We start from the raw sequence: 55,679 nt of genomic DNA on the forward strand, positions 1-55,679 counted from the left end.
CTCCGCCCTACCCTGCTTGAATTGCATCTACTTCCTCCCTCCTCCCCCCCCCCCCACGCCCGTTTACGGGTGTTGAGACTGCCCCATAGACAACACTGTGCGACACACACTATGGTGCGTTACATGAGCGAACAGTCGGATCTCCACCTGCAGGAGCTGCGCCGCGGCACGGTCGTGCTCGCGTGCCTCCATCTCCTGCGCGAGCCCGGGTACGGCTACGGCCTGCTCCAGGACCTCGAGCGACACGGCTTCGACACCGACGCCAACACCCTCTACCCGCTGCTGCGACGCCTCGAGAAGCAGGGACACCTCACGAGCGAGTGGAACACCGAGGAGGCGCGGCCGCGCAAGGTCTACCGCACCTCCCCCGAGGGCTCGGCTCTCGCCGAGCTCCTGATGACCGAGTGGTCCGCGCTCACCGCGGCCATCGACTCCCTCCCCACCTCCGCGAAGGAGAAGTGACATGACCGCCATCGACCTCACCCAGCGCTACATCGCCGCGACCGTCTCCTCCCTGCCCGCCGCCTCCCGCGAGGACGTCCGCGCCGAGCTCGGGACCTCGATCGCCGACGCGATCGAGAGCCGGATCGAGCAGGGCGAGGAGCGCGGGGCCGCCGAGCGCGCGGTCCTCACCGACCTCGGCGATCCGGCCCGTCTCGCCGCGGGCTTCGCGGACCTCCGGCTGCAGCTGATCGGACCGCGGCACTACCTGACCTGGCGCCGTCTGCTGATCCTGCTCGAGAGCATCGTCCCGGCCTGCGCGCTCGTCGGTGTCGCCCTCGCCCAGGTGCTCTCCGAGGCCCCTGTCGGCACCGTGATCGGCCAGTCGATCTCGGTCGCGCTCACCGCCGCGGTCCACGTCGCCTTCTGGGTCACCCTGGTGTTCGCGATCCTTGAGCGCACCGACGCGGAGACCGGCGAGGAGTGGACCCTCGAGGACCTCCCCGAGGAGCGCGGTCCCGACCTGCCGCTCTCGGACCTCATCGCCTCGATCGTGGTGGGCGTGCTGGTGATCGGGGCGGTGCTCTGGGACCTCGCCGACCCCTTCGTGCAGCTCGACGACCACGCGGTGTCGGTCCTGGCTCCGAGCCTGTGGCCGGGGTGGATCGCAGTACTGCTGGGCGTCGTTGTGCTCGAGGTGGCCCTCACCGTCATGGTCCATCGGCGCGGGGCCTGGACCACCCCCTTCGCGGTGGTCAACACGGCGCTCTCGCTGGTCTTCCTCTCCTGGGCGCTCACGCTCATCGCCCGCGGCGAGCTGATCAACCCCGAGCTCGTCCGCCTGGTGCTCACGGACAACGGCGTCGGCGGGGACACGCCGCGGATCCTCGCGGTGCTGCTCGCCGCGGGCATCGCGATCAGCTGCGCGCTCGACGTGGCCGACGGCTGGCGCAAGGCGCTGCGCGCCCGGCGCGTCTGAGCACCGGACGCGGGGCCGACGGGGCCGCGCGGGAGGTCAGCCCTCCTGCGCGGCCCCCGTCGTGCGCGGGTCGGCGGCGGGCGCGCCGGCCCCCGCCTCCGGCTGGGAAGCGGCCCAGCTCGCGAGCACGCGCAGCCGCTCCTGTGAGGTGGAGGCCGGCTCCGCGGTGTACACGATCATCACCAGATCGGGCTCGGCCGTGATCGCGAGCTCCTCGTAAGCGACGGTGACGTCCCCGACCACGGGATGACGGAAATGCTTGGTGCCCGCCCCGTGGGTGAGCACGTCGTGCGCGCCCCACAGCCGGCGGAACAGCGCGGAACCCTCGCTCAGCTCTGCGACGAGCTGCTGCAGGACCGGGTCGTGCGGGGCGCGCCCCACCTCGACGCGCAGGCTGGCCACGGCCATCTGCGCGAAGCGGTCCCACTCGGGGTAGAGCTGCTCGGAGCCGTCCTCGAGGAACTGGAAGCGCAGCAGGTTGGGCACGCCACCCTCGGGGACGGTCGCGAGCAGCGGCGCGTAGAAGGCGCGGGCCAGGGCGTTCATCGCCCGGACGTTCCGGTAGCGGTCGCGCACGAAGGCGACCGCGTCGGTCTGGGCATCGAGCGTCCACTGCAGGCCGGGCCGCACGGGACCGGTCTCGACACCGTGCCGCCGACGCAGGCGGCGGTCCGTCGGGACGCCGTCGGCCGCGCTCGCGAGGTCGAAGAGGTGCGCGCGCTCGGTCGCATCCAGCTGCAGGGCGGTCGCGACCGCGTCGAGCACCGAGGCGGAGGCGCCGGCGATCGCCCCCCGCTCGAGCTTCGCGTAGTACTCGACGCTGACCCCGGCGAGCATCGCGACCTCGCTGCGGCGCAGGCCGGGCACGCGGCGGCCGGGGCCGACGGGGAGGCCGGCCTGCTGCGGGGTGACCTTCGCGCGGCGCGTCATGAGGAACTCGCGCACATCGATCCTGTTGTCCATCGCCCCAGCGTAGATCCGCGGAGCGCAGCGGAGGAGTCCCTGTCAGGGCATCCGTCGGGGACGGGCGCCAGAAAGCCGCACCCCGCCAGGCCGACTACGGCGTGGAGGCGCTCGTCGTCGGTCGCACCGGGCTGATGGTCGGCCTGCACCTCGCCGGCCCTTGCCGTGCGGATCCGGCGCGAGCGCCAGCCCTGCGGCGTCGCCATCCGTATCCCGGAGAACCGGTCCAGCGCCCGATAGGACTGGCCCAGCCGCTGGCGAGACACGCTCATCGCCCCGGGCGCGGGCGTGGCGGGGAGAGTTCTCCGGACGGTAGTCGGCACCCCGGCGGTTCCCGACGGGGAGATGGGGGCTGGGTCGAGGCCACCCGTGCCCCTACTCTCACGCCTCGTCCCCGGCGCTACCCCGCCGCGCCGACCGGCCAGCTGGCGCGCACGCCGAGGCCGCCGAGCGCCGTGTCCACGAGGACGATCCTGCCGCCGTGGGCCTCGGCGATGTGGCGGCAGATACCCAGCCCGAGCCCGGTCCCCGGAGGCTCGCCGCTGCGCCGCAGGCGTCCCCCGTCCCTGAGCAGCCGGTCGCGGTCGGCGGGAGGGATGCCCGCGCCGTTGTCCTCGACCAGGATGCCGCTGTGACCGTCGGCGTCGACGGCGGTGATGCGCACGCGCGGCGCACGGTCAGCGGGGCAGTACTTGAGGGCGTTGACCACGAGGTTCTGCACCAGCGAGCGCAGGTGCGACTCATCGCCGCGGACGATCCCGCCGGCACACTCGATGGTGGCGCCGGTGCGGGCGGCGAGGTCGGCGACGTCGTCCTGCACCCGATGCACCAGTGCGCCGAGGTCTACCGGGCCGCTCTCGAGGTGGCTCCCGCTCACGGCGTGGTCGAGCAGGTCGCGGAGCGAGTCGAGCATCCGCCGCCCCGCCCCGTCGGCCCGGCGCAGGAGCTCCGGCGCCTGCGCCTCGTGATCGGCCTCCTGGGCGAGCTCCAGGAAGCCCAGCAGCGACGTCAAGGGCGTGCGCAGGTCGTGGCTGACCTGGCGGGCGAAGTCCTCCAGCCGCTCCGCGGTGGCGGCGGCTTCGGCCAGGGAGGCGTCGAGCTGCCGGTCGCGGCGTTCGAGCTCGAGGACGTCGATGACGTTCTCCGCCAGGTTCTCCAGGAGCACCAGCTGGTCCGGGGTGATCGTCGCGGGGGCGGAGGAGAACACGCACAGCGACCCCAGCGGCACCTCCGCGTGGAGAGGGACCGAGACGTAGCCGCGCACGTCCGCGATGACGCCGGTCACGAAGGGGTTGTCGCGGAAGCGCGGGTCCCGGGACGCGTCCGGGACCACGGCGGGGTGGTCGTCGAGGAACACCTTCGCGCACATCGAGTCCTCGCGCGAGCACACGGAGGGGTCCACGCCGAACGCGGCGATCTGGTGCTGCTCGTCCGCGGTGATGACGTTGACGACCGCGAACGGCACCTCGGCGACCGCGGCCGCCATCCGCGCCAGGCGGTTCAGGCGCGGGGTGGACGTCGTCCAGGTCTGCTCCGCACCCGCGCCGGGCAGCCGATCGTGGGCATGGCCGTGGGGAAGTCCGTAGGCGTGCAGCCAGCGCTGCCTCGCCTCCTCGGAGACGAGCACCGCGGTGCCCGAACGACCGTCCGTTCCGCGATATGACTCCATGTCGTCGGCGCCCACACGTCCCCCTGCACGTCCCCTGGTCCTGACGATTCATGGTAACGGGGATCGTGCGCCTCGTGCCGCCCGGCTCGCCTCGCCGACGCGGGACGGGCGCGCCGCTGTGAGCGATAGCGATCGCTCACAGCGGCGGGTCTCAGACCAGCGGCGAGTCGCCGTCGTCGGAGCGCTCGTCGTGATCGGTGCCCGAGGAGTCGCTGTCCTCGGAGGACCGCGACGGGTCCTCCTCGGCGGCTCCGCTGCCGGGCTGGGCGATGCCCTGGTCCTCCGGGAGGGGACTGGTCTCGTCGTCGTCGGGGTGGTACATCGGGGTGCTGCTCATGGCCGAACCTCCTGAGATGGGGCCTTCCGGGCCTCCACCCTCTCACCGACACCCGCTCGGTTCCACCCCCGCCCCTGCGAGGTGCGGCGTCCCGGGTGGACCACCCGGCAGCGCTCACCGTCCGGGTCCGTCACCCCCATCCTTTCCGCACCGACGTCTCCCCCACGCCGGCGTTGAACATGTTCCACGGGTCCAGCCGACGGTAGTGCTCGACCGTCCCCGCCGGGGCCGGATAGATCCGGCCGAAGTTGTGCTCGGCGGGGACGGCGGCGCCGCGCTCCTCCAGCAGGCGGGTCATCCGCTTCTTCAGCGCGAAGGGGTCCACGCCCTTCCTCGCCACGTGGTCCTGGTGCAGCACGTGGCAGAAGAAGTGGCCGAAGTAGACACTCTGCAGCAGCTGGTCCGCGATCTCCTCGGGCAGCACCTCCAGCCAGTCCTCGTCGTCGCGGCGCAGGGCGACGTCGAAGGTGACCATCGCGGAAGCCTCCTCGCGGTGCATGACGTAGTAGCGGCTCGCGGCGCTCGCGACGCCGAAGCGGATCAGGGTCGCGCTCTGCGCCTCCTCGGCGTCGCAGGCGAAGAAGTCGCCCTCCTGTCCGTCTTCGGCGAAGAATCCCTTCAGCAGCTGCTCGGTCGCCGCGCGCTCGCTGCCGCTGACGACCAGGATCAGGTGGTGGGCGAAGCGGTCGCGGTAGCCGAGCAGGCGGGCCGGGATCCTCGCGGGGACCAGGGAGAACAGGCGCTGGGAGATCGCGTCGGCGGCCGACGGCCCGGTGCCCGGCAGCTTCGCGAGGACCCCGTTGGCCCAGCTCTTCAGCGCGAACATGCGCACCAGCGCGGCGGAGCCGGCGTGCTTCAGCGAGACGTAGGTGTCCTTGCCGTACTCGGACGCGAGGTCGAAGGCATGGGCGCTGAGGTACTCGCCGGAGATCGGCAGGGGGCCGTCAGCCGCGAGGAATCGGCGGCGCAGCGCCTCGAGGTCGGCGGGGCGGTCGGTGCCGATGTAGAAGGTGGCCTTGTCCTGCTCGAGCGGGAAGGTGCGCGTGCGGACGGCGAAGACGAGGAGCTTGCCGGCGCAGCCCGAGGCCTCGTGGAGGAAGGTCGGGTCGGCGTTGAAGCGGGCAGGGGTGGGGGCGAGCTCGCGCACGTGCTCGGCGTAGTCGGTGCCGGTGCCGTCCGGGGGCGGCGGGGAGACGTCGGCGGCGGACCAGTCCCCGCGCTCCAGCCGATCCAGGATGTGGGTGGGGTCGGTGCCGAGGTCGATGCCCAGGTGGTTGACCAGCTGGATCGTGCCGTCCTCGTCGACCCGGGCGTAGATCGCCTGCTCGGTGTAGGCGGGGCCCTTGCGGATCTGGGAGCCGCCGGAGTTGTTGGCGATGCCGCCCACCACGGTCGCGCCGATCGAGGTGGAGCCGATGACGGAGTGCGGCTCGCGGCCGTGCGCGGCGAGCGTCTCCTCGAGGGAGTAGAGGGTGGCGCCGGCGAGGCTGACGGCCTCGCGCGCGTCGTGCAGGAGATGGATCGCGTCGATCCGCAAGGTGGAGAGGATGACGACGTCCCTCTCCCCGTCGGGGGCGCCGGGGCCGGAGCCGCCGGTCAGGCCGGTGTTCGCGGCCTGCGGGATGACGATGAGGTCGTGGTCCACGCACACCTGCAGGGCACGCCACATGTCCACCAGCGACCCAGGCCGCAGCACGGCCAGGACCTCCCCGGAGCCGAACCTGTCGCCCGTGGTGTACGGGGCCGTGGCACGCGGCGCGGTGAGCACGTGCTTCCGCCCCATGATCCGGGCGAAGGCATCGATCGCCTCCGCCGCTCCCGGTGTCTGCCGTGCGCGGGTGGGCGGTGTCCGCATGGTCGACTGCTCCTTCGCCTCCGTGGGGTCGAGCTCCGGGGCGCGCCCGGGGCACTCCGGGCCGTCCTCGGCCCGCCGCCAGGGTAGCCAGTTGCGCAGGTCCCGCATCGACGGGCGGGCCGGGTCAGGCCTGGCCGCCGTCGAAGTAGGCGCGGAGCTCGGACGCCACCGGCGGCACGTCCCGCGGCTCCCCGCCGTCGCGGATCGACTCGGCGCCGAGCACGCCCGTCGCCACCGCCTCGCGGGCCGCGATGACCGACACGTCGGTGGCTCCGCCCGAGCGGGCGAAGCGCAGGAACTCCGCGACGAGGCTCGGATCGGCGCCGCCGTGGCCGCCGTCGGCCCGGGCGATCACCTCGACCTCGTCGGGCCGGCCCGGGCCCGAGTGCCGCGAGAGCCAGAGATGGATCTGGTCTCCCGCGCCGTCGCCCATGTTCTCGATCCGGCCCGCGTCCCCGATCACCGTGTAGTTCCGCCAGTAGTCCGGGGTGAAGTGGCACTGCTGGTAGGAGGCGAGGACGCCGTTGTCGAGCCGCATCTGCAGCATCGAGATGTCCTCGACGTCGACGACCGGGTTCAGCTCCCGCTGCGCCGTGGGCGGCCAGATGTCCGCGTCGTACCAGTCCCACATGCGGCGATCGGAGTTGTCGCGGCGATCCGTGATGTCGCCGTAGACGGCGAGGTCGCCGATGCCGGAGACGCGACGGGTGTAGCCGCCCGCGAGCCAGTGGATGACGTCGATGTCGTGCGCGCCCTTCTGCAGCAGCAGGCTCGTGGCCTTCGCCCGCTCGGCGTGCCAGTCCTTGAAGTAGAAGTCGCCGCCGGCGCCCACGAAGTGGCGGCACCAGATCGCGCGCACCCGCCCGATCCGGCCCGAGTCGATGATCGCCTTCATCTGCCGCACGACCGGCATGTGCCGCATGTTGTGGCCGATGTAGAGACGGGCCCGCTTCTCCTTGGCGAGCGCGAGCATCGCGTCGGCGTCCTCGACGCCGATCGCCATCGGCTTCTCGCAGAAGGTGGGCAGGCCCGCGCCGAGGGTCTGCTGCGCGATGCCCGCGTGCGCGAAGTCGGGCGCGAGGATCATCACCGCGTCGACCTCGTGCTCGGCGAGGAGCTCGTCCACGCTCGCCACGGTCGAGACCTCCGGTCCGAAGCGCTCGCGGGCGAGGTCACGGCCGCGCTCGGCGGGGTCGGCGACGACGGTGACGCGGAAGCCCTCGCCGGGGCGGTGGGCATGGGATGCGAGATCGGAGCGGGCACCCATGCCGATCACGCCAATGCGCAGGTCAGGGGTCGGGGTCACGGTGATCAGCTCTCCTTGGTGGTGGGGTGGGTATGGGCGGCACGTTCGAAATGGTGCGACTCGGCGAGCGCGAGGCGCGTCGGCCGACGTTCGAGGTCCAGCAGCAGCACTTCGTTGCGGCCGGCGCGCAGCAGCGGGGCGGGGACGTAGAGGCTCTGCTGCGGGCCGATCGACCAGTAGCGGCCCACGCAGAAGCCGTTGACGTACGCGACGCCGTGCCCGGCGCCCGACACGTCGAGGAAGGTGTCCTCCGGGGTCTCGACCTCGACGGAGGAGCCGACGAGGACGGGCGGAGCCTCGGGGCCCGCGAGCCCGTCGGCCCCCGCCTCGTCGGCCCCCGCTCCGTCGGCCGCGAGCCCGTCGGCCGCGAGCAGCCGGGCGAACTCGCCGCCCATCTCCTCGAGCGGCCACGGGTCGGCCTCCCAGTCGTTCAGGAAGCGGATCGTCTGCCAGACGCCGCCGAGGATGCCCTTGCGCTCCCCGAGGCGGGGCCCGAAGTTCACGCGGCCCAGGTTCTCCACGAGGATCTCGACGCGCACGGTGCGACGGCCGCCGTCGGGCAGGAGGCGGTCCGCGAACGGGGTCAGCTCGACGGTCGCGGGATCGGTCTCGGCATGTCCGCTGCCGTCCACGCCCACGGCGCCGAGGGGCACCCCGTCGACCCACACCCACGCGCGATCGTGCAGGTCGTAGAGCTTCAGCGGGGAGATCACTCGGCGGCCCTCGTGCTCTTCCGCGGCGATCTCGATCTCGCGCGAGAGCCGCAGCAGACCCCGTTCCAGCCCGAGGTCCTCGAAGGCGGGCGGGACCGGGTGCACGGCCGCGGTGCAGGTGAAGAGCTCGGTGCCGCGCAGCGGGAGGACCCGCTCGAGCGGGAGCTCGCGGGCCGGGAGGGTAGCGGGCTCAGCCGCCAGACCCAGCTGCGCGAGGTGCTCGTCGAGCGGGGGCAGCTCGCGGTGGCGGGCGATGACCTCGCGGAAGGCGCGGAACTTCTCGGTCAGCGCACCGTTCTCGGAGATCGGGGCGTCGTAGTCGTAGCTCGTGGTGGTGGGCTGCAGGCCGTCGTCGTGGTTCGCGCCCGCGCGCAGGCCGAAGTTCGTGCCGCCGTGCGCCATGTAGAAGTTGACGCTCATCCCGGCCCCGAGCATGTCGGCGAGCTCGTCGGCCGCGGACTCCCCGGTGCGCTCGTGGTGCTCCTCGCCCCAGTGGTCGAACCAGCCGTTCCAGAACTCCATGCACATCTGCGGCTGATCGGGCAGCTCCTCGCGCGCCATCTCGAGCACGTCGAGGGCGCGGGAGCCGAAGTTGACGGTCGCGAGCGCCCCGTCGACGGTACCGCCGGTCAGCCACCTGCGAGCCGGGCCGTCGGAGGTGACCAGGAGTTCCTCGATACCGCGGGCGATCAGCCCGTCGCGCAGGTGCGCGAGATAGGCGCGGTCGTCGCCGTAGCTGCCGTACTCGTTCTCGACCTGCACCATCACCACGTTCCCGCCGCGCGTCGTCTGGCGCTCTGCGATCACGGGGATCAGCGCGTCGAACCAGGAGTCGACCGCCGCGAGATAGCGGGGGTCGCGGTGGCGCAGGCGCAGGTTGCGGTCGGCGAGTAGCCAGCCGGGGAAGCCGCCGTTCTCCCACTCCGCGCAGATGTACGGGCCCGGTCGCACGATCGCGTCGAGCCCCTCCTCGCGCGCCACGTCGAGGAAGAGGCCCAGGTCCGCGAAGCCCTCGAAGGTGGTCTCCCCCGGCGACGGCTGGTGCACGTTCCAGGCCACATAGGTCTCGACCGTATTGCAGCCGAGGGCGACGAGGCGACGCAGCCGGTCGCGCCACTGCCCGGGGTGGACCCGGAAGTAGTGCAGCGCCCCGGAGATCAGCAGGTGCGGCTCCCCGTGGCGGAGGAATCCGTCGGGGGTGGGGGTCAGGGCAGCGGGCATCGTCGGCGATCCTCTCGGCGGTGAATCGGTTTGCGCCAGTGTGTCAGCCGGGGGCGGCCGACGCGAACGGGGTCCGGTCCGCCGGCTCGGCCGCCTGCGCGAACGGGGCCGAGGGGCTCAGCCGGCCTGCTCGGCGAAGATCTCGGCGAAGCGGCCGCCGGTCGCGAGCAGCTCGTCGTAGCGGCCGCGCTCGACGACGCGTCCCTCGTCGATCACCAGGATCTCGTCCATGCCGCGCAGGGTCCACGCCCGGTGCGAGACCACGATGGTGATCCGCTGGGCCCTCGTGCGCTGCAGCTCGCGGAAGATGTCCTGCTCGGCCTCGGCGTCGATCGCGCTGGTGGGCTCGTCGAGGATCCAGATCGGGGCATGGCGCAGATGGATGCGGGCCAGCGAAAGCCGCTGCCACTGCCCGCCCGAGAGGCCCACGCCGCCCTCCCACTGCGAGCCGAGCTGCTGGTCCAGGCCGCCGCCGAAGCCCCGGACCATGGTCGCCGCGTTCGCGGCCTCGAGCGCCGCCCACAGCTCCTCGTCGGTGACGTCGTCGCGCGGGGTGCCCAGCAGCAGCGACTCCCGCACCGTCAGCTCGTAGCGCCCGAACTCCTGCGTGAGCAGGCCGAAGTGGCCCACCCATTCCTGGAAGGGCATGTCCGACCGAGTGCGGCCGTCGATGGTGATGCCGCCCTGCTGCGGGTCGAGCGTGCCGACGATCGCGCTCACCGCCGTCGTCTTGCCGGCGCCGTTGACGCCCACGAGCGCGACGATCCGACCACGGTCGACCCGCAGGTCCAGGCCCACGAGCGCCGGTTCGACCCCAGGGAACCGACGGCGCCCATCGCGGCCATCACGCCGTACACCCCTCCGGCGGCCGCCGGCCCGTAGTGCACCCCGACGATCAGGGCGGCGAGCGCTCCGGCCAGCAGGATCGAGGTCGCGACCCCCGCGGAGAGCCGCCACGCGAGGATCGGCGCATAGGTCTGCGCCTTGCGGTCGGTGATCCGGCCGACGGTGTCCGCGACCTTCGTCGAGACCTTCCCGGTCGCCCCGAGGGCGGTCAGCTCGATCGACGGCGCGGTCGTGACGAGGTGCTGGTGGAGGTAGCGGGAGCGCCAGTAGAGCTTCCCGACGTCGTCCCACATCTTCGCGTCGATACGGGTGATGCGCTGCGAGGCGAACAGCATCGGCACCAGCGCGACCAGGACGCACACCGCCGCAAGGGGGCTCATGGTGGCGAGGGTGACGAACACGCCGAGCACCGAGAGCAGGTCGCGCAGGAGGCTGAGCACGAAGGGGAACAGGTACGGGATCTCGTCCTCCGCCGCCTTGTTGCCCGCCTCGATCTCCGCGGAGGCGGCGGGATGGGCGAGCTCGGTAGGCGCGAGCGTCGCGAGCGTCGCGGCGACCTGCTGCTTCGCGTGCAGGCCGATGAGGTCCACGACCCGCCACTGGAGGGTGCCGACGATCGCCTCGAGCGGTCCGGTGAAGGCGATCAGCAGCACCAGCCCCGCGAAGGGCGCGGCGACGTCGTCGAAACCATCGGCCCCGGAAAGCGCGCCGACGAAGGCGGCCATCAGCACGACCTGCAGCGAGGGCACCGCGGCGAGCAGCAGGCTCAGGACCGCGGCGACCGCGACCTTCCGCGGTGCGGCGCCCCACGCCTGCCGGATGCTCCAGATGCCCACCGCGAAGATCCCCCTCGGTCAAAGCTTTCACACACCGGGGACCGAGGCGAGGGGATGACCGGGAGCGGGGGATGCCCGGGGCCGGGGGGATGTCGGGGAGCGGGGGCTCAGGACTCCTCGATCACCGCCACCCCGCCCGCGGGGACCGTGAAGGCGCCGTCGGCCGTGTGCCCGGTGAGCAGGTCGCGACCGTCGACCTGGACCACCTGGTCGCGGTCGGAATGATTGAGCACGAAGAGATAGGTGGTGCCGTCCTCGGCGAAGCGGCGCACCGCCTCGACGTCCCGGTGCAGGCCCGGGACGGCCGGCTCGACACCGGCGGCCGCCGCGATCTCCTCGAGCAGGGCCTCGAGGCCCGCGACGGAGGGGCGGGCGGCGACATACCAGGCGGCTCCCTCCCCCACCTCGTGGCGGGTCACGGCGGGCCAGCCGTGCAACGGCCCGTCGGCCCAGGTGCGCACCGCGCGGGCGCCCTCGAGGTGGGTGCGCTCGCTCCACAGATCCGCGCTCGAGCCGTCGTCGAGATGGCGCACCTCGTCCTCGAGCAGCGGGTCGAACTCCTCGGTGCGCACGCCCAGCAGCTCGCGGAAGGCGCCGGGGTAGCCGCCGAGCCGCACCTGGTCGTTCTCGTCGACGATGCCGGAGAAGAAGGTGATCACCACCTGGGCACCCTCGCGCGCGGCGGCGGCGAGCCGCTCGGCGTCCTCGTCGCGGACCGTGTACAGCGTCGGCGCGATGATCAGGTCGTACCCGTCGAGATCGCCGCCGACAGGCACCAGGTCGACCCCGAGCCCCAGGTCCCACAGCGCCGTGTACCAGCGCAGCAGCTCCCCGGGATAGGACAGGGCCTGGGTGGGATGGGAGTCCAGCTCGCTCGCCCACCACGAGGGGTAGTCCATGACCAGCGCCACCCGGTTCAGCACGCGGCTGCCCCGCACCGGGGCGAGGGCCTGCAGCACGCGCCCGAGGCCCACGGTGCCGCGCCACACCTCCGAGTCCCGCCCGGCGTGCGGCACCATCGCCGAGTGGAACTTCTCGGCGCCGGCCCGGGACTGCCGCCACTGGAAGAACATGACCCCGTCGGCGCCGCGCGCGACGTGCGAGAGGGAGTTGCGCAGCATCTCGCCGCGGCGCTTGGACCGGTTGCGGCTCTGCCAGTTCACGGCCGAGGTGGAGTGCTCCATGAGGATCCACGGGTCGCCGCCCGCGACGCCGCGGGAGAGGTCCGCGGCGAAGGCCAGCTCGATCTGGCCGCGCGCATCGGCGGAGATCAGGTAGTGGTCGTTGGCGACCAGGTCGAGGTCCCCCGCCCACGAGAAGTAGTCCATCCATTTCGTCGCCGAGGACAGCATCAGGTTGGTGGTCACCGGGACGTGCGGGGTGACCTCCCGCAGCACGTCCCGCAGGGCCCGGTAGTGGGTCAGCAGCTCGTCGCTCGAGAAGCGGGCGAAGTCCAGCTGCTGCGTGGGGTTGGGGTACGTGGGCGCCGCGCGCGGCGGCAGGATCTCGGCGAAGTCGTCGTAGCGCTGGGACCAGAAGGCGGTGCCCCAGGCCCGGTTCAACTCCTCGATCGTGCCGTAACGGGCCTCGAGCCAGGTGCGGAAGGCGACGGCGGCATGCTCGGAGAAGTCGTGCGGGACGTGGCAGCCGAGCTCGTTGTCCACGTGCCAGAGCGCGAGCGCAGGATGCTCGGCGTAGCGCTCGGCGAGCAGGCGGGTCATGCGCAGCGCGTACTCCCGGTAGAGCGGGGAGGAGACCGCGTAGGCCTGGCGGCCGCCGGGGCTGAGCACCGTGCCCTCCGCCGTGACGGGCAGGATCTCGGGATGCGCGCGGGTCAGCCACGGCGGCGGGGAGGCGGTCGCCGTCGCGAGCGCGACCTGGACGCCGGCTTCTCCGAGGCGGTCCATGACCTCATCGAGCCAGGCGAACTCGTACTCTCCCTCGCGCGGCTCGAGCGTGGCCCACGCGAAGATCGCGACGCTCACCAGGTTCACGCCCGCCTCGCGCATCAGCTCCACGTCCTCGAGCCGGACCTCCTCGGGCCACTGCTCGGGGTTGTAGTCGCCTCCGTAGGCGAGGCCCTGCACTCCGAGGGGCCAGGGTCGCTGCTCGCTCATGTCTCCTCCATCGGATCCGATCGTCCACCAGGGGCTCGGCAAGCCCTTACCTGCAGTCTAGGCGGCCGCGGTGGGGTCGCCGATCCGCGCGACCACCAGCGGGGTTCCGGTCCCGGTCTCGACGACGAGCGCGAGGAAGGGGACGTCGAGCGCGAGGGTCCGGCTCGGGACCGCGGCCGCGGTGCGTGCGGCGACGAGGGTCGCGGCGGCCGCCTCCATCCCCTCCTCGTCCACGCGCAGCACCGCCTGCTGGAGCACGAGGGAGAGGTGCAGGCGCGGATCCTCGGCGATGCCGGAGAGGTCCGCCCCGGGCCGGAGCACGGCTCCGGCGCCGAGGCCCGCGAGCGCTCCCGTGAGGTCGCCGGACCAGCGCAGGTCGAGCGGCGGCACGCTCAGGCGCACGGCCTCGCGCGGGGTGCGGAGCTCCGCGAGCAGGCCGACGAGCGCCGCCGGGTCCGCGGCCCAGGCCGCGAGGAGCTCCTCCGGTCCGGTGCGCGGACGCACGAGCACGAGGGAGAGCGCGCCGCCCACGGTCCGCAGGCTGCTCGCCTCCCACAGCTCCCCCTCGGACCAGCCCGCTCCGGTCCCGGTGAGCAGGTCCGTCTCCACCCGCTCGCCGCGGGCCGTGGTGAACCCGCCCCGGGTGCGGGTGAGGGGCGCCGTCCAGGGGGCGCGCACGTGCAGGGCGTCGACGAGCACGAGGAGCAGGTGCGGGGAGAGGCCGTCCGGGCCGACGAGATCGGTGATCAGCCCGTCGGTCGCCTCCTCGACCAGGGCGTTGATCTCGTCCCGCGCCCGCGCCCGCCCCTCGGCGCGGGTGAAGTCCGCACTGCCCGGCCGGACCCGCAGCTCGTGCACCAGACGGTCCCGGAAACGCCCCTCGAGGTGGACCCCCGACTGCAGCCAGAAGGCGTCCACGAGCGCCGCGTGCGCCGGGGGCTCGACGCGCTCGAGAGCCTCGCGCAGCGCCACGGCCTGCGCGGCGAGCGACTCCGCATCGGCGCCGAGGGCCGTCTCGAGCTGGTCGAGGGTCTCCCCCCGCGCACCGAGCGCGAGCGGGGTGAGGGCGATCCGCGCCGAGACCGGTGAGCAGACCAGATTCTGCTCTGTCGGGTCCTGCTCCGCCGGCGCCAGCAGCGGGAGCAGCCGCGCGGTGAACGCGGCGGCGGAGGCGGCGGGATCGTCGGCGGTCGGTGGGACGGGCGCACTCATCGGGTCTGCGTCGGGTCGCCGATCCAGCCTGCGACCAGCGGGGCGAGGGTGGTGCGCTCGTAGGCGACGACGAGGAAGGGCCGGTCCAGCACCAGCTCCTCCGGCTCGAGCGGCGCGGACCCGGCTTCCATGACGACAGCGGTGGCCGCAGCGGCCTCCATGCCGTTCTCGTCGATCGTCAGCACGGCCTTCTGGATCACGTCGCTGATCAGCAGCTTCTCGGCGGTGCTGATCCCGGAGAAGTCTGCGATGTCGGTGAAGGCATCCGCCATGCCGAGCTCCCGCAGCAGGTCGACGAGGGAGGAGTCCCAGTCGATGTCGATGGCCGGCACGGTCACGTCGACCGTCTCCTGCGCGTTCTCGAGCCCCGCGAGCAGCGCGCCGAGCCCCGCGGCCGGTTCGTCGGCCGACTCCGCCCAGGCGTCGAGCACCTCCGCGGGGCTGCCGACGGGCAGCACCAGCGCGAGGGCCAGTTCGCCGCCAGCCGCCGCGAGCGCGGTCGCCTGGCACAGCGCGTCCTCGTACCAGGCCGAGACGCTGCCGCGGAGCATCTCGGCCGAGACCTGCTCGCCGCCCGAGGTGGTGAAGGTGCCGCCGGTCTTCTGGAGCGGGGCGGGCCAGGAGGCCTTGAGGTGCAGGGCGTTGACCAGCACGAGGCGGGTGTCCTCGGAGAGCGCGTCCGGAGGGATCAGCTCCTCGATGAGGTCGTTGGTCTGCTCGAGCACCCAGTCGTTGATCCGCTCGCGGCCCGCCTCACGGGCGCCGGGGTCGATGTAATCGACCTCGAAGACGCCGCTGCCGAACCATTGCGCGAGGGCGTCGAGGTAGAGCTGCTCGACCTCGAAGCCCTCCTGCAGCCAGGTGGAGTTGACGAGGGAGGCGACGGCGGGCTCGGGCAAGTCGGGATCGTCCTCCTCCCGGGCCCGGTCCCCGACGGCGGCGAGCACCGCGGAGAGGGTGTTGGCGGTCTCGGCGAGCTCCTCGACGGTGCCGCTGAGCGCTTCTTCCATCTGCGCGCGGGTGGCCCCCGCCGCACCGAGGGCCGCCATGGTCAGGGCGGTCTGTGCCGAGAGCGGGGAGCAGACCGCGTTGACCTCCTCGCGGTCGATGAGGGCGAGCATCCGTGCGGTGAAGGGCACGACCTTCTCCCCCGCACCCTCGGCCGGCCCGGGCTCGCGCCGCGGCAGCTCGGCGGCGAGGTCCGGCTCGTCGCCTCCCCCGATGGGGAGCAGGTCCGTGCCGCAGGCCGAGAGGCCGAGGCCGGCGAGGGGCAGCCCCGCCGCGGCGGCGAGCAGGGTGCGGCGGGAGGTGTCAGCGGCGTCGCGGGGCTCGACCATTCCCCCATCGAAGCCCCCGATCGGGCCCCGCGCAAGCATCTCCCGAGCCCGCGATGGTCAGGAACTGGCGCCCTGCGTCGCACTACGCCATATATGGCGTACCGGCACGCAGGACGCCAGCGCCTGACCATGACCCCGCGGGGAGGGGTGGGCCCAAGGCGGGGCGGGCCGGGCAGGCCGGCCCCGCCCCCGGCGCTCAGCCCTTGACGGAGCCCTCGGTGAGGCCGCCGCGCCAGAAGCGCTGCAGCACCAGGATGAGGATCGCCAGCGGGATCACCGAGAGCAGCGCGCCGCCCACGGTGAGCTGGTAGAACTCCGGCAGACGGTCCGTCTGCGCGCGCCAGTTGTCCAGGCCCAGGGTGATCGGGTAGAGCCGCTCGTCGGCCAGCATCACCAGGGGCAGGAAGTAGTTGTTCCAGATCGCGACGAACTGGAAAAGCACGATGGTCACGACCGCCGGGGTCAGCTGCGGCAGGGCCAGCCGGTGGAAGAGCCCGATCTCGCTGACGCCGTCGAGCCGGCCGGCCTCGAGCATCTCGTCCGGCACCGCCGCGCTCGCGTAGATCGAGGCGAGGAACAGTCCGAAGGGGCTCACGAGCGACGGGATCAGCACCGACCAGTAGGTGTTGGTCAGGCCCACCGAGCTGAACAGGAAGAACAGCGGCAGCGCCACCGCGGTGCCCGGCACCAGCACGCCGCCCAGCACGAAGCCGTAGACCAGGGAGCGCCCCCGGAAGCGGTACTTCGCCAGCGCATAGCCCGCGGCGACCGCGAAGTAGGTCGCGAGCAGCGAGCCGACGCCCGAGTAGAGCAGCGAGTTCAGCGCCCAGCGGGGGAAGATACCGCCGTTCGCGCTGAGCACGGCGCCGAGGTTCTCGAACAGCTGGAAGGTCGAGCCGAACCAGAAGCCGCTCGTGCCGAAGAGGTCCTCGGTGGACTTGGTGGCGTTGACGACCACCCAGTAAACGGGCACCAGGAAGTAGATCGCGACGATCGCCAGGATCGCGGTGACCAGGATCGTGGTGGTGGGCCGACGGCCCGCGTCGCGGGAGCCGGAGCGGGAGTCGTCGGCGGCGCGGCGGGGCGCGCCCGACGCCTTGGCCCTGTGGGTCTGCGTGGTGGTCATCGACGCTTCTCCGTCCAGTTCGAGATGCCGAGCGCCACGGCGGACAGCACGAAGGCAGAGACCGCGATGATGACGGCCTGCGCGGCCGCCATGCCGATGTCGTTGTACTGGAAGGCGAAGGCGTAGGCGGACATGTTCGGGGTGTACTCCGAGGTGATGCCGGAGCTCATGGTCTGCAGCAGCCGCGGCTCGGCGAAGAGCTGCAGGGTGCCGATGATCGAGAAGATGATCGTGAGCATGAGCGCGGGACGGATCAGCGGCAGCTGGATCGACAGCGCGACCCGCAGCGAGGAGGCGCCGTCGAGCTTGGCCGCCTCGTAGAGCTCACCGGGGATCGCCTTGAGCTGGGCGATGATGATGAGCATGTTGTAGCCCGTGTAGGTCCAGGTGACGATGTTCGCGATCGACCACAGCACCATGCTCGGGGCGAGGAAGTCGACGTCGATGCCGACGATAGCGAGGGTGTCCACGATCGGGCTGAGGCCCGGGATGTAGAGGAAGGACCACAGGATCGTCGCGATCACGCCGGGGATGCCGTAGGGCAGGAAGTAGGTCGCCCGGAAGAAGCCGGGCCACTTCGCCGAGGCGCTCTCGAGGAGCAGAGCGAGGATCGTGGCGGCGACGATCATGACCGTCACCTGCACCGCGCCGAAGAGCACCATGCGGCCCAGCGAGGCGATGAAGTTGACGTTCGACAGCGCCGCGATGTAGTTGTCGAGACCGGCGAACACGCTGGTCACGCCCGCTTCACCGAGGAGGCCGGAGCGCTCGACACGGGTGAAGGAGTACCCGATCGCCATGATGATCGGCACGACCATGGTCACGACGAACAGGACCAGGAAGGGCGCCATCAGCACCCAGGGAGCGGACTTCGCCTTCATCGTGCCTCCTCCGCGTTCAGGCCGATGGTGCGCATGATGTCGACGATCTCCGTCTGCGCGTCGGCGAACATGTCCGCCAGCGGCACCTCGCCGCTGACGGCCCTCGTCATGCCGTCCCCGATGATCGCCTGTGCGCGCTGCATGAGCGGCGCCCAGGTCCAGTCGAGGTTCTGGCCGGCGGCCATCGGGACGATGACCTCCTCGTTGTAGTTCTGGCCGGAGAAGAACTCCGAGGGCTGCATGCGGCTCTCGCCGATGTAGTCCGCGGCCGGGGACCAGCCGATGCCGGAGTACTGGATCATCGCGTCGATCCCCGCGGGGTCGGTGCACATCCAGGTGAGGAACTCGAGCGCCTCGGCGGGGTGCTTCGCGTTCGACAGGATCGCGGCGGAGGAGCCGCCGTGGCCGCCGGAGGCGTAGCCGTCGGGCCAGGTCGGCATCGGGGCGACCGCCCACTTGCCCTCGCCGCCGGGGACGGTGGCGTTCAGGGCGTCGGACCAGGAGCCCGAGATCGAGGCGAGCACGTTGCCGTCACCGGCCGCCGCGTACCAGGGCGTGGTGTAGGAGCCGTAGCCGGTGCCGACGATCCCGTCGGCGAAGATGCCGTCCCAGAACTCCGCCACGCGCATCGAGGCGTCGTCGGTCATGTCGACGATCCAGCCGTCGCCCTCGGGGCGGAACCACACCGCGCCGGACTGCATGACCCAGGCGATGGGGTGCGAGCCGTCGGAGGGGTCGAGGCTGATGAGGTTCTTGCCGGCCTCCTTCACGGAACCGGCCACCTCGCGGAAGTCGTCCCAGGTGGCGGGCACGGTCAGGCCCAGCTCCCCCTCGAGGACCTCACGGTTGTAGAAGGTCGCGACGGGGCCGGTGTCCTGCGGGACGCCCCAGAAGGAGTCGCCCACCTTGACCTGGCTGATCGCGCCCGGGTCGAACAGCGACTCCTGGTCGCCGAAGCCGTAGCGGGTGAGGTCCACGAGCGCGCCGGCGAGGGCGAACTCGGGGATCTGGCGCAGCTCGACCTGGGCGATGTCGGGGCCGCCGCCCGCGGCGACCGCGGAGAGGATCTTGGCGTAGCCGCCCGAGTTGCCACCGGGGATCCAGGTGGCCTCGACCGTGATCCGGTCCTGCGACGCGTTGAACACGTCGGCGACCTTCTGCAGGTCCTTCAGCCACGCCCAGTAGGTCACGGTGACCTTGCCGTCCGCGGCGGGGATGGTGGGCTCGGCGTTCACCGTGCCGTTGTTGGGCGGGGCGCAGGCGGCGAGCCCGGCGGCGAGCGCCGCTCCGGTCCCCACCAGCGCCGAGCGCCGCGACAGTCGTTGCCTCATCGCTCTCCTTGTCGTTCCTCATCATCGAGTCGTGTCTCGTCTCCGAGCGCCGCGAGCCTAACCGAGAAAAGTGACGGGGCACTATTTTCCACGTGAACGTTCCCGTCGACGTGAGCCGAGCCACGTCGAGGCGGGGCGGTCGGGCTGGAACGGATGCCCGCGCACGGTCCGGGCCCGTCGGCCGACCACCCTGCCCGTCCGCCCACCGACCGGCGCGCCGATACCACACGGCGGAGCATCTGTCCGGACCTTGAGGGAAGATGCCGCACGCGGCTCCTCGCCCGGTGGTAGCGTGACCCGCCGTCGGCGCTGGATTCCCCGTCAGCTCACCGCTGGCCCGGACCCGTCCCCTCCCCCTCTCCCCACTCTGAAGGATCTGATCATGGTCGACATCCGGCTGGATGCGCAGTGGATCGACTACGCGATCATCGCGTTGTACTTCGTCTTCGTGCTCGGAGTGGGGTGGTACGCCAAGCGCGGCGTCTCCAGCTCCATCGAGTTCTTCCTCTCCGGCCGCTCGCTGCCCGCGTGGGTCACGGGCCTGGCGTTCATCTCCGCGAACCTCGGCGCGGTCGAGATCATGGGCATGTCCGCCACGGGCGCCCAGTACGGCATGCCGACGATGCACTACTTCTGGGTCGGCGCGGTGCCCGCGATGCTGTTCCTCGGCGTCGTGATGATGCCGTTCTACTACGGCTCGAAGGTGCGCTCGGTCCCCGAGTTCATGCGGATGCGCTTCGGCACCGGCGCGCATCTGGTGAACTCGATCAGCTTCGCCGTCGCGCAGCTGCTCATCGCGGGCGTGAACCTGTCGCTGCTCGCGACGATCGTGAACCGGCTGCTGGGCTGGCCGATGTGGGTGGGGCTCGTCCTCGCTGCCGCGTTCGTGCTCTTCTACATCACCGTGGGCGGGCTCTCCGCCGCGATCTACAACGAGGTGCTGCAGTTCTTCGTGATCGTCGCGGCGCTGCTGCCGCTGACCCTGATCGGCCTGCACCGCGTGGGTGGCTGGAGCGGCCTGAAGGAGCGGGTCTCAGGTGACGGGGTGCTCGGCGCCGAGCAGCTGCACACCTGGCCCGGCCAGGCGCTCTCCGGCTTCGACAGCCCGGTGCTGTCCGTGATCGGCATCGTGTTCGGCCTCGGCTTCGTGCTGTCCTTCGGCTACTGGACCACGAACTTCGTCGAGGTGCAGCGCGCGATGGCGTCGAAGTCGATCACCGCGGCGCGGATGACGCCGATCATCGGCGCCTTCCCGAAGATGTTCATCCCGTTCATCGTGATCGTCCCCGGCATGCTCGCCGCGGTGCTGGTGGGCGAGCTGACCGAGTTCAAGCAGCTCGACCACGCGGGGGACGCCGCCGGCGCCGCCGCGACGGGCGTGAACTACAACGACGCGCTGCTGCTGCTGATGCGGGACGTGCTCCCCAACGGCCTGCTCGGCGTCGCGATCGCGGGCCTGCTCGCCGCGTTCATGGCCGGCATGGCCGCGAACATCTCCGCCTTCAACACGGTGGTCAGCTACGACCTGTACCAGCAGTACGTGAAGCAGGACGCGCCCGACGCCCACTACCTGAAGGTGGGCCGCGTCGCGACGCTCATGGCCTGCGTCATCGCGATCTTCACCGCGCTCATCGCCGGGCAGTTCTCCAATCTCATGGACTACCTGCAGACCCTCTTCGGGTTCTTCAACGCCCCGCTGTTCGCGACGTTCATCCTCGGCATGTTCTGGAAGCGGATGACCCCCGCCGCGGGCTGGACCGGCCTCGTCGCCGGCACCCTCTCGGCCGTCGCGCTGTGGGCCTCCTCCACCTTCTTCGGGCTGTTCGAGCTGCCCGGTCAGGGCCTCGCGTTCGTGAGCGCCGCGACCGCGTTCGTGGTCGACATCGTGGTCTCCGTGGTGGTCACCCAGTTCACTGCTCCGAAGCCGGTGCACGAGCTGAAGGGCCTCGTCTACTCCGAGACCCCGAAGGCCGACCTCGTCGACCCCGAGGAGAAGGACCTGCCGATCTGGCGCCGTCCCGTGCCGATGGCCGGCCTCGGCCTGGTCCTCGTCATCGTCCTGAACATCGTCTTCGCCTGAGCCGGGATCACCAGGAGCACACCATGAACACGCACAAGGGCACGACCCCCGAGCCGACCGACTCCCCCGACGTCCCCGCGGACGCCCACGTCGAGACCGCCGGCGCCTTCGACATCCGCACCTTCATCGGCACCCTGGTGGGGCTGTTCGGACTGATCCTCGTGGCGATGGGACTGTTCGCGTTCACGCCGCACGAGGCCGCGAAGACCGACGGGCTCAACGCCAACCTCTGGGCGGGCATCGCCATGGTGGTCGTCGCGATCCTCTTCTTCGTCTGGGCCAAGCTCGACCCGATCCGCATGATCGTGCGCGAGAACGAGGACGGCGCCGAGGAGCCGAAGGACATCGCGGCCCTCTGACCGGTCGGGGCCGCGGCCTCGCGCCCGGCATGCCCCCGCCGGGCGACGCCGAGGGGCAGACTGGACGGACCCGACGACGTTGGAGGTTCCCGTGCCCGACTTGCCCACCATCACCCCGGACCGCATCGCCGACCTGCTGGAGCGGGTGCCGCGCAGCTCCTTCGTGGACGGCGGCTTCCTCGGCGGGACCCCGTCGCTGGACGTCATCGACCCCGCGACGGGGCTGCCGCTGCTCGAGGTCGTGGACGCCGACGCCGCGACCGTCGGCCGCCGCGCGCTGGATGCCGCGGTCGCCGCGCAGGACGCGTGGGCGGCGACCCTCCCGCGGGGGCGCTCGGAGATCCTGCGCCGCGCCTACGAGCTGTGCCACGAGCGGGCCGACGACCTCGCGCTCGCGATGACCCTCGAGATGGGCAAGCCGCTCGCGGAGGCGTACGGCGAGGTCACGTACGGGGCCGAGTTCCTGCGCTGGTTCTCGGAGCAGGCGGTGCGGCAGCCGGGCGGGTTCCGGCAGGCGCCCAGCGCCGACCAGGCGATCCTCACCGTGGCGCGGCCCGTCGGCCCGGTCCTCGCGATCACGCCGTGGAACTTCCCGCTGTCGATGGGCACGCGGAAGATCGGTCCGGCGCTCGCGGCCGGATGCACCGTGGTGCTCAAGCCCGCGCAGGCCACGCCGCTGACGTCGCTGCTGCTGATGCGGATTCTGGCCGACGCCGGGGTGCCGGCCGGCGTCGTGAACTGCGTGGTCACCTCCGATGCGCGCGGCCTCTCCGAGACGCTGCTCGCCGATCCGCGGCTGCGGAAGGTGTCCTTCACCGGCTCGACCCCAGTGGGTCGCGGGCTGCTCGCCCAGGCCTCCGAGCATGTGCTGCGCACGTCGATGGAGCTCGGCGGGAACGCACCGTTCCTGGTGCTTCCGTCGGCCGACGTGACGACCGCCGTGGAGGCGGCGATGCCCGCGAAGTTCCGCAACAACGGCGAGGCGTGCACCGCCGCGAACCGCTTCTACGTGCACGCGTCGGTGGCGGCGGAGTTCACGGCGGCGCTCGTGGAGCGGGCGGCGGCGCTCCAGGTGGGGCCCGGGATCGACCCCGCGACGACACTCGGCCCGCTCCTCGACGAGGCGGGGCTCGCGAAGGTCGAGGAGCTGGTCGCCGACGCGGTCGAGCGCGGGGCGCGGGTGCTGGTGGGCGGGCGCCGGCCGACGGCCGAGGAGCTGCCGGACGGCTGCGCGGGCGGCATGTACTACCTGCCGACGGTGCTCGCCGACGTCCCGACCGACGCCCGCGTCACCCGGGAGGAGATCTTCGGGCCCGTCGCCCCGATCATCGTCATGGACGACGTGGACGAGATGGTCCGCGCCGCGAACGACACCGAGTTCGGGCTGATGAGCTACGTGATCGGGGAGGATCTGGGCGCGGTGACGGCCGCGGCGCGGCGGATCGAGTCGGGGATGGTCGCGGTGAACCTCGGGGTCGCGTCCGATGCGGCCGCCCCCTTCGGCGGGGTCAAGGAGTCGGGGCTCGGCCGCGAGGGATCCCACGAGGGGATGGCCGAGTACCTGGAGATGACGTACGTGCGCCTGCCCCTGTGAGCTCGGCGCCCGTCAGCGGTCGCGGCGCAGTGGGTCGTCCTCGGCGAAGGGCTCGTCCTCGAAGGCGTCCACGGGCTCGTCGACCTCGTCCAGCAGCTCCCGACCGTCCGGGAGCTCCTGATCGGTGAGCATCTCGTCCCCGGCGCGGTTGCCCTGCTCGGCGGCGGCCACGTCCTCCTCGCCCAGCTCGGCGGGCATGTCCGCGGCGTCGTCGCTGCGACCGGAGGCGTCCCGCTCCCGCTCCAACTCGAGGATCCGGTCGATGTTCTCGGTCCCGTCGGGGCCGGTGACGTCCTCGCGCGGGGTGTCGGTGCCGTTAGCGGACGGGTCGTAGGGGTTCTCCGTCATGGCGATGCTCCTTCTCATGGTCACTGCGGCGGGGCCGGATGCGTCCCGCCGTGTGCCCCGACCCTACGGGGTCGCCGCGGGTGGCGTCAGGCGCTCTCCTCCAGGGTCACGGTGCGGGTGGTGCCGTCGGCCAGGGTGATCGTCGCCGGGACGACGGGGTGCGGGTCGGAGTCGTCCTCGATCGGCCACCAGGCGGCGAATCGGCCGTCCGCGACGCTCGCCTCCACCGGGCCCCTCTCCGTGTCCAGGACCAGGCGCGTCACGTCCTCGCCTACGTGCCCGGAGATGGCGGTGGACCCTTCGGCCTGCCAGCCGTTCTGCGGCATGGCCTCCTGGAACGACGTCTGCACGAACCCCACCACGACGTCGTCGGCACCGGGTGCCGCCGCGGGCGGCTCCTCCAGCGAGGTCATACCCCCGATCGGCTCCCGCCCATCGATGAGGGTGGCGGTGCACAGCAGTTCCCGCCCGTCCTCGTCGCCCGCCAGGACCAGGGTCGTGCTCCCGCGCTGCTCCTGCAGGAGCGGCCGCAGCCGATCGGACTCCACGCGCCACCAGCGCGCGCACTGCTGCACGCCCGGGGCATCCACGGCGACCGGGTCGCCGACCGGGGTCCAGCCGGCGGAGGCGGTCGGCGGACGGATCAGGTCGACGGCGACCACCGCCGTCGTGACCACGAGGGCCGCGGCGGCGAGAGCGAGGAGACCCCGTCGGCGCAGCGGATGCCGACGCGACCCCGCCCGGGGTCGGGTGTCGTCGGCATCCGCGGAGCGCGGGTCCGAAGCCTCCGGCTCCCGGCGCGTGGTGGCGAGGATCCGCCGGAGATCGGCCTCGGCCCGCTGCTCGCGACCAGCGTGCTGGGGAGGGGCGGGGTCGAGGGAGCGCAGCGCGGTCTCGATCTCGGTGGTCGTCATCGGGTGGCCTCCCAGGTGGTGTCGACGGACGGGGCGGGTCGCGCGGGGTGGGCGGGCGGCGCGGGGCGCGCGGGCGGCGCGGGGCGCGCGGGCGGCGCGGGGTGCGGGGGCGGCCCGTCCTCGACGAGGCGGCGCAGCCTCCGGCGGGCGCGGGACACGCGCAGCCGGTAGGCGACCGCCGTGGTGCCGAGCACGCGAGCAGCCTGCGCGGACGTGAGATCGTCCAGGACGGCGAGCGCGATGACCTCCTGCTCGCCGTCCGTGAGATGGCGCCAGGCCCGGGCGACGTCGAGCCGCAACGTCGCGGCATCGTCCTCCGGGTGGGGTGTCGTCGACTCCGCGTCGGCCAGGCGCACGCCCAGGGCATCGCGACGGCGGTCGCTGCGTCGACCGTTGGCGAGGGTGCCGCGGGCGATGCCGAACAGCCAGGCTCGGGAGTCGCCGCGATCCTCGGGCAGGTCCTCGAAACGCCGCCAGGCCGCGAGGAAGGCCTCTGCGACCACGTCCTCCGCCCCGCTCTCCCCGTGGCGGCGGCGCACGAAGCGGAGGACGTCGGCGTACGTTTCGCCGTACAACGCGGTGAAGTGCTGGGCGGGATCGGGTCGGGGCGGCGTGCTCACATCCTCTTCCTGTCCGGCAGCGCACGAGGTGTGTCACGCAACCTCGACGGCCGTCTGCTCTGGTGCTCGAGCCGACGGCCGCGCGCCGTGCTCCCTCGAGCGGGAGCACAGCGCGCGGGTGCGGGGGTCGGGGCGCGGTGGGGCGCGTCCGTCGGCCGGACCGACGGGGGGCCGGACCGATGGGCGCCGGGACCGACGGGCGCCGGGACCGATGGGCGCAGGGCCGCGCCCGGCGGGGTCAGGCGCCCTGGTGCCCGCCGAAGTCGTCCGGGTTGCCGCCGCGACGACCCGCCTCACCCTTGTGCAGCGCGGTGATCGCGGCGATCTGCTCCTCGGTGAGCGTGACCTCGAGGGAGGCGAAGTTGGCGGCGATGCGCTCCGGGGTCACGGACTTCGGGATCACCACGTTGCCGAGCGCGAGGTTCCAGGCGAGCACCACCTGGGCGGTGGTGGCGCCGACGGCCTCGGCGATCTCGGCGATCATCGGGTCCTCGAGCTCGCCGCCGCCCTGACCCAGCGGCGACCAGGACTCGGTGACGATGTTCTTCTCCGCGTGGTACTCGCGCAGCTCGGGCTGGTTGAAGTACGGGTGTAGTTCGATCTGGTTGATGACCGGCACGATCCCGGTGGCGTGCTCGATCTTCTCGAGGTCCTCGCGGCGGAAGTTGGAGACGCCGATGGAACGGATGCGGCCCTGCTCGTGGAGCTCGGTGAGTGCCTTCCAGGTCTCGACGGCGAGGCCCTTGGACGGCGCCGGCCAGTGGATCAGGTACAGGTCGAGGACGTCGAGGCCGAGGTCGCTCATGCTCGCGTCGAAGGAGCGCAGGGTCGCGTCGCGGCCCTGGTCCTGGTTGGGGACCTTCGAGGTCACGAAGACGTCGTCCCGGGGAAGTCCCGAGCGTCGCAGCGCCTCACCGACGCCGGCCTCGTTGTTGTAGCCGCGGGCGGTGTCGATGTGGCGGTACCCGGTCTCGAGGGCGGTCACCACGACGTCGGCGGCCTCCTCGTTCGAGACCTGCCAGACGCCGAAGCCCAGCTGGGGGATCGAGCGGCCGTCATGGAAGCTGAGGCGGGGAGAGACAGTCATGATGCTCCTTGGGTGGGAGGTCCGCGGCAGCTCCGCGGGCGGACGACGGGATCCAGGCTAGCGCTTGCCCCGGTGGTGCGGGATGGAGAGTCGAGCGGTGTCGGGGGATGGGGCGGACAGGGACGGGTCCGGACGCGCGCGACGACGGACGGGTTGACGGTGGGGCCGGGTCAGTGCGACTCGCGCGGAACGTCCGATCCGCTCGAGCCGACGAGGAAGTCGAGGTCGGCACCGGTATCGGCCTGCAGGACGTGATCGACGTAGAGCCGTTCCCAGCCGCGCTCGGGACTCGCGAAAGCCGAGGTCATGGCCTCGGACGGAACTCGAGCGGCCAGCTCCTCGGCGCTGAGCTCGACGTCGAGTCGGCGGGCCGGCACGTCCAGCACGATCCAGTCGCCGGTGCGGACCAGGCCGAGGGGACCACCTGCGGCGGCCTCCGGGGCGACATGCAGGACGACGGTGCCGTAGGCGGTGCCGGACATGCGGCCGTCGCAGATGCGGACCATGTCCCGCACCCCCTGCTCGAGCAGCTTCGGGGGCAGCGGCATGTTCGAGACCTCGGGCATGCCCGGATACCCCTTCGGTCCACAGCCGCGCAGGATCATGACCGTGGAGGCGTCGACCTCGAGATCCGGATCGTCGATGCGGGCGTGGAAGTCCTCGATGCTGTCGAAGACGAGCGCCCTGCCCCGGTGCTGCAGCAGCTCGGGCGAGGCGGCGGCGGGCTTGATGATCGCGCCGTCGGGGGCGAGGTTCCCCCGGAGCAGCGCGATGCCCGCGTCCTCCTGGAGCGGCGCGCTGCGTGGGGTGATCACTTCTGGGTCCCAGATCTCCGCACCCTCGAGATGCTCGACCAAGGGCCGGCCCGTGATGGTGAGCGCCTCGGGATCCAGCAGGTCCTGCACCTCGCGGAGCACCGCGAGCAGGCCACCGGCACGGAAGAGGTCCTCCATGAGGTGCCGGCCCGCGGGCTGCAGGTCGACCAGCAGCGGCACCCTCGCACCGATCCGGTCGAAGTCCTCGACGCTCAGCTCGATGCCGAGTCGTCCGGCGATCGCGAGCAGGTGCACCACGGCGTTGGTGGAGCCGCCGATCGCGGCGAGGGCCACGATCGCGTTGTGGAAGGAGCCCTTGGTGAGGAAGGAGGACGGAGTGCGCCCCTCGCGCACGAGGTCCACGGCGAGACGACCGGTGAGCTGGGCCGCCTCGTTCAACCGGGCGTCGGCCGCGGGCGTGCCGGCGATCCCGGGGACTATCGTGCCCAGCGCCTCGGCGACCAGCGCCATCGTCGAGGCGGTGCCCATCGTGTTGCAGTGACCGGCGCTGCGGATCATCGCGGACTCGGAGCGGGTGAAGTCCTCCTGGGAGAGGGTCCCTGCCCGAACCTCCTCGCTGAGCTTCCAGACGCCCGTGCCGCACCCGAGCCGCTCCCCCCGGAAGGTGCCGTTGAGCATCGGTCCGCCCGGGATCACGACCGCCGGGATGTCCACGCTCGCCGCGGCCATGAGCAGGGACGGGATGGTCTTGTCGCATCCGCCCAGGAGGACGACGCCGTCGACGGGGTTCGCACGGAGCATCTCCTCGATGCTCATGGCGGCCATGTTCCGCCAGAGCATCGCCGTGGGTCGCACGTTGGTCTCGCCGAGCGAGGTGACCGGCAGCTCGAGGGGCACTCCTCCGGCCTCCAGCACGCCGTTCTTCACGAACTGGGCGACGCCGGTGAGGTGCGCATTGCAGGGGGTGAGGTCGCTCGCGGTGTTCGCGATCGCGATCTGGGGGCGGCCGCGGAAGGCGTCGTCGGGCACGCCGCGCCGCATCCAGGCCCGATGGATGTAGCCGTTGCGGTCCTCGCCCCCGTACCACTGGCTGCTGCGGAGCTCCATTGCCGTTCCCCTCATCATCGATCGGGCCTACGCTCGGAAACATCATGGATCCTATGTCATTTCGTTCCAGCGCCTCGAGGGGTCCGGCGGTCGGGATGACGTTCGAGGGGGAACGACGATGCGCGCACTGGTGATCACGGGACCGGGTCGGGCCGAGGTGCAGGAGGTCGACCCGCCCACCGCCGCCCCCGGCGAGGTCGTGGTCGAGGTGGAGCGCGCCGGGATCTGCGGCACCGATGCGGAGATCTTCAGCGGCCACATGTCCTACCTCGAACAGGGGGTCTCCCGCTTTCCGATGCGGATCGGGCACGAGTGGTGCGGGCGGGTGAGCGCCGTCGGCACCGGCGTCGATCCGGGGTGGCTGGACCGGCGGGTCATGGGAGACACCATGCTCGGCTGCGGATCGTGCCGACGCTGCCGCCGCGGCCATCGGCACGTCTGCGCCGCGCGCGAGGAGGTCGGGATCCGCGGAGCCCGCGCCGGTGCCCTCGCCGAGCAGCTCGCCGTGCCCGCGAGCTCGTTGCACGCCCTGCCGGATGCGGTGGGGCCGACGTCGGGGGCGCTGGTCGAGCCGGGCGGGAACGCGCTGCGCGCCGTGCAGGGCGCACAGCTCTCCGACGGGGACCGCGTGCTGATCATGGGACCGGGGACGATCGGCCTGCTCAGTACCCTCTTCGCCCGCGCCACGGGGGCCGAGGTCCATGTGCTGGGCCTCCCCGGCCCGCACCTCGAGCTCGCGCGCACCCTCGGCCTCGACGGGGTCTGGGACGACGCGACGCTGCCCGATCTCCCCTGGGACGCGGTGATCGACGCGGCGGGCGCCCCGCTCCTGCCCGCCCGCGCCGTGGAACTCGTCGAGCCCGGAGGCCGGGCGGTGTTCATCGGCCTTGCCGGCACACCGACCCCGGTGGACTCGCGCGAGCTGGTCCTCGCGGACGTCACGGCGGTCGGAGTGCTCAGCGCCTCCCCCGCCCTCGAGGAGACGATCGCGGCCTATGCCTCGGGCACCGTCGACCCGTGCCCGATCGTGGGCAGCACCATCGCGCTGGAGGAGGTCCCGGACGTCCTCGCCGCGACGCCGGGACGAGGGCGGGAGGGCGCCGAGCCGCGCCGCGGGCCGACGACCGCGCCGGCGAGGCCACGCGGCCCGAAGGTGCACATCGACCCTCACTTGTGACGCGGCTCGCGCCGGGCGCTCTGAGCGCGCCGTGTGCTGGCTGATCTGAAGGGACATGGGCGCCATCATGCCCGCTCGAGCGCGCCAGAGGAAGGGTTCTCGGCGATCGATTGCACGAACGATTCCTCCCCAGATCATGGTTTTCCACAATGGACTGATATGCGGCTCATATGTCGCATCCAACGTGTATTACGCGGGGCGCGCACGGGGCGCGCACGTGCTGCGCGATCACCCGTCGTGGCACCCTCCGCTCGGAGATGTCGGAGCATCCTGCGTGCCGCGACACGTCCATGGCCTGGGCGTCTGGTGCGCTGACCATCGCGTCGACGTCCCCGCTCCCGCGCGCATCACCACCGACTCCCCCGCCCTGAACCGCCAGGAGGTTCCCGCCCGCGGCGCGAACCGTTCCTCCCCACTCTCGGTTTTCCACATTTTCATCCCCATGTTCGCGCAGGGGTTCCCTCACCCTCAGGCATCGAATAGCGTTGTCACATCTCCCCGGAATTCCGGGGGCGTCGACGGCGAGATGGGACGGGGGATTCCAGGACATGTCCGCAGTGATCACCGCAGAGCTCCCCCGCGAGCTGAGGCCCTGGCCCGTCCGCGCCCGCCGGCCCCTCACCCCTGAGGCCGTCCGGGCCTCTGCGCTGGTCGACAGCGCGCACGAAGCCGACCCGGTCGTCACCGCGCACGCGCAGCAGGCCGTGACCATCCATGACACCTCTCGGGAGCGGACCCGGCTCTACGCGCGCCAGCTCGCGGAGGTCGCGCAGTTCCTGCAGGAGGACCCTGACGTCAGCGACCCGAGCGACGATCTCGACCTGATCGCGATGAAGCTGGCCACCGCCCTGCGGGTGTCCGCCTCCCAGGCGGCCGGCAGGGTCCGGGACGCGCACCGCGCCGTCACCGTCATGCCGGGCACCTTCGAGCAGCTGACCACCGGGGACCTCCCGGAGGACTGGCATCGGACTCTGCTCCGGCGGCTCGCGGGCATGAGCGATGCGCAGGCCGCCGCGATCGACGCCGTGGTCGCGACCTGGGAGGTCGCCTCCATCTCGCGCTCCCAGTTCGATCGGCATCTCGGTCTCGCGATCAGCCTCATCCTCTCCGAGGTCCCCGAACCCGCGCGCACGCCGGAGCGGGACGTGTCCGTGCAGATCGGTCCTGTCCCCGAGGGGACGGCGACTCTCTCGGTGACGGGGCCGATGCTGGAGATCCTCGCCCTGTCGCATCGGCTCGACGCCGCCGCGCGCACGGTCCAGGCGGCCCAGCGCAAGCAGCTCGCCGAGCAGCCCGGGGAGGCACTTCCCTTCGACCCGGACGGCACGGCGCTGGAGAACGGTCGGGCCCTGTCCCTCGCGACGCTGCGCTATCTCGTCCTGACCCATTCCCTGCTGCACCACGAGCCCGTCGAAGCTCCCCGGACCGCGTTCACCCTCTTCGTGACCGTCCCGGCCATGACCCTGCTCGGTGCGAGCGACGCCCCGGGGATGCTCGAGGGCCGCACTCCGATCCCCGCGGACCAGGCCCGCTTCCTGGCCGCCGGGCAGCCGGAGTGGCACCGCCTGCTCACCGACCCGATCAGCGGCGCGTACCTCGACGCTCCCACCACGAGATACACGCCCACCGCGGCCCAGCGCACACAGCTCCGGTTGAGACATCCCGTCTGCGCGGCGCCGGGCTGCACGCATTCCACGGTTCTCGCCTCCGAGGATGACCACATCGAGGAGTTCGATCACCGTGACCCGGCGCGTGGAGGACCGACCACGCTCGAGAATCTCCATCGCCTCTGCTGGCGACACCACCAGCTCAAGACAGTCGGGCGCCTCGATCCCACACGCGAGGCCGGGGCGACTCGCGACCCTTCTGCCGCCGAGCCCTCCGATCCACGCGCCTGCCCGGGCGCGGGGACCGGTCCTCCCGAGCTGTGTCGCCGAGAGCCCGCCGTCACCCGGTGGACCCTCGACGGAGCCCACACGTCCTGGACCCTCGAGCACACCGACATGACCACCCCGCTTCTCGCCGCGGCGCTCGAACGACGCTGGGCGGAGCACCTCGCGGAGCGGGCGGCCGCGGCGGCGCGGGCGGGTGCCCTGCCCGGGGACGGCGGAGCGGTGGACCCCTGCGGGTCGGTGTGCCCGTCCGATCCCGGGCCACCGCCCTTCTGAGCGACCCGGCCCCGGCCGCCGCGCAGATCGGGGGTCAGGCCGGAGATCAGCCTGGAGCTCAGGCCGGGGCGCAGACCCCGAGGGAGACCGGGCGGCTCGAGGGATCGGACTGCAGCCAGCGCTTCAGTTCGACGGGGCGCACGTCGTGGTCGTCGAGACGGTCCAGAGGCAGCCACTCGGTGCCGTCCTGGCCGGCGTCGGGATCGGTGCCCAGCCCCGGCTCCTCCCCCTCGGCGAGGTCGCACCAGTACGCGATGTTCACCTGATGGAACAGCGGGATGGGAGCGCCGTCCCGGTAGCGGCGCTCGGTGAGGATCTCGAAAAGGCAGGCCATCTGATGCACTTCGACCGTCGCACCGATCTCCTCCCGGCACTCGCGGATCAGCGCCGCGACCTGATCCTCTCCGTGCTCCTGACCGCCCCCGGGCAGGGCGAGCACCACGTGCCCGTCCGCATCCGTATAGCGATTCATCAGCACCTGGCGATCGCGCACCACCAGCGCCTTCACCCCGACCCTCGGACCCCTCACGCGGTCTCCCCCTCCAGCAGCTCTCCTGCGCACCGGCGCAGCCCGTCCTCGTCCTCCGCCTGCAGCAGCCGCCCCACGGCATCCTCCGAGCGGAGCACGCCCATCAGGCGCTGCAGCGCCCGCAGATGCGACGCCGCGTCGGTCAGCAGCGGCATCGCCACGACGCGCACTCCCACGGTGCCCTCGCCGCCCATCTCCCCGAAGTCCACGGGGCCAGCGAGCGTGGCGAGGGCCAGACCCGGCCGACGCACCAGCGCCGGATCGGCATGCGGGATCGCGGTCGGGATCGGCGTCGGCAGGCCCGTCGGGTACTGCCGCTCCCGCTCCCGCAGCGCCTCCGGGAAGTCGACGGTCACCGCCCCCTCCTCCAGCAGCCGCGCGGCGAGCGAGCGGAGCGCATCCTCCGCATCGCCCACCTCGAGGTGCGCCACCACCACGATCAGCTCCAGCTCCTCGGCCATGCCGCCTCCCTCGTCGTCGTCACGGATTCTGTCACCCCGGTGCGTAGGCTGGGCCGACCCGCCCAGAACGAGGAGGCCCGCATGCCCGCACCCCGCGACACCTCCGTGATCGTGCGGGCCGCCCGCCTGTACTACGAGCAGGGACGTTCCCAGACAGAGGTCGCCGCCGAGCTGGGCCTCTCCCGCTCCAACGTCTCCCGCATCCTCACCCAGGCTCGGGACCGGGGCATCGTCGAGATCAGCATCCACGACCCCGAAGGTCCGCCGCGCCGGGACGACGCCCTCGAGGCCTCCCTGCGCGCCGCCTTCGGTCTGCAGGAGGCGTACGTCGTCTCCGCCCCGCGCACCTCCGCGATGGAGTCGGTCGCACGCCAGGGCGCCGCCGTGATCACCGACCGCGCCGCGCAGGTCTCGAGCCTCGGAGTCTCCTGGGGGCAGACGGTCCAGAACGTGGTCGCGGAGCTCGAGACGCTCCACCTGCGGCCCCGCCCCCGTGTCCTTCCGCTGGTCGGCGGCCACAGCGCCCTGGACCAGTTCGACTCCGGCGACTCGGTGCTGCGCGTCCTCGCCTCTCGCCTCGGATCGCGCCCCGAGACGCTCTACGCTCCCGCCATCCTCGAATCCGCGACGGCGCTCGCCACACTGCGAGCCGAGTCCAGCATCGGCAGCGTGCTGGCCGACGCCGCCCGCGTGGAGCTGGCCGTGGTCGGCATCGGCTCCGCGGGCGTGCACTCCTCCCCGCACATCGTCGAGCTGATGCGCCTGGACGACGCCGAGCGGGCGGCGTTCGACGCGCAGCAGCCCGTGGGCGATGTGTGCGGGCGGTTCGTCAACGCCCACGGCGAGCCGCTCGGCGCCCCCTCGGATCAGCGTGTCCTCGCAGTTACCTTCGACCAGCTGCTGCGCATCCCCGAGGTGCTCGGCGTCGCCGCTGGTGCGGAGAAGGCTCCCGGTGTGCTCGGTGTGCTGCGCAGCGGCGCGATCGACACCGTGGTCGTCGACACCGACCTCGCGCGGGAGGTGCTCTCCCGCCTGTGATCAGTCGCGGCCGGTCAGCAGCCGGCCGAAGCGCTCGGTCAGCTCACGATCCACCGGCAGCTCCGCCTCGTCCAGATGCGTCAGAGGAGCGGCGAGACGGCTCGAGGAGAGCAGCCACGCCCCGTCGGAGCCGGCGACGTCCGCGACGGTCATCAGCTCCTCGCGGGCAGACCGTCCCTCGGCCTGCAGTGCCGCGAAGAGGGTGCCGACGCTGGTCCCCGGCAGCACACCGGCGCTCACCGGGGTGGTCAGGAAGTCCTCGCCCCGGCGGACCAGGAGGGTCGAGGTCGGCCCCTCGAGGACGTACCCGTCCGTGGCCACGAACAGGACGTCCCGGGCGCCGCGGCGCACCGCCTCGCGGGTCGCGGCCATGTTCACCGCATAGGACAGCGACTTCGCGCCGGCCAGCAGCCAGGGGCTGGTCCGGGGCGCAGTCGTCGCCAGTCCCCGGTCCAGGGTGATCACGCGCATCCCGGCGCGATGGGAGGACCAGTCGTCGGCCGCGCGGGCGTGGACCCAGGCGGTCGGCTCGCCGGAGCCCTCCACGCCGCGCGAGACGATCACCCGCACGGTGAGCTCCGCGACCGGGTCGTGGGCCGCGATCGCCGCCTCCATCGCCGCGGAAAGCTCCTCACGCGCGGGGAGCGGCAGATCCATCATCCGGGCGCTGCGCTCGAGGCGGTCCAGGTGCGGGCCGACGTTCACGGCGCGCCCGTCGAACACGCCGATGGTCTCGAAGACACCGTCACCGCGGGTGGCCGCGAGGTCCGTGACCAGCAGTGCCGGGGCGGCAGGATCCGCAGGACGGGAACCGGGGACGAAGATCAGGACGGGGCTGTGCACGGACATGCCGACCAGCGTAGACCCGTCAGGATCGGCCGATGTCTCCGCCGATCGAGGCGGCGCCGCCGCCGGACCCCATGGCCTCGCCGATCATCGCCATCAGCCGCTCGAGGAGCGACATCCCGGAGTCCTCGCCCGGGGCCTCTATCCGCCCGGCGAAGACCGCGCCCGAGCTGGAGTCCTCCCCCGCCACGATGCCCTGCCCGCCGATCGCGCGGCCGTGCGCGACGGGGCCCTCGTCGGCGGAGGCGGCGGGGTCCGCCCCGGCACCGCCTCCGGAGCTGCCGCCGGAGCCGCTGCCGCTTCCGCCGCCGGAACCGCTTCCGCCGCCTGCTGCGTCCCCGCCGCCCGAGCCGCCACCGCTGCCGCCCGCGCTGCCGCCGCCCGCCGACTCGCCGCCGCCCGCCGACTCGCCGCCGCCGGCCGCTCCCTGCTCGCCCGAGGCCGCGGCCGCCGCGACGGGAAGAGGCTCCTGGCCGAGCTGATCGCCGAGGGCCGCGCCCAGGGCGAGTCCGCCACCGAGGGAGCCGAGCAGATCGGTGAAGGCCTGGCCCAGCGCGAGCGCCCGGGTGAGGAGCTCGGCGAGGAGTCCGCCGAGCAGCGACGCGCCCAGCAGTCCGCCGAGGAAGGCCGCACGACCCTCCGGGGTGGAGAGCGCCTCGCGGAACATCTCCTCGAGCGCCGCGGCGACCGCCCCCGCGATCACGCCCTCGGCCACCCCCGTCGCACCGCCCAGAACCCCTCGCAGGAGGGCTTCGGCCGCCTCCCCGAGCGTCCGCGCCAGGCCCGCCGCGAAGGAATCGCTCGCGCTCGAGGCGGCATCCTGCTCGTCGGCGTGCTCGACCAGCCGGCGCGCCTGCATCCGCAGCTCGATGCCGAGGTCCTGCAGGCCGGGACGCACGCGAGAGCTCCAGTCGGCGCGGAACTCGTCGGCGTCCTCCCCGATCCACTCGACGTCGTCGACGACACCGCTCAACAGCGACTCGAGGTCCTCGAGGACCGCCGCCCGCCGCGCGCAGATCGATCCGATCGTGCGCAGCGCCTCGGTATCCGCGCCCAGGAATGCGCTCATCGTCGCCCGTCCCCCCTCAGTTCTCCCCCGTTGACGAGATCACGGTAAGCGGCGATCCGCCGCCGAGGCGATGGGGAGGACTCCCCACCCTCAGGGAAGCAGGTCCCGCACCCACCCCGGCAGCGACTCCGCCCCGAAGCGCTCCGCGAGGCGCTGCGCGACCTGCGCATCCACCCCTCCGAGCCCGTCGAGGTCCCCCGGATCCCGGTCCCGGTTCAGGGTCGAGCCCAGCGCGATCCGCTCCGGCTCGGGCCGCGAGAGGTCCAGCCGCAGCGAGAGCAGCGGAGCGCCCTCCTCGGCGGAGACCGACTGCAGCTCGTCGAGCAGCGAGGCGATCCGCGAGCCCTCCGCGAAGGGGGCGTCGCCGCCCCCGGGGACGGCGTCGTCGGCCGCGGTGATCACGAAGCGGCCCGCCCAGGCGGTGCCGTGGGGCAGGAAGGCCGCGCCGACGTGCCGCCAGTCGGCGGGCGGGTCGAGGGAGGCGAGCAGGACGGTGCCCAGCTCCTGCACCAGGGCGCCCTGTCGCTCCATCGGGGATGGTTGCTGCGTCATTCCGGATCCCTCCACGGGTCACTCGGGAAAACGGGCACCGTCAGGGTAGTTGGGCAGATGGAGGTCCACGATCTCCTCGCCGTCCTCCGTGACGGTCACGTCGTAGCTCTCCGGCACGTACTCCCACGGCTCGCTGTCGAACTCCGGCCCGACGCCGGCGGGCTGCTCCTCGCCCCAGTGGATCTCGGTCTCGTAGGAGTACGAGCGTCCGTCCTCGGTGACGCCGTCGGCGAGGAGCGACTCGACGGAGTAGATGTTCTCCACTCCGGACCGGGACTGGTTCACCTCATCCCACTGGCGGGTGTAGTTGATCTCCTCGCGGATCCCGCCGAGCTGGCGGGCCAGCACGTGGCCGGCGTTGTACTCCACCGGCTCGGAGGTGCCGTCACCGGCCATGTCCCAGCGTTCGGCGATGGTCGACTGGATCGACTGGCTGCGCTCCATGTCGCGGTCCACGATCACCTCGGGGACGAAGAGGTGCTCGGTGCGCCCCAGCTCATCGGTGCGGTAGTAGGCCAGGTCGTTGACGTGGTAGACGGCGTCGGGGAAGGTCTCGCGGAGGTTCGGGTTCATGTTCTCGCCGCCGCCCTCGGCCTCCACGTACACGACGGCGCCGGTCTCGTCGGTGTGGAAGGTGCCGTGGTCACCCACCTCGTAGGTGGTGCTCGGGGCGAGCTCGACACCGATCCCGAACGGCTCGTCGTCCTCGCCGGGCGCGAGCTCGTGGTCGGGGCCGATGGTCACGGTGCGCTCGGTCGGCGGCGGTCCCGGGGCGGTGGGCTCGGCGGGCGCCAGCGGGGCGATGGCCGCGACCAGCTTCACGGCGAGGGGCTGGACGGCGGGCTGCGCCGCCGACGGGGACGATGCGTCGTCCTGCTCGTCGGCATGGTCGGTCAGCTCCCGGGAGTCGCGGCGCAGCTCCTCGCCGCGCTCGAGGAGGGCCGGCCGCACCTGCAGTGCCCAGTCGGCGCGCAGCGCGTCGGCATCCGGCCCCACCCACGCGACCGCGGCGAGCACGGCCGTCAGCCGCTCCGCCAGCGCATCGATGCGTCCGGCGCCGGTGGCGATGTCCCCGCCGATCCGCCGCACCTCGTCCGTGTCCGCACCCAGGAACCCCGTCACACGCTCACGCTAGGCGGGGTCTCCCGCGGCGACCATGGGGAGTTCTCCCCATGGACCGCGCGGGTCAGCCCCCGAGCAGGACCACCGCGCGGCCGCCGGCGCGCCAGGCGACGTGCAGCTCGAGCGGGTCGCCGGGCACGTCGGCCTCCATCAGGTCGACGCGGGCGCCGACGGGGGCCTCGCGCAGGTCGGCGACGGCGAGCGCGCCGGCCGGCAGTTCCGGGACCGCGGAGTCCGACGGGGATCGCAGCGGCACGTCCAGCGCCGGATCGGGATCGGCGAGCCCGAGGACCTGCGTGAACAGGTGATCGTTCATGAGCTGCTCGGCGGCCTCGTCGCGCTCCTCGCCCTCGAGCGCCGGGTCGAGCCCGTCGAGGGTGGCGGCGAGCGCGTCCGCGAAACGCTCGAGGTAGGTGCCGAGGTCCGGGGCGGCGAGATGCAGGGCGAGGTCCTCGCCGATGCCGAAGACGGCACCGGGCGCGCCCTCCTCGTCGAGGGTGAGGATCACGGCGGCCTCGGGCGTCTCGAAGAGGGGGTAGAACGTCGCCGCGTCGCCCAGCAGCGTGTACGGGCCGACGTCGGTGCGGTCCTCGACGAGCAGGGTCAGCAGGGTCTGATCGCGCAGCACAATGCCGCCGAACTCGTCGACGATCTGCTCGAGGGCCACCGGCGGGTTCGCAGCGACCTCCTCCTCGGTGACAGCGAGGCCAGGAATCAGGGTCGCGTCCCGCTCATGGGTGCGGGCGAGGGAGGTGAGGCGGTCCAGGACGGGGCGGACCGAGAGGATCGGCAGCAGCGGGGAGGTGTTCACCGCGCCATCGTGGCACAGAGGACGGCCGACACAGCCTCTCCCGCCTGCTCGATCTGCTCCGCGGTGACGTCGCCGCCGAGGGTCAGGCGCACCGCGGACTGCGCCAGCTCCCGGGGCAGGCCGAGGGCGAGCAGGACCGGGCTCGGTTCGTCGCTGCCCGCGGCGCAGGCGGAGCCGCTCGAGGCGATCACCCCGTGCCGTTCGAGGTCGAGCAGCACCGATTCCCCGCTGCGGCCCGGCACGCAGAAGGACAGGTGCCCCGGGTGCCGCGGCGCCCGCGGACCGGTGAGCACGGCGCCCGCGGCGAGGACCCCCTCGAGCAGCGCGTCCCGGAGCGGGGTGATGCGGGCGACGCGGTCGACGCGCTCCGCCTCGGCGAGCTCCAGGGCGACGGCGAGCGCGACGGCGAAGGCGACGTTCTCGGTGCCGGAGCGTCGGCCGTTCTCCTGCCCGCCGCCGTGGACGAGGGGCTCGACGGGCAGCCGCCCGCGGAGCATCGCGAGTCCGCTGCCCTTGGGCGCGCCGACCTTGTGCCCGGCGAGGGTGAGCGCGTCGACGCCGAGCCCGCGCAGGTCGAGCCAGCCGGCGGCCTGCACGGCATCGGTGTGGACGAGTGCGCCGACCTCGTGCGCGATCGCGGCGAGCGCGCGCACGTCGGTGATCGTCCCGATCTCGGTGTTGGCGAGGGCGAGGGAGACGAGGGTGGTGTCGGGACGGAGGGCGGCGCGCAGGGCCGACGGGGTGATCGTCCCGTCGGGTGCGACCTCCACCTCGGTGACCGCGAAGCCGTGGAGGCGGCGCAGATGGTCGACCGACTCGCGGACCGCCTCGTGTTCGAGCGGGGAGGTGACCAGGTGCCTCCCGCGCGGCGAGCCGAGGGCGAGGCCCTTGATCGCGAGGTTCGCGGCCTCGGTCCCGCCCGCGGTGAACACGATCTCGTGGCGGCGCACCCCGAGCACCCGGGCGGCCCGGGTCCGGGCGTCCTCGAGCCCCGCGGCGGAGGCCTCCCCCGCGGCATGGTGCGAGGAGGGGTTCGCGAACACGCCGGTGAGATACGGCCAGGCCGCCTCGAGGGCCTCGGGGCGCACGGGTCCCGCGGCGGCCGCGTCGAGGTAGACGGTGCTCACGCCCGCACGTCCATGTCCAGCCCCAGGTCGAGGCTGCCGGCGGAGTGGGTGAGCGCGCCCGAGGAGATGACGTCCACGCCGGTCAGGGCCACGTCGCGCACGGTGTCCAGGGTGATGGTGCCGGAGGCCTCGACCACGGCGCGGCCCGCGATCAGCGCGACCCCCGCGCGGAGATCCGCGAGGGAGAAGTTGTCGAGCATGATCACGTCGGCCCCGCCCGCGAGCACCGGCTCGATCTGGTCGAGGCGGTCCACCTCGACCTCGAGACGGACCATGTGCCCGAGCCGCGCCCGGGCCGCGCGCAGAGCCTCCTCCACGCCGATCCCGGATCGGGCGAGGACGGCGAGGTGGTTGTCCTTGGCCATCACCCCGTCGGAGAGGGAGAAGCGGTGGTTGACCCCGCCGCCGCAGCGCACCGCGTGCCGTTCGAGGACCCGCAGGCCCGGCGTGGTCTTCCGGGTGTCGGTGATGCGGGCGCCGGTCCCCTCCACGGCGGCGACCAGGGCGGCGGTGAGGGTCGCGGTCGCGCACATCCGCTGCAGCAGGTTCAGGGCGACCCGCTCGGCCTGGAGCACGGCCCGGGCGGGTCCGGTGACCTCGGCGAGGACCTCCCCGGCCGCGAAGCGGTCCCCGTCGGCCGTGCGCGGGACGACCTGCACCGAGGGGTCGGTGAGGGTGAAGGCCGCGGCGAAGACGTCGATCCCGGCGAGCGTCCCGGGCTCGCGGGCGACGAGACCGGCGGTGGCGGTCGCCTCCGCGGGGACGAGCAGCTCCCCGGTGAGGTCGCCCCAGGGGGCGTCCTCGGCGAGGGCGGCGCGGACGACGGGGTCGATGAGGGCGGGGGTCAGCATGCGGGGGCCTCCAGGCGGGCGGGTCGGCGGGCGGCGGCCAGCAGCAGCCGGCCGAGCAGGAGCAGGTTGCGGTCCTCGACGGACCGCCGGTCGGTCGGATCCGGGGCGGCCCAGTCCAGGAGGCGGGGTCGTCCCTCGCCGCTGCGGAGCGGCCCGGCGTGGGACCACATCTCCTCCTGCAGGGCGCGACGGGTCCAGGCGGGGTCGGTGCCGCTCTCCCGCAGCGGCGAGCTCGGGCCGGGAGGCGACGCCGACGAGCGGGGGGTGGCGAGGGCGGACTCGGCGGCGCGGGCACCGAAGACGGCCCCCTCGAGCAGGGAGTTCGAGGCGAGGCGGTTCGCGCCGTGCACCCCGGTGCAGGCGCATTCCCCCGCGGCGAGCAGGCCGGGCAGGGAGGTGCGGCCGTCGAGGTCGGTGCGGACCCCGCCCATCCAGTAGTGCGCGGCGGGGGTGACGGGGATCGGCTCCCGGCCCCAGTCGAGGCCCTCGGCGCGCACGGCGGCGTCGATCGTCGGGAAGCGGGCGGCCAGGAAGTCGGCCCCGAGGGCGGTCGCGTCCAGCAGCACCGGCGCACCGTCCTGCGCGGCCATGGTGCGGGCCATCGCGCGGGCGACGACGTCGCGGGCGGCGAGCTCGTCGACGAAGCGCTCGCCCCGCGCGTCGCGGAGCACCGCCCCCTCCCCGCGCACGGCCTCGGAGACGAGGTGCGCGCCGGGGGTCGCGGTGGGGTGGAACTGCACGCGGTCCAGGTCGGCGAGGACGGCCCCGGCCCGGGCCGCCGCTGCCACGCCGTCCCCCGTCGCGGTCAGCGGGTTGGTGGTGCGGGAGAAGAGCTGGCCGGCGCCGCCGGTGGCGAGGAGGACCGCGTCCGCCCGCTGCTCGACGAGCACGCCGTCGGGGCCGAGCAGCAGGGCGCCGACGACCCGTCCGGCCCGGACCACGAGGTCCACCAGCACGGTGTGCTCGCGCACCTCGACGCGGCCGTCGAGCGCGGACTGCAGGGCGGCCTGGATCGCGGCGCCGGTCGCGTCGCCGCCCGCGTGGAGGATGCGGTGGCGGGAGTGGGCGCCCTCGAGGCCGAGGCCCGCGTCGAAGACCACTCCCTTATCGACGAGCTCGGCGATGACGCTCGGCGCCGCCTCGCAGAGCAGGCGGATCGCGGCGGGGTCGCCGAGACCGCCGCCCGCGGCGAGGGTGTCGGCGGCATGCGCGGCGGGACTGTCGGCCGGGTCGATCGCGGCCGCGATCCCGCCCTGGGCGCGGGCGGTCGCCCCGTCGGCGAGCGCGCCCTTCGACACCAGCAGCACCTCGGTGCGTCCGGCGAGGCGCAGCGCGGCGGTGAGCCCGGCGATGCCGGAGCCGATGACGAGGACGCTCATGGCCGGGCCGCGAGCATCCGCTCGAGGGCGAGGCGGGCCGGTGCGGCGACCGACGGGTCGACGGTGATGCGGTTGACGACCTCGCCGCGCAGCAGCGACTCGAGGGTCCAGGCGAGATAGCCGGGGTGGATCCGGTACATGGTCGAGCAGGGGCACACCACGGGGTCCAGGCAGAAGATCCGGTGCTGAGGGTTCTGGGCGGCGAGGCGCTGGACGAGGGTGATCTCGGTGCCGATCGCGAAGGTGGTCGGTTCGCTCGCGCCCTCGATCGCGCGGCGGATCACGTCGGTCGATCCCGCCTCGTCGGCCGCGTCGACGACCTCCATCGGGCACTCGGGGTGGACGATCACCCGCACGCCGGGATGCTCGGCGCGGGCGCGCTCGATCTGGGCGGGGGTGAAGCGCTTGTGCACCGAGCAGAAGCCGTGCCAGAGCAGCACGCGGGAGGCGCGGATCTGCTCGGGAGTGTTGCCGCCGAGGGGCCGGCGCGGGTTCCACATGACCATCTCGTCAAGGCCGATGCCCATCGCGCGGGCGGTGTTGCGGCCCAGGTGCTGGTCGGGCAGGAAGAGGACGCGGCGGCCGCGGGCGAAGGCCCACTCCAGGACGGTCCGCGCGTTCGAGGAGGTGCACACGATCCCGCCGTGGCGACCGACGAAGCCCTTGATGGCCGCGGAAGAGTTCATGTAGGTCACCGGGATGACGTCGCCCGTGATCTCGCCGAGCTGCTCCCAGCAGTCCTCGACCTGGTCGATGTCCGCCATGTCCGCCATCGAGCAGCCGGCGGCGAGGTTCGGCAGGATCACGGCCTGCTCGGGGCGGGAGAGGATGTCCGCGGTCTCGGCCATGAAGTGCACGCCGCAGAAGACGATCGCCTCGGCCTCGGGGTGCGCGGTGGCGGCGGTCGCGAGCTGGAACGAGTCGCCCACGTAGTCGGCGTGCTCGACGACCTCGTCGCGCTGGTAGAAGTGCCCGAGGATCACCACGCGGGAGCCGAGGGCGGCCTTCGCGGCGCGGATGCGGTCCGCGAGCTCCTCCTCGGAGGCGGTGCGGTACTCCTCGGGGATCTCTCCCTGGCGCGGGGCGCCGAGCGGGATGCGGTCGCCCATCGAGGCGCCGGGCCCGTAGCCGGGGTCCTCGCGGTCGATCACCCAGGGGTCGGTGAGCAGACGGGTGGAGCAGGAGGTGGCCGTGGTGGTCGGCAGGGCAGTCATGGTCGGGGAACCGTTCGGTAGAGGCGGGCGGGACGGTGGCGGCCGCCGGTGCGGAACTCGTCGGTCGCGACGAGCTGGCCGGAGGACTCCATCTGGCGGCGGAAGTTCGCCGGGTCGAGGGGGCGCTGGAGGACGGCCTCGTGGACGCCGCGCAGCTCCGCGATGGTGAAGGTGCGGCCCAGGAAGGACGCGGCGATCTGCGAGTACTCGACCTTGTTGCGCAGGCGCCACAGGGCGTACTCGACGATCTCGGCATGGTCGAAGGCGAGCTCGGGCAGCTCGTCGGCGAGGAACCACTTCACGTTGACGGCGCCGGCGACGGTGTCCTCAGGGCGCACCAGGGCCCAGTAGACGATCGAGACGGTCCGCTCGGCGTCCCCCGTGGCCCGGTCCAGACCGCCGAAGGCGTAAAGCTGCTCGAGGTAGTCCGGGGTGAGCCGGGTGGTCTCGCGCAGGGTGCGGCTCGCGGCGGCGGCGAGGTCCTCACGATCGTCGAGGGGGCCGCCGGGGAGCGCCCAGCGGCCCTGGTGCGGGGCGCGGATGCGGCGCACGAGCGGGAGCCAGAGCGCGAGCCGCCGGGTGGTGGGGTGCGGTCGCAGCGCGAAGATCACCGTGGAGACGGCGAGGGCGGTCACGTCGGGGACACCTCCTGTTAAAGTCACCATCACCTTTACTGGTGCCGACGAGCCTAGGGTCACGATGACCAGAAGTCGTAGGGGTGGCGCGCGTCTCGTGATGCGGGTCACAGGGCGGATGACTCTAAGTCCCGTGTCAGGATGTGCCGCATGGGACGCGAGATCGGCTCGACCGAATACACCCGCGGTCAGCGCACGCGCTACCGCCACGACCTGCGACGGAACCTCGACCTCTTCGAGACGTTCCTGGACACGGCCGAGTTCGTCGACGAGGGCACGATCGGGGTCGAGCTCGAGCTGAACCTCGCCGATGCCACCACCATGGCGCCCTCGCTCACGGCCGACGAGGTTCTCGCCACCCTCGACGACGAGGGCTTCACGCACGAGATCGGCCGCTACAACGTCGAGGCGAACCTCCCGGTCTCGATCCCGCACGGCAACGGCCTCGCCGACCTCGAGCGGGCCCTGCAGGCCCGGCTCGACCAGGTCGACGCCGCCGCGCGCGAGCACGGCGCCCGCGCGATCCCCGTCGGCCACCTCCCCACCATCACCGAGGAGCTCTTCGCGGGCGAAGACTGGCGCGCCCCCGGCCACCGCTACGCGGCCCTCGAATCGAGCGTTCTCGAGGCGCGCGGCGAGGAGATCGCCCTGCGCATCAACGGCGAGGGCCGGGGACTCGAGGCGAGCTTCGACTCGATCGCCCCCGAGTCCGCGTGCACCTCCCTGCAGCTCCACCTGCAGGTCCCGCCCGAGCAGTTCGCCGCCGCCTGGAACGCCGCGCAGGCCATCGCCGGCCCGCAGGTCGCGCTGGCCGCGAACTCGCCCTTCCTGCTGGGCCGGCGCCTCTGGCACGAGACCCGCGTCCCCGCCTTCGTGCAGTCCCTCGACACCCGGCCGCCCGAGTACGCGGCGCAGGGGGTGCGCCCCCGGGTGTGGTTCGGCGAGCGCTGGATCACCTCGATGTTCGACCTCTTCGAGGAGAACGTGCGGCTGTTCCCGGCGCTCATCCCGGAGTCGCGGCTGATGGCCGAGGAGCCCCTGCTGACCCCGGGCGCCTCGCCCCGGCTGCACGAGCTGATGCTCCACAACGGCACCGTGTGGCGCTGGAACCGGCCCATCTACGATCCCGGCACCGACGTCCCCCATCTGCGGCTCGAGAACCGCCTGCTGCCCGCCGGTCCGACCCCCGCGGACATGGCGGCGAACGCCGCGTTCTTCTACGGGATCCTCCACTCGCTGGTCTTCGAGCGGCGGCCGCTGTGGTCGCGGATGAGCTTCGAGCAGGCGGCCGACGCCTTCGAGCAGTGCGCCCGCTGGGGCCTCGAGGCGCGGATCCGCTGGCCCCGCGTGACCGGTCGCGTGCGCGTCGCCGATCTGCTCCTGGATCAGCTGATCCCGCAGGCCATGGAGGGTCTCCGGGATCTCGGCGCGGACGCCGACGTGGTCGAGCGCTATGCGGGGATCCTCACCGGCCGCGCGCGGACCGGGCGCAACGGCGCCCGCTGGCAGATCGACACCGTCACCTCCCTCGAGGTGCGCGGCCTGGATCGGCCGACGGCCCTCGCGGAGATGACGCGGAGGTACCGAGCGGGGGTGGACTCGGGCGATCCGGTGCACGAGTGGCCGGTGCCGGCGCGGACGCCCGCCGCCGGGGCCTGACGGGAGTCCACGATCCGTCCACATCGCGGGATGCCGTCTCAAAGAGCAGTACCCTGCGAGGCATGACCACCACCGCCCCCGCGCCCGCCGAGACGGCGCGCGCCTCCGAGGACCGCTCCGCGCGCATCGCCGTGACAGTCTTCCCCGCCCTGATCCTCCTCGCCGCCGCGATCGGTTTCTTCGCCCCGTCGGTGGGCCAGGCCCTCGCCCCGCACACCAGCATCTACCTGGGCGTCATCATGTTCGCGATGGGCCTGACCCTGACCGCCCCGGACTTCGGCCTGGTCCTGCGCCGCCCGCTGCCGGTGCTCATCGGCGTGGTCGCCCAGTTCGTGATCATGCCGCTCATCGGCCTCGGCGTGAGCATCCTGCTGCAGCTGCCGCCGGAGCTCGCCGTCGGCGTGATCCTCGTGGGCTGCGCCCCCGGCGGCACCAGCTCGAACGTCATCTGCTACCTGGCGAAGGCGGACACCGCGCTCTCGGTCACGATGACCTCGATCTCGACCCTCCTGGCCCCGCTGCTCACCCCGGTGCTCACCCTGTGGCTCGCCGGGTCCTATCTCCCCGTCGACGCGGGCGCCATGGCGCTGTCGATCGTGAAGATGGTGCTCGTGCCCGTGATCGGCGGCCTCGTGATCCGCCTGGTGGCCGGGAAGCTCGTCGACCGGATCCTGCCGGCCCTGCCCTGGATCAGCGTCGCGGGCATCTCGCTCGTGGTGATCTCCGTGGTCTCCGGGTCGACCGAGGCCATCGTCTCCGCCGGCGCGATCGTGCTCCTCGCGGTCGTGCTGCACAACGGCCTCGGGTACCTGCTCGGCTACTGGGCGGCGCGACTGCTGCGCCAGGACGTCCGCGCGGCCCGCACCACCTCGATCGAGGTGGGGATGCAGAACTCGGGACTCGCCGCGACCCTCGCCGCGAGCGCCTTCTCCCCCGCCGCCGCGCTGCCCGCCGCGATCTTCTCGATCTGGCACAACCTCTCCGGCGCCATGCTCGCGCTCTACTACCGGCGCACCGCCCGCTGAGCCGGACGGGGAGTCCTCCCCATGGCGTTCCGGCGCCCGGTGCCGTTGACTGGTCCCACGCAGCATTCCGTCCCCCGAGGAGGCCCCCGATGTACCCGACCCCGCCCGCTCCGCAGCCCAAGAGCCGCACCGGACTCTGGATCGGTCTCGCCTGCGGCTGCATCGCCCTGCTGGTCCTCGTGGTGGGCGGCGTCGGCGCCGGCATCTGGTTCATGAACCGCGGAGAGGATCCGGATTCGACGGGCCGGGAGACGACCTCCGAGGAGGAGACCACCTCGGACGAGGAGACCACGGACGAGGAGACCACCGAGGAGGAGACGACGGCGGCCGAGGAGGTCACCGTGACCCTCGCGGTGATGGACTCCGCGGAGGGCAACACCCTCACCACCGACGACGGCGACCAGACCAGCACCAACGGCAAGTACGTGGGCGTCTACATCTCGCTGTACAACGAGGGCGATTCCTCGGTGAGCTTCGCCTCCTCGGACTTCACCCTGTACGACGCCGACGGCTCCCCGTACACCCCGATCTACGGGAACTTCTCGTCCTCCGGCCCCGAGGTGGCCGCGGGCGAGGAGCAGTACGGCTGGATCTACGTCGACGTCGCGGAGGACGTGACCATCACCGAGATCGCCTACACCGACGTGGTGGGCACCCTCGGCGAGGAGATCCGCCAGCCCGTCTCCTGATCCCTGGTCCAGCATTCCCAGGGAACGGACAGCACCATCGCAGTGCGCTCCAGGGAGCGCCGTGTTCACTGATCCCATCGCGTCACCGGAGGGACCGCCGACTGAGGAGGAAGCGGGTCCCACACCACCGGCGACGCGGGGGAAAGGGATGGCCCCGGCTCGTGGGGACGAGCCGGGGCACCTTTTTGTCCGGACCCTGCCCGCCCGTCACCCCTCGGCGCAGACTGGGGCGATGACGACCACTCCCGATGACGCCAAGGCCACTCTCCACCGCTATCTCCGCGAGGCGAGCGACGCGCTCGTCTGGAAGACGGAGGGCCTGTCCGAGCGGGATCTCCGCCTGCCCCGCACCCCCACCGGCACCACCCTGCTCGGGCTGGTCAAGCACGCCGCGAACATCGAGGCCGGGTACTTCGGGGAGACCTTCTCCCGTCCCCTCCCCGCGCTCGAGGGGCTCGAGGACGTCGCCGCGGTCGACGCGGACCCGCAGGCGGACTTCGTCGTCGGCCCCGAGCAGAGCGCCGCGCAGGTGCTCGAGCTGTACGCACAGGTGCGCGAGATCGTCGATGCGACGATCCGCGAGCTGCCCCTCGAGGCCGAGGGACACGTCCCCTGGTGGGGCGAGCACGGCAACCCGGTGACCCTGCACCGGATCCTGGTGCACGTCACCGCGGAGCTCGCCCGCCACGCGGGCCATGCGGACATCCTCCGCGAACTGATCGACGAGTCCGCCGGACTGCGCCGGAACGGCACGAACCTCCCCGGGGAGGACTACGACGTCGCGGCCTACCGTCAGCGCCTGCGCGAGATCGCCGACCGCTTCTGAGGCCCCGGCCTCGCCGTCAGCGCCGCAGGTCGATGCCGAACACGCGGCGGATCTGGGCGACCGCGTGGCGGGTGAAACGCCGGTCCGACGGCGTCGAGGCGAAGGGCACGGCGAGTCCCGGATGCTCGGGATGAGTGACCCGGCCGTGGGTCGAGCCGGGCGTGACGACGAACCCCGCCTCCTGCATCCGGCGCAGCAGCTCCCGGCGCGAGGTGGGGTGGCGCGTGCCGCGGCCGCCGCGGGCGCTCGGCCCCGCCGCGGTCTCGGCGATGTCCAGGGCCGGCTCGTACTCCTCGGGTCGCACCGAGAGGGCGTAGCGCGCGGAGAACAGGCCGATCACGGCGTTGTCGATGCGCCGCACCTGCACCACCAGGTCACCGCGCAGGAAGTGATCGCTCGCCCCGGCGTCCGCGGTCCAGGCGTCCTCGGGATCCGCGACCACGAGGACCAGCCGCTCCTGGGTGACGCCCGCGACGCCGACGGTGCGGACGGCCTCCTCGTCGAGGTGGAGCGGCGGGAGGACCGGGAGCGGTGGCTGGGGTGGCTGCGGTGGCTGCGGCTGTTCCGCCTGCGGCGGTGCCGGGGGCGGTGCTGGTTGTGATTCCGACGGACGCGGTGGGCTCCAGTCGACGGGGGTGACGCGGCGCGCGGGATCCACGCGGCCGCGCAGGGCGCGGGGCGTGGGACGGGGCGGGGTCGCGGGCATCAGCACGATGGTGGCACGCCGTAGGGTGTGCGAGTGCTCCGAGACTCCCGCCTCCCCGTCCTGATCCTCGCCGCGCTTCTGCTCGCGGCCTGCTCCGCCGAGGAACCGGCCCCCGCTCCGGAGTCCACCGTCGCCGAGGCGCCGACGGTCACGGAGGAGCCGACGACCACCCCCGCTGCCTCCGACGCCGGGGGCGCGACCACCCAGCCGCCCGCGCCGATCGCCGTGACCCCCGCGCCCGAGGGCTTCGCCCCGCCCTCGGCCTGCACCGGGGAGGGCGCCTACTTCGCCGAGGTGGGCACGCCCGCGACGCCCGCGCTGCCCGAGCGCGACGGGCAGGGCCTCACGGTCACCGCGACCGGCATCGAGGGGGACGACGCCCTCCTCGAGGTCGTGGTCGGCGACGGCGAGGCGCAGCAGGTCGAGGCGATCACCCTCGGCGAGACCGTCGCGGTGGAGGGCTGGACCCTCTCCGTGACCAGCGTCTGCGCGGACACCCAGCAGGTCGAGTTCGACCTGATCGACTGAGCGTGTTCGACCTCGACCGGATCGGCGCCGGGCTCCCCGTCTCCGCCGCGCGCGCGGAGCTCCTCGCCGCCGCCCGCACCGGGGCGCTCGTGGTCACCGCACCGCCCGGAACCGGCAAGACCACGCTGCTGCCGCCGCTGGTCGCCGACCTGGTCGAGGGGCGCACCCTGGTGACGCAGCCGCGCCGGGTCGCGGTGCGCGCCGCCGCCCGCCGCCTCGCGACCCTCGACGGCGGCCGGATCGGCGAGCGGGTGGGCTTCACCGTGCGCGGGCAGCGCAGCGTCGGCGCGGACACCCGCATCGAGATGCTCACCCCCGGGGTGCTGCTGCGCCGGCTGCTCGCCGATCCCGCGCTGCCCGGCGTCGGCGCGGTGCTCCTGGACGAGGTGCACGAGCGGTCCCTCGAGACGGACCTGCTGCTCGGCATGCTCGCCGAGGCTCGGCTGCTGCGGGAGGACCTGCTGGTCGGGGCGATGTCCGCGACCCTCGACGCGCAGGCCGTGGCCGCGCTGCTGGGCGGCGCACCGGTGGTCGAGGTGCCGAGCCCCCTGCACCCCCTCGAGATCAGTTACGCCCCCTCCCCCGCCCTGCGGCTCGACGCCCGCGGCGTGACCCGCGAGTACCTCGCGCATCTCGCCGGCGTCGTCGCCCGGACCCGCACCGACGGCGACGCCCTGGTCTTCCTGCCCGGGGTGCGGGAAGTCGACGAGACCGTCCGCCGCGTGCGGGAGCTCGTCGGCCCCGGCACCGAGGTGCTGCCCCTGCACGGGCGCCTGCCCGCGGCGGCGCAGGACCGAGCAACCGGCGGTCGGTCCCCCGGGGACCCGCCCCGGATCGTCGTCTCCACGGCCCTCGCCGAGAGCTCGCTGACCGTGCCCGGCGTCGACCTCGTGATCGACGCGGGCCTCTCCCGCGAGGTCCGCCGCGACCGCGGCCGCGACATGTCGGGGCTGGTCACCGTGAGCGCCTCCCATGCGGCCCTCACCCAGCGCGCGGGCCGCGCCGCCCGCCAGGGTCCGGGCCGCGCGGTGCGGGTCCTCGCCGAGACGGACCTCGCCGGCATGCCCGCGCACTCCCCGCCCGAGATCACCACGAGCGACCTCACCGACGCCGCCCTGCAGCTCGCCTGCTGGGGGACGCCGCGCGGCGAGGGCCTCGCCCTGCTCACGCCGCCGCCGGTCGCCGAGATCACCGCCGCCGAGGAGACCCTGCGCGCGCTGGACCTGGTCGACGCGGACGGCCGCCCCACCGCGGAGGGCACCGCCGTCGCGCGGATGCCCGTCGGCGTGCGGGAGGCGCGGGCCCTGCGCGGCGGCAGCGCCCGGCAGGCCGCCGAGGTGGTCGCGACCGTCTCCGGCGACCAGCGGCCCGACGGCGGGGACCTCGACGCCCTGCTGCGCGGCCTGCGGCGGGAGCGGCCCGAGGCCTGGCGGCGCGAGGCGGACCGGCTCGAGCGCCTCGCCCCGGGGGGCGAGCCGGTCTCCGACGGCCACCTGCTCGCCCGCGCGCGACCCGAACGGATCGCGCGGCGCGTCGGCCCCCGCAGCCTGCTGCTCGCCTCCGGGACCCGCGCCGCCCTCCCCGAGGGCAGCGGGCTGATCGGCCACGACTGGGTCGCGGTCTGGGAGGTGCAGCGGGCGGAGGGCCGCGCGGCCGACGGCACCGGGGCGGTGGTCCGGGCCGCCGCGGCGCTCACCGAGGAGGCCGCGCTCGCGGCCGGAGCGGGTCTGCTGCGCACCGAGCGGATCGCCCGGCTCGAGGACGGGGCGGTGCGGGTGCGGCAGGTGCGCCGCCTGGGCGCGATCGAGCTGTCCTCCACCCCCGTCGGCGCCCGCGCCGAGGACACCGTCCCCGCCGTGCTGGGGGCCGTGCGCGCGGGCGGCCTCGGGGTGCTGCGCTGGAGCGAGGCGGCGAGCTCGCTGCGGGCCCGGTTGGACCTCCTGCACCGCGAGCTGGGGGCGCCCTGGCCCGCGATGGACGACGCCTCCCTCGAGGGGCGGCTCGAGGAGTGGCTCGCCCCGCAGGTCTCCGCCCGCACCACCCGGCTCGAGCAGGTCGACCTGCTCGCGGGGCTGCGCTCGCTGCTGCCCTGGCCCGAGGCGGCCGCGCTCGACGAGCTGGTCCCCACCCGGCTCGGCCCGGGGCAGCGGGTCGACTACGCGCTCGGCGAGCGCCCCGTGGTCGCGGTGCGCCTGCAGGAGGTGCTGGGGCTCTCCGAGACCCCGCGCCTGGTGCGCGGCCGGGTCCCGGTGCTCTTCCACCTGCTCTCGCCGGCCCGTCGGCCGCTCGCCGTCACCGACGACCTGCACTCCTTCTGGGACGGGCCGTACCAGCAGGTGCGCAAGGAGATGCGCGGGCGCTACCCGAAGCACTCGTGGCCGGAGGACCCGCTCACGAGCTGACGGCCCCGGCCTGCGTCGCCACCTGCATCGCGACCTGGTACTCCTGGATCACCCGGCGTACCGCGTCCGCCACCGGGACGTCCACGTCGAGCGCCTCGATGCGACGCTCCAGGTCGCGCCGGCCCACCCCCGGCAGGTCCTCGCAGAGGATGCGATGGGCGATGCCGAGGGCGCGCAGGATCTCGAGCAGCACGGCGTCCTGGACGCTCGCCCGACGCGGGTCCTCGAGCGCGGCGACGAGCCGGGCGCGCAGGGAGGTCTCGACGGTGTCGTCGTGCGTCGGCCAGGTGGTGGTGAACCAGCCGTCCTTGCGGACCACCACGCCCTCCGCGGCGAAGGACGCCCCGATCACCTCGGTGAGATCGAGGGAGCGATGGGTGATCACGGCGGCGAGACGCGTGCGGCGCAGCTCGGTCACCGCGCCGAGGGCCTGGTCGATGATGGGAAGACCCGTCGAGGCGGTGTCCACCACCTCGACCCGGGGCCGCCGCTCCTCGGTGAGGGTGATCTTCTCGCGCAGGGCCAGCTCGGCGAGGGCCGCGGCAGCGAGGGCGACACGACGGTGCTGGGTGGAGTCCTGCCGCCCGGCGTCCGTGGTCAGCAGGAGGAACAGCTCGGCAGGGATGGTCGTCGTAGGCATGCGGTCCATCGTCACGGGCACAGCGGGAGCTGGCATCATGCGATGGTCGACCCCCGCCCCGACCGAGGACTCCCCGAGGACATCATGCGCCTGCTCTCCACCCCCTCCCGCCTGTACGGGACCCTCGCCCTCGCCGAGATGGTCACCTGGACCCTGCTGCTGCTCGGCATGCTGCTCAAGTACGGCCTGCACGCCACGGAGGTGATGGTGCGGATCGGCGGCAGCCTGCACGGCTTCGTGTTCCTCGCCTACGTGGTGGTGACGGTGCTGGTCGCGATCGACCAGCGCTGGCGGCCCGCGGATCTGCTGCTGGGCATCGGCTCGGCCTTCGTGCCCTACCTGACGCTGCCCTTCGAGCGGTGGGTGCGCCGACGCGGGCTGCTCGCCGAGAGCTGGCGGCTGCGGGCCGAGGACGGCCGCACCCTCCCCGAACGCCTCGTGGCCCTCGCCCTGCGTCGACCGCTCCTGGCCGGCCTCGTCGCGCTCGTGGTGATCGCGGTGGTGTTCTCGCTGCTGCTGATGGCGGGGCCGCCCACCGAGTGGTTCGCCTGAGCATGCGCTGCTCCCACTACGAGGCCGGGGAGTGCCGCTCGTGCACCCTCCTGGATCTGCCGCGTGCCCGGCAGGTCCAGGACGGCGGGGCGCGGGTGCGGGATCTGCTCGCCCCCTTTGCCGACGGCGACGTGTGGGGGCCGCCGATCGTCGGTGCCGAGTCCGGCTTCCGCGCCCGCGGGAAGATGGCGGTCGGGGGCACCGCCCAGGATCCGGTGCTGACCCTCCCCGGGCAGAAGGAGGGCGCGGACCTCAGCGACTGCCCGCTCTACCCCGCCGGGGTCGAGGAGGTGCTGCAGGGGGTGCGCGCCCTGATCCGGCGCGCTCAGGTGCCGCCCTATGACGTGGCCCGACGCCGCGGCGAGATCAAGAACGTCCTGGTCACAGCCTCCCCGGACAGGGAACATCTGCTGCGGCTGGTGCTGCGCAGCGAGGCGAGCCTGGAGCGGATCCGCGAGCATCTGCCCGCCTTCCTGGACGCGCACCGCTCCGTCGTCTCGGTGAGCGCGAACCTCCATCCCGAGCACACCACCGCCGTCGAGGGCGCGCGCGAGATCCCGCTGTGGGGCGCGTCCTCCGTCGCCGTGCGCACCGGGGACGTGGTGCTGCACGCGCGGCCCCGCTCCTTCCTGCAGACCCACACCGAGGTCGCTGGCGAGCTGTACCGCCAGGGCGCGGCATGGCTCGCCGATCTCGCGCCCGCCGCGCGGATCTGGGACCTGTACTGCGGGCTCGGCGGTTTCGCCCTGCACGTGGCCCGGGCTCTGCCGCAGGCGGAGGTGACCGGGGTCGAGGTCTCCGCCAAGGCGATCGACGGGGCCCGCGAGGCGGCCACCGAGCTGGGCGTCGCGGCGCGCTTCCTGGTCGCCGACGCGACGCAGTGGGCGATCGACGAGGGCGTGCCGGACGCGGTCGTGGTGAACCCGCCGCGGCGCGGGCTCGGCCCGCGGCTCTCCGCCTGGCTCGAGGACAGCGGCGTCCCGGACGTGGTCTACTCCAGCTGCAACCCGACGACCCTCGCCGCGGACCTCGCGGCGATGCCGTCCCTGCGGATCACGGCCGGGCGGTACGTCGACATGTTCCCGCACACCGCGCACGCCGAGGCGATCGTGCGCCTGCGCCGAAGGAGCGCCCCATGAGCGAGCCCCACGTCCTCCTGCTGACCCTCGGCGGGACGATCTTCATGACCGAGTCCGCGGGCGGGGGCCATGCCGCACCCGACGCGGAGGCGGGGCGGCGCCTCGCCGCGACCGCGGTGGACGGGCTGCGGGTCACGGCGCGACAGCTCGCCAACACCTCCTCCTCCGACCTCCGCCCGCACCACTGGCGGCGGGTCCTCGAGGAGGCGCGGGCGGCGGTCGACGACGGCGCCGTCGGGGTCGTGCTGACCCACGGCACCGACACCCTCGAGGAGACCGCCTTCGCCCTCTCGCGCCTGTGGGACCGGGAGGCGCCGCTCGTGATCACCGGGGCGATGCGCCCGGCGAGCGCCCCGGGGGCCGACGGGCCCGCGAACCTGCGCGATGCCCTGATCGCGGCCGCGGACCCCGCGGCGCGCGGGCTCGGCCCGCTCGTCGTCTTCGACGGGATGCTGCATCTCGCCGACCAGGTCACCAAGGCCTCCTCGCGCTCCGTCTCGGCCTTCGCCTCCCACCCCGTCGGCCCCGTCGGGATGGTCGACGACGGCCGCGTGGTGCTGCTGCAGCGCCCGCTGCCGCGACCCGCACCGCTCGACCTCGAGCTGCCCGACGCGCTGCCCCGCGTCCCCGCGCTGATCGCGGGGATCGACGAGGACCTGGCCCTGCTCGACCACCTTCCGACGGGCGCGATCGCAGGACTGGTGATCGCGGGCGTGGGGATGGGGCACGTGGCCCCGGAGGCGATGGACTGCATCCGGCGGCTCTTCGCGGCGGGCATCCCCGTGGTGGTCGCGACGCGGATCGCGACGGGAGGCACCTCCGAGCACCACTACGCCTATCCGGGCAGCGAGGTGGACCTGCTGGCGGCCGGTGCGGTGATGGCCGGTTTCCTGCCCCCGGCGCAGGCGCGGCTGCTGCTGCAGCTGCTGCTCGCCGCCGGGGTGCAGGACGTGCGGGGGGCGTTCAGGGATGCCGGACCAGGCAGAACGGGTGCCCTGCCGGGTCCAGGTACACCCTGAAGCTGCCCGAGGCGGAGGGCTGCTCGGCGTGCACGCTGCCGCCGAGGGCCAGCACCCGCGGCTCGGCCGCCTCGATGTCGCTCACCGAGAGGTCGAGGTGGAACTGCTGCGGGTGCTTCCCGCCGGGCCAGGTGGGACGCGCATAGTCCTCGATCCGCTGGAAGGCGAGGGTCGCCTCGCCGTCGGGGTTCTCGGGGGTGATGCCGCCGCGCGGCGGGGAGAGGGTGGCCCAGTCCGGGTCGGAGCCCTCCTCGATCTGCCACTGCAGGAGCTTCGCGTAGAAGGTCGCGAGCTCCATCGCATCGGGGCAGTCCAGGACGATCAGGTCGAGAGTGGGGACGACGGGGCCCTCATCCAGGTTCTCCATGGGGCCACCGTAGGAGGTGCGTCGCGCCCTGGGAAGTCCCGTTCACCATCGGGGGCCGCGCGGTGACAGACTGGTGGGGTCCGTCCTCGACCCCCGAAGGAGGCCCCGCCGTGGCCGTTCCCGTCGATCCGACTCCCACCCTGCAGGAGTACGCCCACCCCGAGAAGCTCGTGACCACCGCGTGGCTCGCCGAGAACCTCGGTGCCGACGGGCTCGTGGTCGTCGAGTCCGACGAGGACGTGCTGCTGTACGAGACCGGCCACGTGCCCGGCGCCGTGAAGGTCGACTGGCATCTCGACCTCAACGACCCCGTCTCCCGCGACTACGTCGACGGCGAGGGCTTCGCCGCGCTCATGGACCGCCTCGGCATCACCCGGGACACCACGGTGGTCGTCTACGGCGACAAGTCGAACTGGTGGGCCGCCTACGCCCTGTGGGTCCTCGAGCTCTTCGGCCACCCCGACGTCCGCCTGCTCGACGGCGGCCGGGCCGCCTGGCAGGCCGAGGGCCGCGAGATGACCACCTCCGACGAGGGCACGCCGGCGCCGACCTCCGGGTACCCCGTGATCGAGCGGGCCGACGCCCCGATCCGCGCCTTCCGCGAGGACGTGCTGGGGTTCCTCGGCGGGCAGCTGATCGACGTCCGCTCCCCCGCCGAGTACACCGGCGAGCGCACCCACATGGCCGAGTACCCGCAGGAGGGCACCCTCCGCGGCGGCCACATCCCCACCGCCCGCTCCGTGCCGTGGGCCCGTGCCGCCGCCGAGGACGGCCGCTTCAAGCCGCGCGCCGCCCTCGAGGCGATCTACCGCGACGAGCTCGGCTTCGAGGCCGCGCAGCCGGTCATCGCCTACTGCCGGATCGGCGAGCGCTCCTCCCACACCTGGTTCGTGCTGCGGTACCTGCTGGGCTTCGAGGACGTCCGCAACTACGACGGCTCGTGGACCGAGTGGGGCAACGCCGTGCGCGTCCCCGTGGCCCGCGGCACCGAGCCGGGCGAGGCACCGGCCCGATGAGCGCCGCCTTCGCCGAGATCGCCGAGGACTTCCATGCGCTGACCGGCCGGGACCGGCTGCAGCTGCTGCTGGAGTTC

General features: G+C 73.1%; 53 protein-coding genes (1 of these 53 running past the window's edge). 19 read left to right on the forward strand and 34 right to left on the reverse strand.

Translation table 11 applies throughout. The features are described from left to right. The first annotated feature begins 123 nt into the window (after window positions 1–123). Both V1260_RS04250 and V1260_RS04255 read left to right on the forward strand, forming a co-directional pair. Window positions 124–462 (forward strand): PadR family transcriptional regulator, encoded by a 339-nt coding sequence (locus V1260_RS04250; RefSeq protein ID WP_329745552.1) that lies wholly within the window; start codon window positions 124–126, stop codon window positions 460–462. 1 nt (window position 463) lies between these two features. After that, window positions 464–1,420, forward strand: coding sequence for a permease prefix domain 1-containing protein (locus V1260_RS04255; protein ID WP_329745553.1), 957 nt, complete (start codon window positions 464–466; stop codon window positions 1,418–1,420). 36 nt (window positions 1,421–1,456) lie between these two features. Here the strand turns inward: V1260_RS04255 and V1260_RS04260 are convergent, their stop codons facing one another. The 14 genes from V1260_RS04260 to V1260_RS04325 all read right to left on the reverse strand — a co-directional run bounded on the left by V1260_RS04260 (window position 1,457) and on the right by V1260_RS04325 (window position 19,170). Beyond that, the gene (locus tag V1260_RS04260) at window positions 1,457–2,383 is read right to left on the reverse strand and encodes a helix-turn-helix domain-containing protein (RefSeq protein WP_329745554.1); all 927 of its coding nucleotides are present in this window, start codon (window positions 2,381–2,383) and stop codon (window positions 1,457–1,459) included. 400 nt (window positions 2,384–2,783) lie between these two features. After that, window positions 2,784–4,052 (reverse strand): sensor histidine kinase, encoded by a 1,269-nt coding sequence (locus V1260_RS04265; protein WP_329745555.1) that lies wholly within the window; start codon window positions 4,050–4,052, stop codon window positions 2,784–2,786. Window positions 4,053–4,203: 151 nt separating this feature from the next. Continuing rightward, window positions 4,204–4,389 (reverse strand): hypothetical protein, encoded by a 186-nt coding sequence (locus V1260_RS04270; protein ID WP_329745556.1) that lies wholly within the window; start codon window positions 4,387–4,389, stop codon window positions 4,204–4,206. 130 nt (window positions 4,390–4,519) lie between these two features. After that, window positions 4,520–6,244 carry a D-lactate dehydrogenase gene (dld, locus tag V1260_RS04275; RefSeq protein ID WP_329745557.1) on the reverse strand — a complete coding sequence of 575 codons (1,725 nt, stop codon included), beginning with the start codon at window positions 6,242–6,244 and terminating at the stop codon, window positions 4,520–4,522. A 124-nt stretch (window positions 6,245–6,368) separates the two neighbouring features. Further along, window positions 6,369–7,550, reverse strand: coding sequence for a Gfo/Idh/MocA family protein (locus V1260_RS04280; RefSeq protein ID WP_329745558.1), 1,182 nt, complete (start codon window positions 7,548–7,550; stop codon window positions 6,369–6,371). Window positions 7,551–7,555: 5 nt separating this feature from the next. Further along, window positions 7,556–9,484, reverse strand: a complete 1,929-nt coding sequence (locus tag V1260_RS04285) for a glycoside hydrolase family 35 protein (protein WP_329745559.1) — start codon at window positions 9,482–9,484, stop codon at window positions 7,556–7,558. Window positions 9,485–9,601: 117 nt separating this feature from the next. Further along, window positions 9,602–10,237 carry an ABC transporter ATP-binding protein gene (locus V1260_RS04290; protein ID WP_329745560.1) on the reverse strand — a complete coding sequence of 212 codons (636 nt, stop codon included), beginning with the start codon at window positions 10,235–10,237 and terminating at the stop codon, window positions 9,602–9,604. Further along, complete coding sequence (locus tag V1260_RS04295) at window positions 10,201–11,166, reverse strand: hypothetical protein (protein WP_329745561.1); 966 nt, start codon at window positions 11,164–11,166, stop codon at window positions 10,201–10,203. The genes V1260_RS04290 and V1260_RS04295 overlap by 37 nt, the downstream gene beginning before the upstream one ends. 107 nt (window positions 11,167–11,273) lie before the next feature. Continuing rightward, on the reverse strand, window positions 11,274–13,283 hold the full coding sequence (locus V1260_RS04300) for a beta-galactosidase (RefSeq protein WP_329745562.1): 2,010 nt from the start codon (window positions 13,281–13,283) through the stop codon (window positions 11,274–11,276). 57 nt (window positions 13,284–13,340) lie between these two features. Further along, window positions 13,341–14,495, reverse strand: a complete 1,155-nt coding sequence (locus tag V1260_RS04305; RefSeq protein ID WP_329745563.1) for a serpin family protein — start codon at window positions 14,493–14,495, stop codon at window positions 13,341–13,343. After that, a complete protein-coding gene (locus V1260_RS04310; protein ID WP_329745564.1) occupies window positions 14,492–15,832 on the reverse strand; it encodes a serpin family protein in 1,341 nt (446 codons plus the stop codon). Before V1260_RS04310 ends, V1260_RS04305 begins: the two co-directional genes overlap by 4 nt. A 196-nt stretch (window positions 15,833–16,028) precedes the next feature. After that, complete coding sequence (locus V1260_RS04315; protein ID WP_329745565.1) at window positions 16,029–16,958, reverse strand: carbohydrate ABC transporter permease; 930 nt, start codon at window positions 16,956–16,958, stop codon at window positions 16,029–16,031. Beyond that, window positions 16,955–17,839, reverse strand: a complete 885-nt coding sequence (locus V1260_RS04320) for a carbohydrate ABC transporter permease (RefSeq protein ID WP_329745566.1) — start codon at window positions 17,837–17,839, stop codon at window positions 16,955–16,957. Before V1260_RS04320 ends, V1260_RS04315 begins: the two co-directional genes overlap by 4 nt. Then, window positions 17,836–19,170 (reverse strand): ABC transporter substrate-binding protein, encoded by a 1,335-nt coding sequence (locus tag V1260_RS04325; protein WP_329745567.1) that lies wholly within the window; start codon window positions 19,168–19,170, stop codon window positions 17,836–17,838. The genes V1260_RS04320 and V1260_RS04325 overlap by 4 nt, the downstream gene beginning before the upstream one ends. A gap of 382 nt (window positions 19,171–19,552) precedes the next feature. Between V1260_RS04325 and V1260_RS04330 the strand changes: the two genes are divergently transcribed. The 3 genes from V1260_RS04330 to V1260_RS04340 all read left to right on the forward strand — a co-directional run bounded on the left by V1260_RS04330 (window position 19,553) and on the right by V1260_RS04340 (window position 23,203). Next, entirely contained in the window at window positions 19,553–21,250 is a 1,698-nt protein-coding gene (locus V1260_RS04330; protein WP_329745568.1) for a sodium:solute symporter family protein, read from the forward strand. A 23-nt stretch (window positions 21,251–21,273) separates the two neighbouring features. Further along, window positions 21,274–21,609 carry a hypothetical protein gene (locus V1260_RS04335; RefSeq protein ID WP_329745569.1) on the forward strand — a complete coding sequence of 112 codons (336 nt, stop codon included), beginning with the start codon at window positions 21,274–21,276 and terminating at the stop codon, window positions 21,607–21,609. A gap of 91 nt (window positions 21,610–21,700) precedes the next feature. After that, window positions 21,701–23,203: an NAD-dependent succinate-semialdehyde dehydrogenase gene (locus tag V1260_RS04340; RefSeq protein ID WP_329745570.1), complete on the forward strand. Its 1,503-nt coding sequence runs from the start codon at window positions 21,701–21,703 to the stop codon at window positions 23,201–23,203. Between the two features lie 12 nt (window positions 23,204–23,215). Here V1260_RS04340 and V1260_RS04345 read toward each other — a convergent pair whose 3' ends face one another. From V1260_RS04345 to V1260_RS04365, 5 genes are all read right to left on the reverse strand, one after another. Next, a complete protein-coding gene (locus tag V1260_RS04345; protein ID WP_329745571.1) occupies window positions 23,216–23,551 on the reverse strand; it encodes a hypothetical protein in 336 nt (111 codons plus the stop codon). Window positions 23,552–23,637: 86 nt separating this feature from the next. Next, window positions 23,638–24,465 carry a hypothetical protein gene (locus V1260_RS04350; RefSeq protein WP_329745572.1) on the reverse strand — a complete coding sequence of 276 codons (828 nt, stop codon included), beginning with the start codon at window positions 24,463–24,465 and terminating at the stop codon, window positions 23,638–23,640. Continuing rightward, the gene (locus tag V1260_RS04355) at window positions 24,462–25,085 is read right to left on the reverse strand and encodes an RNA polymerase sigma factor (protein WP_329745573.1); all 624 of its coding nucleotides are present in this window, start codon (window positions 25,083–25,085) and stop codon (window positions 24,462–24,464) included. The genes V1260_RS04350 and V1260_RS04355 overlap by 4 nt, the downstream gene beginning before the upstream one ends. Before the next feature lie 238 nt (window positions 25,086–25,323). Next, the gene (locus tag V1260_RS04360) at window positions 25,324–26,172 is read right to left on the reverse strand and encodes an aldo/keto reductase (RefSeq protein WP_329745574.1); all 849 of its coding nucleotides are present in this window, start codon (window positions 26,170–26,172) and stop codon (window positions 25,324–25,326) included. 170 nt (window positions 26,173–26,342) lie between these two features. Next, window positions 26,343–28,055, reverse strand: a complete 1,713-nt coding sequence (locus V1260_RS04365; RefSeq protein ID WP_329745575.1) for an IlvD/Edd family dehydratase — start codon at window positions 28,053–28,055, stop codon at window positions 26,343–26,345. Window positions 28,056–28,173: 118 nt separating this feature from the next. Between V1260_RS04365 and V1260_RS04370 the strand changes: the two genes are divergently transcribed. After that, a complete protein-coding gene (locus V1260_RS04370; protein ID WP_329745576.1) occupies window positions 28,174–29,232 on the forward strand; it encodes a zinc-dependent alcohol dehydrogenase in 1,059 nt (352 codons plus the stop codon). A gap of 548 nt (window positions 29,233–29,780) precedes the next feature. Continuing rightward, on the forward strand, window positions 29,781–31,400 hold the full coding sequence (locus V1260_RS04375; protein ID WP_329745577.1) for an HNH endonuclease signature motif containing protein: 1,620 nt from the start codon (window positions 29,781–29,783) through the stop codon (window positions 31,398–31,400). A gap of 58 nt (window positions 31,401–31,458) precedes the next feature. Here V1260_RS04375 and V1260_RS04380 read toward each other — a convergent pair whose 3' ends face one another. Further along, window positions 31,459–31,929 (reverse strand): NUDIX domain-containing protein, encoded by a 471-nt coding sequence (locus V1260_RS04380; protein ID WP_329745578.1) that lies wholly within the window; start codon window positions 31,927–31,929, stop codon window positions 31,459–31,461. Then, the gene (locus tag V1260_RS04385) at window positions 31,926–32,390 is read right to left on the reverse strand and encodes a PTS sugar transporter subunit IIA (RefSeq protein ID WP_329745579.1); all 465 of its coding nucleotides are present in this window, start codon (window positions 32,388–32,390) and stop codon (window positions 31,926–31,928) included. Before V1260_RS04385 ends, V1260_RS04380 begins: the two co-directional genes overlap by 4 nt. Before the next feature lie 81 nt (window positions 32,391–32,471). Here V1260_RS04385 and V1260_RS04390 point away from each other — a divergent pair, with 81 nt between their 5' ends. Beyond that, on the forward strand, window positions 32,472–33,428 hold the full coding sequence (locus V1260_RS04390) for a sugar-binding transcriptional regulator (protein ID WP_329745580.1): 957 nt from the start codon (window positions 32,472–32,474) through the stop codon (window positions 33,426–33,428). Here V1260_RS04390 and V1260_RS04395 read toward each other — a convergent pair whose 3' ends face one another. The 10 genes from V1260_RS04395 to V1260_RS04440 all read right to left on the reverse strand — a co-directional run bounded on the left by V1260_RS04395 (window position 33,429) and on the right by V1260_RS04440 (window position 43,034). Next, window positions 33,429–34,277 (reverse strand): aminotransferase class IV, encoded by an 849-nt coding sequence (locus V1260_RS04395; RefSeq protein ID WP_329745581.1) that lies wholly within the window; start codon window positions 34,275–34,277, stop codon window positions 33,429–33,431. It abuts the gene before it with no gap. Between the two features lie 19 nt (window positions 34,278–34,296). After that, entirely contained in the window at window positions 34,297–35,343 is a 1,047-nt protein-coding gene (locus V1260_RS04400) for a hypothetical protein (protein ID WP_329745582.1), read from the reverse strand. A 90-nt stretch (window positions 35,344–35,433) separates the two neighbouring features. Next, the gene (locus V1260_RS04405) at window positions 35,434–35,895 is read right to left on the reverse strand and encodes a hypothetical protein (protein WP_329745583.1); all 462 of its coding nucleotides are present in this window, start codon (window positions 35,893–35,895) and stop codon (window positions 35,434–35,436) included. Between the two features lie 18 nt (window positions 35,896–35,913). After that, window positions 35,914–37,017, reverse strand: coding sequence for a hypothetical protein (locus V1260_RS04410; protein WP_329745584.1), 1,104 nt, complete (start codon window positions 37,015–37,017; stop codon window positions 35,914–35,916). A gap of 64 nt (window positions 37,018–37,081) precedes the next feature. Next, window positions 37,082–37,828 carry a hypothetical protein gene (locus V1260_RS04415; RefSeq protein ID WP_329745585.1) on the reverse strand — a complete coding sequence of 249 codons (747 nt, stop codon included), beginning with the start codon at window positions 37,826–37,828 and terminating at the stop codon, window positions 37,082–37,084. Beyond that, entirely contained in the window at window positions 37,825–38,955 is a 1,131-nt protein-coding gene (locus V1260_RS04420) for a cysteine desulfurase family protein (protein ID WP_329745586.1), read from the reverse strand. Before V1260_RS04420 ends, V1260_RS04415 begins: the two co-directional genes overlap by 4 nt. Next, the gene (nadC, locus tag V1260_RS04425; protein ID WP_329745587.1) at window positions 38,952–39,806 is read right to left on the reverse strand and encodes a carboxylating nicotinate-nucleotide diphosphorylase; all 855 of its coding nucleotides are present in this window, start codon (window positions 39,804–39,806) and stop codon (window positions 38,952–38,954) included. The genes V1260_RS04420 and nadC overlap by 4 nt, the downstream gene beginning before the upstream one ends. Continuing rightward, window positions 39,800–41,185: an L-aspartate oxidase gene (locus V1260_RS04430; protein ID WP_329745588.1), complete on the reverse strand. Its 1,386-nt coding sequence runs from the start codon at window positions 41,183–41,185 to the stop codon at window positions 39,800–39,802. Before V1260_RS04430 ends, nadC begins: the two co-directional genes overlap by 7 nt. Beyond that, a complete protein-coding gene (gene nadA / locus V1260_RS04435) occupies window positions 41,182–42,399 on the reverse strand; it encodes a quinolinate synthase NadA (protein WP_329745589.1) in 1,218 nt (405 codons plus the stop codon). The genes V1260_RS04430 and nadA overlap by 4 nt, the downstream gene beginning before the upstream one ends. Continuing rightward, window positions 42,396–43,034, reverse strand: coding sequence for an NUDIX hydrolase (locus V1260_RS04440; protein WP_329750289.1), 639 nt, complete (start codon window positions 43,032–43,034; stop codon window positions 42,396–42,398). The genes nadA and V1260_RS04440 overlap by 4 nt, the downstream gene beginning before the upstream one ends. A 150-nt stretch (window positions 43,035–43,184) precedes the next feature. Between V1260_RS04440 and V1260_RS04445 the strand changes: the two genes are divergently transcribed. The 4 genes from V1260_RS04445 (at window position 43,185) to V1260_RS04460 (ending at window position 47,233) form a co-directional block, all read left to right on the forward strand. Then, entirely contained in the window at window positions 43,185–44,693 is a 1,509-nt protein-coding gene (locus V1260_RS04445) for a glutamate--cysteine ligase (RefSeq protein ID WP_329745591.1), read from the forward strand. A 62-nt stretch (window positions 44,694–44,755) separates the two neighbouring features. Beyond that, window positions 44,756–45,718: a bile acid:sodium symporter family protein gene (locus V1260_RS04450; protein ID WP_329745592.1), complete on the forward strand. Its 963-nt coding sequence runs from the start codon at window positions 44,756–44,758 to the stop codon at window positions 45,716–45,718. Between the two features lie 89 nt (window positions 45,719–45,807). After that, on the forward strand, window positions 45,808–46,407 hold the full coding sequence (locus V1260_RS04455; protein WP_329745593.1) for a DUF4352 domain-containing protein: 600 nt from the start codon (window positions 45,808–45,810) through the stop codon (window positions 46,405–46,407). A 232-nt stretch (window positions 46,408–46,639) separates the two neighbouring features. After that, complete coding sequence (locus V1260_RS04460; protein ID WP_329745594.1) at window positions 46,640–47,233, forward strand: DinB family protein; 594 nt, start codon at window positions 46,640–46,642, stop codon at window positions 47,231–47,233. A gap of 16 nt (window positions 47,234–47,249) precedes the next feature. On the opposite strand, the gene V1260_RS04465 is transcribed toward V1260_RS04460, so the two are convergent. Beyond that, the gene (locus V1260_RS04465) at window positions 47,250–47,939 is read right to left on the reverse strand and encodes a hypothetical protein (RefSeq protein WP_329745595.1); all 690 of its coding nucleotides are present in this window, start codon (window positions 47,937–47,939) and stop codon (window positions 47,250–47,252) included. A 33-nt stretch (window positions 47,940–47,972) separates the two neighbouring features. Here V1260_RS04465 and V1260_RS04470 point away from each other — a divergent pair, with 33 nt between their 5' ends. Next, on the forward strand, window positions 47,973–48,467 hold the full coding sequence (locus V1260_RS04470) for a hypothetical protein (RefSeq protein WP_329745596.1): 495 nt from the start codon (window positions 47,973–47,975) through the stop codon (window positions 48,465–48,467). Continuing rightward, the gene (hrpB, locus tag V1260_RS04475; protein ID WP_329745654.1) at window positions 48,464–50,869 is read left to right on the forward strand and encodes an ATP-dependent helicase HrpB; all 2,406 of its coding nucleotides are present in this window, start codon (window positions 48,464–48,466) and stop codon (window positions 50,867–50,869) included. Before V1260_RS04470 ends, hrpB begins: the two co-directional genes overlap by 4 nt. On the opposite strand, the gene V1260_RS04480 is transcribed toward hrpB, so the two are convergent. Further along, a complete protein-coding gene (locus tag V1260_RS04480) occupies window positions 50,859–51,509 on the reverse strand; it encodes a GOLPH3/VPS74 family protein (protein WP_329745597.1) in 651 nt (216 codons plus the stop codon). The two genes, hrpB and V1260_RS04480, sit on opposite strands and share 11 nt — an antisense overlap. 42 nt (window positions 51,510–51,551) lie before the next feature. On the opposite strand from V1260_RS04480, the gene V1260_RS04485 reads away from it, so the two are divergent. From V1260_RS04485 to V1260_RS04495, 3 genes are read left to right on the forward strand one after another with little or no spacing between them, the layout of a single operon-like run. Beyond that, window positions 51,552–52,061, forward strand: coding sequence for a DUF3817 domain-containing protein (locus tag V1260_RS04485; RefSeq protein WP_329745598.1), 510 nt, complete (start codon window positions 51,552–51,554; stop codon window positions 52,059–52,061). 2 nt (window positions 52,062–52,063) lie between these two features. Beyond that, window positions 52,064–53,200, forward strand: coding sequence for a methyltransferase domain-containing protein (locus V1260_RS04490; protein WP_329745599.1), 1,137 nt, complete (start codon window positions 52,064–52,066; stop codon window positions 53,198–53,200). After that, complete coding sequence (locus tag V1260_RS04495; RefSeq protein WP_329745600.1) at window positions 53,197–54,219, forward strand: asparaginase; 1,023 nt, start codon at window positions 53,197–53,199, stop codon at window positions 54,217–54,219. Before V1260_RS04490 ends, V1260_RS04495 begins: the two co-directional genes overlap by 4 nt. Here the strand turns inward: V1260_RS04495 and V1260_RS04500 are convergent. After that, on the reverse strand, window positions 54,164–54,586 hold the full coding sequence (locus V1260_RS04500) for a VOC family protein (RefSeq protein WP_329745601.1): 423 nt from the start codon (window positions 54,584–54,586) through the stop codon (window positions 54,164–54,166). The genes V1260_RS04495 and V1260_RS04500 overlap by 56 nt on opposite strands. A 110-nt stretch (window positions 54,587–54,696) precedes the next feature. Here V1260_RS04500 and V1260_RS04505 point away from each other — a divergent pair, with 110 nt between their 5' ends. Beyond that, a complete protein-coding gene (locus V1260_RS04505) occupies window positions 54,697–55,602 on the forward strand; it encodes a sulfurtransferase (protein ID WP_329745602.1) in 906 nt (301 codons plus the stop codon). Beyond that, a protein-coding gene (locus V1260_RS04510; protein WP_329745603.1) for a SufE family protein crosses the window boundary here: on the forward strand, window positions 55,599–55,679 show its beginning. The gene runs 354 nt beyond the window's last position; 81 of the gene's 435 nt are visible here — the first part of the coding sequence; its start codon is at window positions 55,599–55,601; its stop codon lies beyond the right edge, outside the window. Before V1260_RS04505 ends, V1260_RS04510 begins: the two co-directional genes overlap by 4 nt.

The sequence above is a fragment of the Brachybacterium sp. J144 genome (assembly GCF_036321705.1).
GTDB lineage: Bacteria > Actinomycetota > Actinomycetes > Actinomycetales > Dermabacteraceae > Brachybacterium.

Bases quoted from the DNA above. Each gene is read 5' to 3' on its own strand.
- V1260_RS04250 (WP_329745552.1), top strand. From the start codon at position 124: ATGAGCGAACAGTCGGATCTCCACCTGCAGGAGCTGCGCCGCGGCACG.
- V1260_RS04255 (WP_329745553.1), top strand. From the start codon at position 464: ATGACCGCCATCGACCTCACCCAGCGCTACATCGCCGCGACCGTCTCC.
- V1260_RS04260 (WP_329745554.1), bottom strand. From the start codon at position 2,383: ATGGACAACAGGATCGATGTGCGCGAGTTCCTCATGACGCGCCGCGCG.
- V1260_RS04265 (WP_329745555.1), bottom strand. From the start codon at position 4,052: ATGGAGTCATATCGCGGAACGGACGGTCGTTCGGGCACCGCGGTGCTC.
- V1260_RS04270 (WP_329745556.1), bottom strand. From the start codon at position 4,389: ATGAGCAGCACCCCGATGTACCACCCCGACGACGACGAGACCAGTCCC.
- dld (WP_329745557.1), bottom strand. From the start codon at position 6,244: ATGCGGACACCGCCCACCCGCGCACGGCAGACACCGGGAGCGGCGGAG.
- V1260_RS04285 (WP_329745559.1), bottom strand. From the start codon at position 9,484: ATGCCCGCTGCCCTGACCCCCACCCCCGACGGATTCCTCCGCCACGGG.
- V1260_RS04300 (WP_329745562.1), bottom strand. From the start codon at position 13,283: ATGAGCGAGCAGCGACCCTGGCCCCTCGGAGTGCAGGGCCTCGCCTAC.
- V1260_RS04305 (WP_329745563.1), bottom strand. From the start codon at position 14,495: ATGAGTGCGCCCGTCCCACCGACCGCCGACGATCCCGCCGCCTCCGCC.
- V1260_RS04310 (WP_329745564.1), bottom strand. From the start codon at position 15,832: ATGGTCGAGCCCCGCGACGCCGCTGACACCTCCCGCCGCACCCTGCTC.
- V1260_RS04315 (WP_329745565.1), bottom strand. From the start codon at position 16,958: ATGACCACCACGCAGACCCACAGGGCCAAGGCGTCGGGCGCGCCCCGC.
- V1260_RS04320 (WP_329745566.1), bottom strand. From the start codon at position 17,839: ATGAAGGCGAAGTCCGCTCCCTGGGTGCTGATGGCGCCCTTCCTGGTC.
- V1260_RS04325 (WP_329745567.1), bottom strand. From the start codon at position 19,170: ATGAGGCAACGACTGTCGCGGCGCTCGGCGCTGGTGGGGACCGGAGCG.
- V1260_RS04330 (WP_329745568.1), top strand. From the start codon at position 19,553: ATGGTCGACATCCGGCTGGATGCGCAGTGGATCGACTACGCGATCATC.
- V1260_RS04335 (WP_329745569.1), top strand. From the start codon at position 21,274: ATGAACACGCACAAGGGCACGACCCCCGAGCCGACCGACTCCCCCGAC.
- V1260_RS04345 (WP_329745571.1), bottom strand. From the start codon at position 23,551: ATGACGGAGAACCCCTACGACCCGTCCGCTAACGGCACCGACACCCCG.
- V1260_RS04350 (WP_329745572.1), bottom strand. From the start codon at position 24,465: ATGACGACCACCGAGATCGAGACCGCGCTGCGCTCCCTCGACCCCGCC.
- V1260_RS04360 (WP_329745574.1), bottom strand. From the start codon at position 26,172: ATGACTGTCTCTCCCCGCCTCAGCTTCCATGACGGCCGCTCGATCCCC.
- V1260_RS04365 (WP_329745575.1), bottom strand. From the start codon at position 28,055: ATGGAGCTCCGCAGCAGCCAGTGGTACGGGGGCGAGGACCGCAACGGC.
- V1260_RS04370 (WP_329745576.1), top strand. From the start codon at position 28,174: ATGCGCGCACTGGTGATCACGGGACCGGGTCGGGCCGAGGTGCAGGAG.
- V1260_RS04375 (WP_329745577.1), top strand. From the start codon at position 29,781: ATGTCCGCAGTGATCACCGCAGAGCTCCCCCGCGAGCTGAGGCCCTGG.
- V1260_RS04385 (WP_329745579.1), bottom strand. From the start codon at position 32,390: ATGGCCGAGGAGCTGGAGCTGATCGTGGTGGTGGCGCACCTCGAGGTG.
- V1260_RS04390 (WP_329745580.1), top strand. From the start codon at position 32,472: ATGCCCGCACCCCGCGACACCTCCGTGATCGTGCGGGCCGCCCGCCTG.
- V1260_RS04395 (WP_329745581.1), bottom strand. From the start codon at position 34,277: ATGTCCGTGCACAGCCCCGTCCTGATCTTCGTCCCCGGTTCCCGTCCT.
- V1260_RS04400 (WP_329745582.1), bottom strand. From the start codon at position 35,343: ATGAGCGCATTCCTGGGCGCGGATACCGAGGCGCTGCGCACGATCGGA.
- V1260_RS04405 (WP_329745583.1), bottom strand. From the start codon at position 35,895: ATGACGCAGCAACCATCCCCGATGGAGCGACAGGGCGCCCTGGTGCAG.
- nadC (WP_329745587.1), bottom strand. From the start codon at position 39,806: ATGCTGACCCCCGCCCTCATCGACCCCGTCGTCCGCGCCGCCCTCGCC.
- V1260_RS04430 (WP_329745588.1), bottom strand. From the start codon at position 41,185: ATGAGCGTCCTCGTCATCGGCTCCGGCATCGCCGGGCTCACCGCCGCG.
- nadA (WP_329745589.1), bottom strand. From the start codon at position 42,399: ATGACTGCCCTGCCGACCACCACGGCCACCTCCTGCTCCACCCGTCTG.
- V1260_RS04445 (WP_329745591.1), top strand. From the start codon at position 43,185: ATGGGACGCGAGATCGGCTCGACCGAATACACCCGCGGTCAGCGCACG.
- V1260_RS04450 (WP_329745592.1), top strand. From the start codon at position 44,756: ATGACCACCACCGCCCCCGCGCCCGCCGAGACGGCGCGCGCCTCCGAG.
- V1260_RS04455 (WP_329745593.1), top strand. From the start codon at position 45,808: ATGTACCCGACCCCGCCCGCTCCGCAGCCCAAGAGCCGCACCGGACTC.
- V1260_RS04460 (WP_329745594.1), top strand. From the start codon at position 46,640: ATGACGACCACTCCCGATGACGCCAAGGCCACTCTCCACCGCTATCTC.
- V1260_RS04465 (WP_329745595.1), bottom strand. From the start codon at position 47,939: ATGCCCGCGACCCCGCCCCGTCCCACGCCCCGCGCCCTGCGCGGCCGC.
- V1260_RS04480 (WP_329745597.1), bottom strand. From the start codon at position 51,509: ATGCCTACGACGACCATCCCTGCCGAGCTGTTCCTCCTGCTGACCACG.
- V1260_RS04485 (WP_329745598.1), top strand. From the start codon at position 51,552: ATGGTCGACCCCCGCCCCGACCGAGGACTCCCCGAGGACATCATGCGC.
- V1260_RS04490 (WP_329745599.1), top strand. From the start codon at position 52,064: ATGCGCTGCTCCCACTACGAGGCCGGGGAGTGCCGCTCGTGCACCCTC.
- V1260_RS04495 (WP_329745600.1), top strand. From the start codon at position 53,197: ATGAGCGAGCCCCACGTCCTCCTGCTGACCCTCGGCGGGACGATCTTC.
- V1260_RS04500 (WP_329745601.1), bottom strand. From the start codon at position 54,586: ATGGAGAACCTGGATGAGGGCCCCGTCGTCCCCACTCTCGACCTGATC.